The organism is Leptospiraceae bacterium (genome assembly GCA_015075105.1).
Taxonomy (GTDB): Bacteria; Spirochaetota; Leptospiria; order Leptospirales; family Leptospiraceae; genus JABWCC01.
In genome coordinates this window covers 1,194,728-1,252,398 of sequence record JABTUZ010000001.1, presented here as the reverse complement: position 1 = coordinate 1,252,398, position 57,671 = coordinate 1,194,728, and the positions used below count along the sequence as shown (strand labels likewise).

The 57,671-nt window shown below is 35.2% G+C and carries 46 protein-coding genes and 1 other RNA gene (2 of these 47 running past the window's edge); 32 read left to right on the top strand and 15 right to left on the bottom strand.

Going from position 1 to position 57,671, the window contains the following annotated elements; genetic code table 11:
* The 6 genes from uvrA to HS129_06125 all read left to right on the top strand — a co-directional run.
* Positions 1 to 1,338 carry the final stretch of an excinuclease ABC subunit UvrA gene (gene uvrA, locus HS129_06150; protein MBE7411633.1) on the top strand. Its footprint begins 1,488 nt before the window's first position, so only the last 1,338 of its 2,826 coding nucleotides appear in the window; the start codon falls outside the window, past its left edge; it ends in the stop codon at positions 1,336 to 1,338.
* 189 nt (positions 1,339 to 1,527) lie between these two features.
* Positions 1,528 to 2,076, top strand: a complete 549-nt coding sequence (locus tag HS129_06145) for a fasciclin domain-containing protein (GenBank protein ID MBE7411632.1) — start codon at positions 1,528 to 1,530, stop codon at positions 2,074 to 2,076.
* A gap of 218 nt (positions 2,077 to 2,294) precedes the next feature.
* Positions 2,295 to 3,092 carry a hypothetical protein gene (locus HS129_06140; protein ID MBE7411631.1) on the top strand — a complete coding sequence of 266 codons (798 nt, stop codon included), beginning with the start codon at positions 2,295 to 2,297 and terminating at the stop codon, positions 3,090 to 3,092.
* 69 nt (positions 3,093 to 3,161) lie between these two features.
* Entirely contained in the window at positions 3,162 to 3,602 is a 441-nt protein-coding gene (locus HS129_06135; protein MBE7411630.1) for a polymer-forming cytoskeletal protein, read from the top strand.
* 84 nt (positions 3,603 to 3,686) lie between these two features.
* Complete coding sequence (locus tag HS129_06130; protein MBE7411629.1) at positions 3,687 to 4,559, top strand: 4-hydroxythreonine-4-phosphate dehydrogenase PdxA; 873 nt, start codon at positions 3,687 to 3,689, stop codon at positions 4,557 to 4,559.
* Position 4,560: 1 nt separating this feature from the next.
* Positions 4,561 to 4,992: a hypothetical protein gene (locus HS129_06125; GenBank protein ID MBE7411628.1), complete on the top strand. Its 432-nt coding sequence runs from the start codon at positions 4,561 to 4,563 to the stop codon at positions 4,990 to 4,992.
* On the opposite strand, the gene HS129_06120 is transcribed toward HS129_06125, so the two are convergent.
* The 6 genes from HS129_06120 to HS129_06095 all read right to left on the bottom strand — a co-directional run bounded on the left by HS129_06120 (position 4,985) and on the right by HS129_06095 (position 13,711).
* Positions 4,985 to 6,097 (bottom strand): 5-(carboxyamino)imidazole ribonucleotide synthase, encoded by a 1,113-nt coding sequence (locus tag HS129_06120; GenBank protein MBE7411627.1) that lies wholly within the window; start codon positions 6,095 to 6,097, stop codon positions 4,985 to 4,987. The genes HS129_06125 and HS129_06120 overlap by 8 nt on opposite strands.
* Entirely contained in the window at positions 6,094 to 6,585 is a 492-nt protein-coding gene (gene purE / locus HS129_06115) for a 5-(carboxyamino)imidazole ribonucleotide mutase (GenBank protein MBE7411626.1), read from the bottom strand. Before purE ends, HS129_06120 begins: the two co-directional genes overlap by 4 nt.
* Positions 6,586 to 6,622: 37 nt before the next feature.
* Positions 6,623 to 8,032, bottom strand: coding sequence for a UDP-N-acetylmuramoyl-tripeptide--D-alanyl-D-alanine ligase (gene murF, locus HS129_06110; GenBank protein ID MBE7411625.1), 1,410 nt, complete (start codon positions 8,030 to 8,032; stop codon positions 6,623 to 6,625).
* A gap of 13 nt (positions 8,033 to 8,045) precedes the next feature.
* Positions 8,046 to 11,300: an efflux RND transporter permease subunit gene (locus HS129_06105; GenBank protein ID MBE7411624.1), complete on the bottom strand. Its 3,255-nt coding sequence runs from the start codon at positions 11,298 to 11,300 to the stop codon at positions 8,046 to 8,048.
* A 6-nt stretch (positions 11,301 to 11,306) separates the two neighbouring features.
* Positions 11,307 to 12,191, bottom strand: coding sequence for an efflux RND transporter periplasmic adaptor subunit (locus tag HS129_06100; protein ID MBE7411623.1), 885 nt, complete (start codon positions 12,189 to 12,191; stop codon positions 11,307 to 11,309).
* 149 nt (positions 12,192 to 12,340) lie between these two features.
* Positions 12,341 to 13,711, bottom strand: a complete 1,371-nt coding sequence (locus HS129_06095; GenBank protein ID MBE7411622.1) for a TolC family protein — start codon at positions 13,709 to 13,711, stop codon at positions 12,341 to 12,343.
* A 572-nt stretch (positions 13,712 to 14,283) separates the two neighbouring features.
* Here HS129_06095 and HS129_06090 point away from each other — a divergent pair.
* Positions 14,284 to 15,951, top strand: a complete 1,668-nt coding sequence (locus HS129_06090) for a cation:proton antiporter (GenBank protein ID MBE7411621.1) — start codon at positions 14,284 to 14,286, stop codon at positions 15,949 to 15,951.
* Between the two features lie 22 nt (positions 15,952 to 15,973).
* On the opposite strand, the gene HS129_06085 is transcribed toward HS129_06090, so the two are convergent.
* Positions 15,974 to 17,755, bottom strand: a complete 1,782-nt coding sequence (locus HS129_06085) for a hypothetical protein (protein MBE7411620.1) — start codon at positions 17,753 to 17,755, stop codon at positions 15,974 to 15,976.
* A 194-nt stretch (positions 17,756 to 17,949) separates the two neighbouring features.
* On the opposite strand from HS129_06085, the gene rnpB reads away from it, so the two are divergent.
* An RNA gene (gene rnpB, locus HS129_06080) (RNase P RNA component class A) lies at positions 17,950 to 18,382 on the top strand.
* A gap of 72 nt (positions 18,383 to 18,454) precedes the next feature.
* Positions 18,455 to 20,482 (top strand): acetyl-CoA carboxylase biotin carboxylase subunit, encoded by a 2,028-nt coding sequence (locus HS129_06075; GenBank protein MBE7411619.1) that lies wholly within the window; start codon positions 18,455 to 18,457, stop codon positions 20,480 to 20,482.
* Here the strand turns inward: HS129_06075 and hemW are convergent.
* From hemW to rplU, 4 genes are read right to left on the bottom strand one after another with little or no spacing between them, the layout of a single operon-like run.
* Entirely contained in the window at positions 20,477 to 21,679 is a 1,203-nt protein-coding gene (hemW, locus tag HS129_06070; GenBank protein MBE7411618.1) for a radical SAM family heme chaperone HemW, read from the bottom strand. The genes HS129_06075 and hemW overlap by 6 nt on opposite strands.
* The gene (gene rpmA, locus HS129_06065) at positions 21,625 to 21,888 is read right to left on the bottom strand and encodes a 50S ribosomal protein L27 (GenBank protein MBE7411617.1); all 264 of its coding nucleotides are present in this window, start codon (positions 21,886 to 21,888) and stop codon (positions 21,625 to 21,627) included. The genes hemW and rpmA overlap by 55 nt, the downstream gene beginning before the upstream one ends.
* 4 nt (positions 21,889 to 21,892) lie before the next feature.
* On the bottom strand, positions 21,893 to 22,237 hold the full coding sequence (locus HS129_06060; GenBank protein MBE7411616.1) for a ribosomal-processing cysteine protease Prp: 345 nt from the start codon (positions 22,235 to 22,237) through the stop codon (positions 21,893 to 21,895).
* On the bottom strand, positions 22,234 to 22,545 hold the full coding sequence (rplU, locus tag HS129_06055) for a 50S ribosomal protein L21 (GenBank protein MBE7411615.1): 312 nt from the start codon (positions 22,543 to 22,545) through the stop codon (positions 22,234 to 22,236). Before rplU ends, HS129_06060 begins: the two co-directional genes overlap by 4 nt.
* 106 nt (positions 22,546 to 22,651) lie before the next feature.
* On the opposite strand from rplU, the gene typA reads away from it, so the two are divergent.
* Both typA and HS129_06045 read left to right on the top strand, forming a co-directional pair.
* Positions 22,652 to 24,451 (top strand): translational GTPase TypA, encoded by a 1,800-nt coding sequence (gene typA, locus HS129_06050; GenBank protein ID MBE7411614.1) that lies wholly within the window; start codon positions 22,652 to 22,654, stop codon positions 24,449 to 24,451.
* A 94-nt stretch (positions 24,452 to 24,545) separates the two neighbouring features.
* Positions 24,546 to 24,887, top strand: coding sequence for a DUF4234 domain-containing protein (locus tag HS129_06045; GenBank protein ID MBE7411613.1), 342 nt, complete (start codon positions 24,546 to 24,548; stop codon positions 24,885 to 24,887).
* An 84-nt stretch (positions 24,888 to 24,971) separates the two neighbouring features.
* On the opposite strand, the gene HS129_06040 is transcribed toward HS129_06045, so the two are convergent.
* Positions 24,972 to 26,090: a tyrosine-type recombinase/integrase gene (locus HS129_06040; GenBank protein MBE7411612.1), complete on the bottom strand. Its 1,119-nt coding sequence runs from the start codon at positions 26,088 to 26,090 to the stop codon at positions 24,972 to 24,974.
* A 251-nt stretch (positions 26,091 to 26,341) separates the two neighbouring features.
* Here HS129_06040 and HS129_06035 point away from each other — a divergent pair, with 251 nt between their 5' ends.
* From HS129_06035 to HS129_06025, 3 genes are all read left to right on the top strand, one after another.
* Complete coding sequence (locus tag HS129_06035) at positions 26,342 to 26,959, top strand: class I SAM-dependent methyltransferase (protein MBE7411611.1); 618 nt, start codon at positions 26,342 to 26,344, stop codon at positions 26,957 to 26,959.
* A 309-nt stretch (positions 26,960 to 27,268) separates the two neighbouring features.
* On the top strand, positions 27,269 to 28,258 hold the full coding sequence (locus HS129_06030) for an adenosine deaminase (protein ID MBE7411610.1): 990 nt from the start codon (positions 27,269 to 27,271) through the stop codon (positions 28,256 to 28,258).
* Positions 28,255 to 29,340, top strand: coding sequence for a DUF262 domain-containing protein (locus HS129_06025; GenBank protein MBE7411609.1), 1,086 nt, complete (start codon positions 28,255 to 28,257; stop codon positions 29,338 to 29,340). The genes HS129_06030 and HS129_06025 overlap by 4 nt, the downstream gene beginning before the upstream one ends.
* Before the next feature lie 251 nt (positions 29,341 to 29,591).
* Here HS129_06025 and HS129_06020 read toward each other — a convergent pair whose 3' ends face one another.
* The 3 genes from HS129_06020 to HS129_06010 all read right to left on the bottom strand — a co-directional run bounded on the left by HS129_06020 (position 29,592) and on the right by HS129_06010 (position 33,124).
* Positions 29,592 to 30,569, bottom strand: a complete 978-nt coding sequence (locus HS129_06020; GenBank protein MBE7411608.1) for an NgoFVII family restriction endonuclease — start codon at positions 30,567 to 30,569, stop codon at positions 29,592 to 29,594.
* Between the two features lie 17 nt (positions 30,570 to 30,586).
* A complete protein-coding gene (locus HS129_06015; GenBank protein ID MBE7411607.1) occupies positions 30,587 to 31,627 on the bottom strand; it encodes a DNA cytosine methyltransferase in 1,041 nt (346 codons plus the stop codon).
* 702 nt (positions 31,628 to 32,329) lie between these two features.
* Positions 32,330 to 33,124 (bottom strand): hypothetical protein, encoded by a 795-nt coding sequence (locus tag HS129_06010; protein MBE7411606.1) that lies wholly within the window; start codon positions 33,122 to 33,124, stop codon positions 32,330 to 32,332.
* 109 nt (positions 33,125 to 33,233) lie between these two features.
* On the opposite strand from HS129_06010, the gene HS129_06005 reads away from it, so the two are divergent.
* The 18 genes from HS129_06005 to cadA all read left to right on the top strand — a co-directional run.
* Entirely contained in the window at positions 33,234 to 34,529 is a 1,296-nt protein-coding gene (locus HS129_06005) for an IS256 family transposase (GenBank protein MBE7411605.1), read from the top strand.
* Between the two features lie 1,305 nt (positions 34,530 to 35,834).
* Positions 35,835 to 37,556: an AAA family ATPase gene (locus HS129_06000; protein ID MBE7411604.1), complete on the top strand. Its 1,722-nt coding sequence runs from the start codon at positions 35,835 to 35,837 to the stop codon at positions 37,554 to 37,556.
* 3 nt (positions 37,557 to 37,559) lie between these two features.
* The gene (locus tag HS129_05995; GenBank protein ID MBE7411603.1) at positions 37,560 to 39,155 is read left to right on the top strand and encodes a site-specific DNA-methyltransferase; all 1,596 of its coding nucleotides are present in this window, start codon (positions 37,560 to 37,562) and stop codon (positions 39,153 to 39,155) included.
* Between the two features lie 2 nt (positions 39,156 to 39,157).
* Positions 39,158 to 41,680 (top strand): DEAD/DEAH box helicase family protein, encoded by a 2,523-nt coding sequence (locus HS129_05990; protein ID MBE7411602.1) that lies wholly within the window; start codon positions 39,158 to 39,160, stop codon positions 41,678 to 41,680.
* Between the two features lie 432 nt (positions 41,681 to 42,112).
* On the top strand, positions 42,113 to 42,601 hold the full coding sequence (locus HS129_05985; GenBank protein MBE7411601.1) for a hypothetical protein: 489 nt from the start codon (positions 42,113 to 42,115) through the stop codon (positions 42,599 to 42,601).
* A complete protein-coding gene (locus tag HS129_05980) occupies positions 42,598 to 44,325 on the top strand; it encodes a hypothetical protein (GenBank protein MBE7411600.1) in 1,728 nt (575 codons plus the stop codon). Before HS129_05985 ends, HS129_05980 begins: the two co-directional genes overlap by 4 nt.
* A 251-nt stretch (positions 44,326 to 44,576) precedes the next feature.
* Positions 44,577 to 45,038, top strand: a complete 462-nt coding sequence (locus HS129_05975; GenBank protein MBE7411599.1) for a hypothetical protein — start codon at positions 44,577 to 44,579, stop codon at positions 45,036 to 45,038.
* 2 nt (positions 45,039 to 45,040) lie between these two features.
* The gene (locus HS129_05970) at positions 45,041 to 45,277 is read left to right on the top strand and encodes a PilZ domain-containing protein (protein MBE7411598.1); all 237 of its coding nucleotides are present in this window, start codon (positions 45,041 to 45,043) and stop codon (positions 45,275 to 45,277) included.
* Between the two features lie 229 nt (positions 45,278 to 45,506).
* The gene (locus HS129_05965) at positions 45,507 to 45,923 is read left to right on the top strand and encodes a VOC family protein (protein MBE7411597.1); all 417 of its coding nucleotides are present in this window, start codon (positions 45,507 to 45,509) and stop codon (positions 45,921 to 45,923) included.
* Between the two features lie 361 nt (positions 45,924 to 46,284).
* Positions 46,285 to 48,126, top strand: coding sequence for an N-6 DNA methylase (locus tag HS129_05960; GenBank protein ID MBE7411596.1), 1,842 nt, complete (start codon positions 46,285 to 46,287; stop codon positions 48,124 to 48,126).
* The gene (locus HS129_05955) at positions 48,126 to 49,082 is read left to right on the top strand and encodes a restriction endonuclease subunit S (GenBank protein ID MBE7411595.1); all 957 of its coding nucleotides are present in this window, start codon (positions 48,126 to 48,128) and stop codon (positions 49,080 to 49,082) included. The genes HS129_05960 and HS129_05955 overlap by 1 nt, the downstream gene beginning before the upstream one ends.
* 940 nt (positions 49,083 to 50,022) lie before the next feature.
* A complete protein-coding gene (locus HS129_05950; GenBank protein ID MBE7411594.1) occupies positions 50,023 to 54,390 on the top strand; it encodes a CusA/CzcA family heavy metal efflux RND transporter in 4,368 nt (1,455 codons plus the stop codon).
* 6 nt (positions 54,391 to 54,396) lie between these two features.
* Entirely contained in the window at positions 54,397 to 54,825 is a 429-nt protein-coding gene (locus tag HS129_05945; GenBank protein ID MBE7411593.1) for an efflux RND transporter periplasmic adaptor subunit, read from the top strand.
* Between the two features lie 41 nt (positions 54,826 to 54,866).
* Complete coding sequence (locus HS129_05940; GenBank protein ID MBE7411592.1) at positions 54,867 to 55,094, top strand: hypothetical protein; 228 nt, start codon at positions 54,867 to 54,869, stop codon at positions 55,092 to 55,094.
* A gap of 105 nt (positions 55,095 to 55,199) precedes the next feature.
* Positions 55,200 to 55,352: a hypothetical protein gene (locus HS129_05935; GenBank protein ID MBE7411591.1), complete on the top strand. Its 153-nt coding sequence runs from the start codon at positions 55,200 to 55,202 to the stop codon at positions 55,350 to 55,352.
* Between the two features lie 221 nt (positions 55,353 to 55,573).
* The gene (locus tag HS129_05930; GenBank protein MBE7411590.1) at positions 55,574 to 55,837 is read left to right on the top strand and encodes a DDE-type integrase/transposase/recombinase; all 264 of its coding nucleotides are present in this window, start codon (positions 55,574 to 55,576) and stop codon (positions 55,835 to 55,837) included.
* 172 nt (positions 55,838 to 56,009) lie between these two features.
* Positions 56,010 to 56,885 carry an efflux RND transporter periplasmic adaptor subunit gene (locus tag HS129_05925; protein MBE7411589.1) on the top strand — a complete coding sequence of 292 codons (876 nt, stop codon included), beginning with the start codon at positions 56,010 to 56,012 and terminating at the stop codon, positions 56,883 to 56,885.
* A 12-nt stretch (positions 56,886 to 56,897) separates the two neighbouring features.
* Positions 56,898 to 57,671: the start of a cadmium-translocating P-type ATPase gene (gene cadA, locus HS129_05920; GenBank protein ID MBE7411588.1), read on the top strand. The gene runs 1,260 nt beyond the window's last position; the window shows 774 of its 2,034 coding nt (coding positions 1-774); its start codon is at positions 56,898 to 56,900; its stop codon lies beyond the right edge, outside the window.

Below are 57,671 nucleotides of genomic sequence, written 5' to 3'. Positions count from 1 at the left end.
GCTACCCAAATCGGTTCTAAGTTAATGGGAGTTTTATACATTTTAGATGAGCCTTCTATCGGGCTTCATCAAAGAGATAACACAAAACTACTAAATACACTAAAAGAGCTTAGAGACTTAGGGAATACGGTAATTGTAGTAGAGCACGACGAAGAAACTATGGAGGAGTCTGATTTCATTTTGGATATGGGCCCAGGGGCTGGGATTCATGGAGGAGAAATTGTAGCTAAGGGTAGTCCTGAGGAAATTAAAAAAAATAAAAAGTCCATTACAGGAAAATATTTGAGTGGTGAAAAAACTATTCCTATAAATTCAAGCCCAAGAAAAGGAAATTCAAAATCTATCCAAGTTGTAGGAGCTACTGAAAATAATTTAAAAAACATAGATTTAGAAATTCCACTTGGGCTACTTGTAGTAGTGACTGGTGTATCTGGATCAGGGAAGTCAACCTTAGTAAATGAAATTCTTTATAAATATTTAGCTAACAGGATAATGAAGTCTAAAACAGTTTCAGGAAAACACAAATCAATCAAGGGTATCGAGAATTTAGACAAAGTAATAAATATTGACCAGTCTCCAATTGGCAGAACTCCCAGGTCTAACCCTGCGACTTACACGGGACTATTCACACCCATTAGAGAACTGTATGCAAATTTGGAAGAAGCAAAACTTAGAGGCTATGGCCCCGGCAGATTTAGTTTTAACGTAAGTGGCGGAAGATGTGAGGCGTGCGAAGGAGACGGAATTATAAAAATCGAGATGCACTTTTTACCTGATGTGTATGTTACTTGCGAAGTGTGCAACGGAAAAAGATACAGCAAAGAAACCTTAGAAGTAAAGTTTAAAGGAAGAAATATTTTTGATGTATTGGAGATGACAGTTGAAGACGCATTGGAGTTTTTTCAAAATATTCCATCTGTAAAAAGAAAGTTAGAAACACTAAAAGAAGTCGGGTTGGATTATATAAAACTCGGTCAATCGGCTACCACTTTTTCGGGTGGGGAAGCTCAAAGGATCAAACTATCTACAGAGTTGTCGAAAAGGCCGACTGGTAAAACTCTATATATTTTAGATGAGCCAACAACTGGTCTTCATTTTGAAGACGTAAGAAAACTATTGGTAGTTCTGCAAACCTTAGTTGATAAGGGAAACTCAATGATAGTAATAGAGCACAACTTAGATATAATAAAGAACGCAGACTATATTATTGATATGGGACCTGAAGGAGGAGATGGAGGGGGAGAAGTTATTGCGGTAGGGACTCCGAAAGAAATATCTAAAGTGAATCGTTCTTTTACCGGACAATATCTAAAAAAGATTTTAGGGTCTAAACAATGAATAGCAAAAGTGAGCATTATAAAACAATATACAAACATTGTAATTGATTTGAATCAAATGAAGAGTATGATGTTTATCAATAGAAATAGCTTCAAATATTGTCAAAAAAACATTGACCATATTTAGTTGAGAAAGTGGAAATAAACAACAGGACTTAAAAAATCCTAATAAAAATAAAGGTGTTGATTTATGAGAAAGTTTTTTATAGTTTTAATGGTCGTAGTGGGGCTAATTTCTTTTTCGGGTGTAGTCAATTGTAAAAAGGATTCAGGTCAGGATTCCGGAACCGGAATGTCTGGACTTGACGATGGAGTCTCCCAGAAAAATGCGCTTCAAATTGCAGTAGGGTCAAAAGACCATAGCACTCTTGTTGCAGCGGTAAAGGCAGCTGATCTTGTGGACTCAGTTGCAAACCCGGGACCTTTGACAGTATTTGCTCCAGTCAATTCTGCATTCGAGAAATTACCTAAGGGAACGGTTGAAGATTTGCTAAAGCCGTCCAAAAAGCACGATCTTGTGCATGTATTGGAATACCATGTATGTCTGCCCGGCCGTCCTATTGATTCCTTCACAGATGGGGAAGATATAGAAATGGCAAATGGAGACCACGTTGTGATGAAAGTAAAAAATGGAAAAGTTACAATCAATGGTGCAAATATCGTTGCGAGTATTCCTGCTTCAAACGGTTGGATCCATGTAATAGATTCAGTTCTACTTCCACCTGCTCCTAAAAAATAATGTTGAAACTCTGCCATTTTTTCATTCGTAGAGTTTGTATAAATTGGTAGTGAAATTTCAAGGAAATTCAGGGTATTGAAGATTCATAGATGACCCTTTCGTAGAGGAAGGGTCTTTTAGGATAGGATTTTTGCGAGAGAGTCGTAAAAATTTAACAATAATTCATAATTATAGTTTACAGATAATAATTCAAAGTTAAAATGAGCTAAGTTGAATATATGCCACTATCTCAAGAGCAATTATTAGAACTTCAGAAGTTACAAAAAGCTGTAACTCAATTAGAAAGCATTTTAAAAGTATCCGGGAATGAAGAGCAAAGAAGAAGGATCACGAGCGATATAAAAAAATACCGTGAAAGAATGCAGCAAATCTCCCCTGAGGGTATGCCGGATGAAGTCCATCTCGGAGCTACACAATCTTCTACTTCTGCTAAAAATATCACAGACTCTGTTAAGTCGAATACTCCAAAAGGGAAGGGGATACTTGATAGTTTTCCGGTGATGAAAATTTCTCCAAGCTCCAATGACACTGAAATCAATTTTATCGGTACTCTAATCAATGCAATGGACATTGAATACCTTCCCATTTTGAATGACACCCATATTAAGTTAGATTATTCTCACGCAACAGAAAGAGACGCAGTAGTGAAGCACATGGAGAATATAAGAAGGAATCTAAAAGTTCTCACTGAAACTATCGAAGAATACGCACAAGCCGAAAAGCAGGAATTTAGAGAGCAGCTCGGTAGAATGAAGAATAAACAATCCAGAATTTTTATTGCAGAAGCGTATGAAGTTTTCAAGAAATTCAGGGAATTTTTAGAGAAATTGGATAAAGACATGCAGGAAGGTGGGGGGGTAATTATGAATATTGGAGATAAGATTCGGTTTAACCCCAGATTTGAAAGGGCGACACTTTTAGAAGGAAAGGAAGTTTCCGAGGCTATGAAAGAATTTTTATTATTTACAAAGGAAGCAACCGAGACTATAAATGTACCAAATATCAAAACGAAATGAAAAGTTCTTTTCATTAGATTTGACTAAAAAAATATAAGCATTATAGACTAAAAATTAACGGACGTTCAAATGGCATTAGTAAAAAGTGGATCATCAGAAATAACCAATTCAACTATTGGTGAAAATTCTTATTTCAGTGGAAAATTCTTCATCAATGGCTCTTTAAAAATTGATGGAAAATTTGAAGGAAAATCTCTTCAAGCAGAGCAACTCTATGTTGGAGTTTCCGGAAAAGTAAAAACAAATATTACTGCAGCAAGCGTTATTGTGGAAGGAATTATCATCGGGAATGTAACTGCAAGAAATAGAGTGATGTTGCTACCTACTTCAAAAATTCTAGGTGATATTAAAACTCCTGAACTTATTATTCAGAATGGTGTGATCCTTGAAGGTAGGTGTATGATTTCAAACGATCTCAAGCACTCTGCCAAAGATTTTATTGAATTAGATTATTCCAAAGATTCTCTTTCAGTTGAAAAATTATTCGGGAAGTCATCTCAAAAAGAATAAAATTTGTCTTCAATAATCATCATCTCCGAAGGCGATCCGGCTGGAATAGGGTATGATATTTTAGTAAAGTCAAAAGCCAGATTGATGAATCTGGCTAAAACAAAAAAAATTATCCTAACGAGGTCAGAGTGTAATCTTCAACTTCCATTTTTCAAAGAAATCAATTTGGAAAATCTATCGAAACCTATTCCAAGCGGGCTATACCAGATTACCAAAGATTGTTTAAACAAAACGGAAGGAAAAAATATACACTTAGGAAAGCCTTCAATTGAATCGGGGAAGGTATCCTTTTATTCGTTTCATTTGGCGGTTCAAATTCAAAAACAAATAGGTGGAAATTTAATAACTCTCCCTTTAAGTAAAGAATGGGTGATAAAAAGTGGAGTAAGAAATTTCAGGGGTCACACTGAAGAGCTTTCCATGCTTTATAAAAAACCAACTACTATGTTGATGTATGGTCCCACTATGAAGGTAATTGTTTTGACTACTCATATTCCATTACGAAAAGTAAGTCTTGAATTAAAAAAAATAGACGTTCTGTCGTTGATCAATTCTATCAAAAATTCCACAATTTTTCAAAATCCCAAAATTGCACTTTGCGGGCTAAACCCTCATGCAGGAGAGGATGGAAAAATCGGTACCGAAGAAAAAGAAGTGTTATTAAAAATTGTTGAAAAATTCAGGACAAATAGAATGAATATTTCTGAGCCTATGCCTGCTGACTCTTTATTCCAGAGCGATATACGAAGTAAATATGATTTGATCTTGGCTTGTTACCACGACCAAGGTCTTATTCCTTTTAAATCGATTGAAGGGAAAAAAGGAATCAATGTGACCTTAGGACTGGATTTCTTACGAGTATCTCCAGACCACGGAACTGCTTTCGATATTGCAGGAAAAGGAAATGCAGACCCGACAAGTTTTTGGGAGTGTTTGAATTTTACTGCAAAGAATTGATATGGAATTAATAGAAAAAATTGTATTTCCTCTATTTCTAATTTGGGCAATCGGGATATTTCTTTTATCTTTTCGCAAAGAAATTGATTACTACTACAAAATTACTTTCTTGTTTATTTTTGTATTTTATGGATTTCAGTTTTATCCTGACTTGGTTAAGGCTTATGACCGATTAGAAAAAAATTATACTATAGAAATTGTATCATGGTTGTATGGTTTTGGAAAAGTCACTTTTTATTTTTTACTAATTTTGTGGCCAGTGAGTCTTGTCAGAATATTTTATTCTGCCTCTGAAACTTTGAGTAGAACTCTAATCCATATTTTGATTAGTGTGACTTTACTTTATTGGATCGGATTTTTTTTATATATAAAATTTGAAACTGAAGTAGATTTATTTTTTTATGGAACTTTTGTTCGATGGATAACTATTTAAAAATTTGGGTAACATTTTTTGAAAATTTTCCGGTATAATTCCAGTGCCCCATTTTTCTGCCTAAGCGAGGCTCTTCCTTTTGGTATAAATGCAAATGGAAGTCGGTAGATTTTAATAGTCTCGGAATTTTCTTTAACTCTTTTGTGTAATTTTCACCCATAATATTTTTCATTACACAGGGTTTACTTTTTAAGTCCTCATCAAGATACAAGTTACACAAAGACCTCAGTTGCAAATCAAATTGGGAAAGGTTGGATGCATCCATTGAAAAATGACCAGAATTGTGAGGTCTGGGTGCAAACTCGTTGCAAACTAAATTTCTACCTTTTAGAAAAAATTCCAAAGCAAGTACTCCAACGTAGTTCAATTCTTTTAGAAGAGTTTTAGTCAAAATTTTTGCTTTCATGGAAATATCTTTTTGTATTAGTGCAGGGTTTATGCTTAAATCTAAAATATGATTCTTGTGAATATTCTCTGAAGGCTCGTAGGTGTAAATTTTTCCGTTTGAAAATCTTGCAGCGACAACAGATATTTCTTTATCAAATGGAAAATATTCTTCGGCTATCAAATCTTCTTTTTTATTATGAAAAAATTCTAACGCGTCTTTTTCATTTTTTACTTTTTTTTGACCCTTCCCATCGTAACCAAATCGGATAGTTTTTAAAATACAAGGAAATCCTACTTCGTGTTTGATTTTTTGAATATCGTTTTTCGCTGTAATTTTTAAAAACTTCACGGTGGGAAGACCAACTTTTTGAAAGAAATTTTTTTCGATTAGTCTATTTTGTGAGATTGCAATAGATTTAGGAGAGGGAGAGATAGTTTTGCGATTTTCTAATAACTCAATTTGGAGAAGGGCTTTGATTGGAATATTTTCAAACTCAAATGTCAAAGCATCTACTTCTCGTAAAAAAGAATTCAGTAAAACCTCGTCTTCGTATTCTCCTACAAATCCTATAGCACCCGCTTTGTGTGCCGGAGAATTTTTTTCAGGTGAATAGGAATACACCGTGTATCCTAATTCTTTTGCTTTGGAAGTAAACATCCTTCCTAGTTGTCCACTTCCTAAGATCCCGATTGTCGCAGGAGGCAAAATGGATTTCATTGTAAATCAGATTCTTTGGAGAGTGCGTCTTCTTTTAAACGAATTGCAAACTGAGTGAGTTTCTCTGTAATTTTATCATCATTTACCCCGAGAATCCTTACTGCCAAAATTCCGGCATTGGCAGCTCCACCGACTGCAAGCGAGGCTACAGGAATTCCTTTCGGCATTTGCACAATAGAATATAGGCTGTCTAAGCCGTTCAGCGCTTTGGATTGAATTGGAACTCCAAGTACAGGCAAGGTAGTGAGTGATGCAACCATTCCCGGTAGATGAGCTGCGCCTCCAGCCCCTGCAATGATTACTTTGATTCCTCTATTTTTTGCTTCTTTTGCGAAAGAGAAAAGAAGATCAGGGGATCTGTGAGCAGAAACAATTTTTTTTTCGTAAGAGATTTCAAATTCGGTTAAAATTCCACAGGCTTCTTTCATTGTTTCCCAATCGGAAACTGAGCCCATGATCACAGAAACTTTTGGAGAAGAAAGATTCATTCTAATGATAGTTCAAAAAAAACCACTTGGATTGCAATTAAAAATTTAGGTTGGAAAGTGCTTCTGTAATTCTCTCCATTTTCATAGATCTTGAGCCTTTTACTAACAGGATAGATTTTTTGGGAATGTGGTCTTGGATATAAGATAAAATTGCATTGATAGAATCTGTGCTATCATCGAAGTGTTTGCAAAGTTGATTCTTATTGTATTTGATAAATTCTTGAGAAATATATTTTGAGTCTTTCCCAAAAGTAATTAAACCTTTGATTTTATTATCTTTGAATACTCTCCCTATTTTTGTGTGATAAATTTTAGAAAATTTTCCAAGCTCTTTCATATCTCCAAGCACTGCGTACAGGTTTTTTTTTCCAGACAATTGAATGCTCGAATCTAATGAGCTAATCATGGATTCAGGGTTTGCGTTGTATGTGTCGTTGATCACGGTATATATATTTTTTTCGATTATAAATCTTTTTTCTGGATTTTTAAAACTTTGGATTTGTGAAAGTATTTCTTTTTTCGGAAAATGGATTTCGTTTAATACGTTTAAAACAAGATTTAAGTTTTCTATACTTTTCTCACCTAAGATATTCCACTCAACCTTTTTTGAAAAAACTTTTAATAAAAATCCTGTTTCTTTTTTTTGAACTATGGTTAAGATTTTTTTATTTTTAGGTTGAATTGTTTTTATAAATACATTTTTTAATTTTGCTTTTTGTTGAATGGTTTTTTGAAAAGGTAGATTAGAATGGACAAATACAATCCCGTCCTTTTTCATCCCGTTCAGTATTTCTGATTTTGCTTCTGCAATATTTTTTAAGGAGCCAAGGTGCTCGATATGGGCAGAGCCTATGCTTGTGATAACAGAAATATCAGGCTCTGCAATATCAGAAAGTCTTTCTATTTCTTTTAGATGATTCATTCCTAATTCACAAACTGCAATTTTTGTTTTTTCATTTATTCTAAACAATGTGAAGGGTAGTCCAATTTCGTTATTATAATTTTTTTCTGTAATTACAAGATTTTCACTTCCGATTTTTGACAAGAAGTGCCCAAGTAACTCCTTCGTTGTGGTCTTTCCGCTTGAGCCTGTGATTGCAATCAACAGTGGTGTAAATCTTTTTCTATGAAAATTTGCCAACTTACCAAGGCTATTGAGTGTGTCGTCAACTAAGATTGCTTTAGACTTATCAGAGGATTTGAATTTTTTTAAAACAGGGTGATTTTTTTTGCATAAAAAAAACTTGGTGCCTTTATTCAATGCATCTTGAATGAAATCGTGACCGTCTCTAACTCCTTGAAGTGGAACAAATAGAGATTTTTCATCAGCTTCCATAGAAGATGTAACTATATTTTCAAAGGTAAAATCTTCACTCCAATCTGGGAATGAATTTGGAGTTAAGATTTTCCGTACAGAGTTTAAAGAGTAGTGAAATTCTGTTTTCAATTTTTTCTATTGGTCATTTTTCTTTTAATTCATTTTTTTTCCATAACAAATAAATTGGGGGATAAACAAGCAGTTCCAATAAAAAACTAGTAAAAAGTCCACCAACCATTGGTGCTGCAATTCTTTTCATTATATCTGAGCCGGCTCCTGTTGACCACATGATTGGAAGTAACCCCATAAATCCTGCGAGCACAGTCATAATTTTGGGTCTAACCCTTCCTACGGCACCGTGTAGAATCGCCTCTTTTAACTCTTGAACGGAATTTAATTTTTTGTCTTTTTTAGCTTGGTTGTAGGATAGGTCTAAATACAAAAGCATGAACACACCGGTTTCAGCATCCAAACCAAGTAGGGCAATCATCCCAACCCATACTGCTACAGAAATTTGGTAGTTTAGAAAATACAAAAGGCAAACTGCGCCGATGAGCGAAAATGGAACTGCAAGTAAAACCAGTACAGTTTCTTTGGCGGACTTTGTGTTTAAGTATATCAGTAAAAATATAAGTGCTATCGTGACAGGTAAAATTATTTTTAACCTTTCTCTGACTCGAATCATATTTTCGTATTGTCCACTCCATGTGATTGTGTACCCATCCGGTAGTTGAATTTCTTCAGATATTTTGGTTTTGATTTTCTCTACATAGCCGCCAATATCACTGTCTTTCGTATCTACATAAACATAGCCCGTTAAAAATCCGTTTTCATCTCGAATCATTGCGGGTCCTGTCTTAAATTCTATTTCTGCGATTTCACCGATTGGGATGTGTCCTCCTGTGGAAATGGGAACAAGAATTCTTTTTATCTCGGAGAGAGAGTCTCTAAGGTCTCTAGGATAACGTATGTTTACAGAATACCTTTCTCTTCCTTCGATTGTTTCTGTGATTTCTTCTCCACCTACAGAACTTAGAATAATTTCTTGGGTTTCGTTTACACTTAAATTATAACGAGCTAACTTTTCTCTATCTAATTTGATATCTAAAAAATAACCTCCTACACTTCTTTCTGCAAAAACACTTCTGGTTTTTGGAAAGTCTTTTAAAATTTTCTCAATAGAAACTCCGATACTTTCTATGGTGTATAAAGAAGAACCGTGAATTTTTATTCCTATGGGAGTTCTGACTCCAGTTGAAAGCATATCAATTCTTGCTTTGATCGGCATTGTCCACGCATTGGAAGTACCCGGGTATTGCAATTCTTTGTCGAGCATTTCTACCAACTCGTCTTTTGTGAGTTTTACTTTATCTGGAATAAATAGTCTGAAAAATTTTTGCAGGTTTTCATTCCAGCCTTTATAGAATCTTTCTTTTTTGATTTCCCTCCAATCTTTTTCTGGTTTTAACAGTATCACTGTTTCCATCATGGAAAACGGGGCTGGATCTGTGGAAGTGTCTGCTCTTCCTGATTTTCCGAAAACTGAAATTACCTCTGGAAAGGATTTAATTTTTTTATCCATAGATTGCATTAACTTTTCAGCCTCGCTAACAGAGATGCCCGGTAGGGTTGTAGGCATATATAGTAAAGACTCTTCGTACAGTGGGGGCATAAATTCGCTACCGAGTTTAAAATATAAGGGTATTGTCAGTAAAACTATGACAACCGACAGACCGATAATTTGTTTTGGATAGTTTAGAGTAAATTTACAAAGAGGTAAATAAAAGCGAAATAAAATTTTACTGATAGGGTGACGATGTTCAGGGTAATAGTTACCTACAAAAATAGATGTTGTCACTTTAGAAAGAAAATTGTTATGGAATGTAAAAGGCTCCATTCGAGTAAACAGCATTCTTAACGCAGGGTCTAAAGTAATTGCAAGTAGTGCAGCAATCGCCATAGCAAAATTTTTAGAATAGGCTAGGGGTTTAAACAACCTTCCCTCCTGATCTACCAATGTAAAAATCGGGATGAATGCAACCGAAATCACAAGTAGAGAAAAAAATACAGATGGGCCTACTTCGAGAAGTGCATCTAATCGAATCTTATGGTAATCGCCTTTTCTTCCGTTTGAGTTCCATTCTTCTAATTTTTTATATGCGTTTTCTACTTCTACAATTGCACCGTCAACAAGTACTCCTATTGAGATCGCAATTCCTGCAAGAGACATTATGTTCGAGCCTACACCAAATAGATACAAAGGGATAAAGGACAATAGAACCGATATTGGAATTGTTAAGATTGGAATTATTGCGGATGGGAAGTGCCAAAGAAATATTAAAATTACTATGGAAACTATGATGATCTCCTCCAATAGCTTGAACTTTAAGTTGGAAATGGAGTGCTCTATTAACTCGGATCTATCGTAGATTGTGACAATCTCCATTCCTTTTGGGAGAGTTTTTTTTATTTCTTCTATTTTCCATTTTACTTTTTCAATTACGTTTAAAGCATTTTCACCATGGCGCATGATAACGATTCCGCCTACCGCATCTCCCTCTCCGTTAAAATCAGAGATTCCTCTTCTCATATCAGGTCCGATTGCGACCTTTGCTAAATTCTTTAAAAGAATAGGTGTCCCGTTTTCATCAGAGCCGATTCCTATTTTCTCAAAGTCTTCAATTGATTTAGCGTAGCCTCTTCCTCGAACCATATATTCTGCACCACTAAATTCTAATATCCTTGCGCCAATTTCTTTGTTATTGTCTCTGACTTTTTGTATTATGGTTGACATGGGAATATTCATGGATAGCATTAAAGAAGGGTTTACAGTGATTTGGTATTGTTTTTTGAATCCTCCGATTCCCGCTACCTCAGAAACTCCCGGTATGGACGTTAGTTGGTATCGTAATTTAAAATCTTGATAACTCCTTAGTTCAGAGAGGTCATAACTTCCGGTCTTGTCGATTAGCGCATACTGAAATACCCAGCCGACACCTGTAGCGTCCGGACCGATTTCTGTTTTTACACCGGCCGGTAAAGAGCTTTGAATTTTTGACAAGTATTCTAATACTCTGGATCTTGCCCAGTAAATATCCGTGTTGTCTTGAAATATTACATATACATAAGAAAACCCAAAATCCGAAAATCCTCTAATCGACTTTACCCTTGGTGCGCCAAGCAGGGAAGTGATAATCGGGTAGGTAACTTGGTCTTCTATTATATCAGGGCTTCTATCCCATTTTGAATACACAATTACTTGTGTATCGGAAAGATCGGGGATCGCATCCAAAGGAATTGATTTTAGAGAATAGTAAGAAATTGCAAGCAAGACCAGAGTGATCGCTATTGTTAGTACTTTATTTTCTGCTGAAAATGTTATAATTCTTTTAATCATTGTACCCTACTTGTGGAGTTGTTCATGGTTGGAGGTTTCGCCTAACTTCAACTTTGCTTCAGAATCGAGTAAAAAATTTCCTCCTACGACTACTTCATCCATTTCTTTGAGACCGTTTAAGATTTCATAAAATTCTTCAGTTTCTTGCCCCGTTCTAACAATTTTCGGTAAAAATTTTGATTCACTGATTTTAAGATAGGCTACTTGTTTTTTGCCTGTATCTAAAATAGCTGATTTTGGAGCTGATAGTAATTTTCCTAAATTTACTAATATGACTATTTCCGTAAACATTTGGGGCTTTAATAAGTTCTTAGGGTCATTTACCTCACTTCTCACTCTTAGAGTTCGATTTTTTGTGTTTACAATTGAGTCGATTCCTCGTACTTCTCCCGTGAATATCTCTTTTGGAAATGAACTTGACTTCACTTCTACTTTTTGTCCCAATCTTATGAGAGATATATCGGATTCATAGACTTGGGAATAGATTAAGGACTTTCCATTTTTTCCTCCGGCAATGAGTTGTGTTATGTTTTTATTTTCTTTTGTCCACTCTTGAATTGTGGAATCCGAAAGTCCAAGCTGTTTTAAGCGAATCTTTGCAGATTGAATAAGTGCGTTAGACGACACAGAGTCCTCTTCACTAATTTTTGAATTCCTTACAGCTTCTCGAAATTCTAAAATTGCAGAGTATAGCTCCGGGTCATAAGCTACGTTTCCTGAAAAAGAAACTCTTTTTACCAAATTTCTAAATTCTATCTTAGAAGTTTTAATTCCAATCAGAGCTTCTTTATCTTCAGACAGGTAGAGAGAATTCGGTTCATGGGTCGTATCCTTAGAACTTTCGTTTGAATGCGTGGTGCTTACGGAATCTTTTTTTAGAACGAGGTTCATGTTGCATATCGGACATTTCCCCGAGTGATCACTCGTATAATCCGGGTGCATTGGGCAATACCATATCTCTTGGGTATGAGAATGAGATTTGGAGCATAGATTGAAGGTAGTGATAATCAGGATAATTAAAAAAATAACTCTTAGTGGTTTCATTGATGTTCTCCATTGTGATTGTGGGTGGGACTATTTTCAGGTAGCAAGTAATCGGTTAGCTCAAAAATTGAAATTAAAGAAGTGTATTTTTTTTCTAACAAGTCTTCCCTTGTAAGATGACTATTGTACAAATCCATTTTTAGTTGCAAAGACCCGGATATATCAGAAATTTTTCCCAAAGAAGTGTTCTGTGCAATTTGAGCCTGTTGCAATTGTGGGATTAGTATTTCATCGTGGAGTTTTAGTTGTTTGTCAGCTCCTTGGTATTGGCTTATGAAATTTGTAAAATTTGTTTCCAATTCGATTTCTCTTTTTTTTGTTTCTGAAACACTCATCTTAACTTTCTCTTCTTCTCTTTCGTTTAGAGCCGAGCGTGTTAGAAGAGACCAAACAGGAACTCTCATCGTTAGTCCAAAAGACATTAAATCTCCTCTGTATTCGGTTTGATCCATTATTCTATACTCTAAAGGTCCTTGGTCAACGGCAAATTTTTGATCTTTACGTTTCATATAAGCAAAAAATACTTCTGTTTCCGGAAGATGGGAGAATTGGGTAACTTTCTCTTCGGCTTTGGATTTTTGTATTGAAGCTTCAGAAAATAAGAGTACAGGATTTTTTTTCAGAAATTTTTTTACCGATTGTAAATTTTCTAACTCAATTTTATTCTTTTTTTCTTTCAGAAAATTTAGAAAATTGATTTGAGTAATACGATCTGTTTTTTCTCCAATAGGGTCTGTATAATATTTTAAAGAGGCAACAATAGAATTTTTCGTTTGGTTTAATTCGATTTCTTTGTCTTTTGTAATTGTGATGTTGATCTTATTCTTTACTACATCAATATACGGAATTTTTCCAGCAGAGTAATTTGCCTTAGCAACTTTTTCTATCGAGACCAATGTGTTTAAAATTGAAGAGTTCCACTTGATTTTATTTTCAGTTATGTGCAGTTTCAATAGTAGAATATAAAAATCTTTTAGAAATCTATTCTTTTGCATTTTTGTATAGTGCTCAAATTCAATTGCTGTTAAATTTCCAAGAGTTCGCTCTGAAGAAATTTTACCGGGAAATGGAATTTCTTGAGAAAAGGAATATTCTATACCAGCCATAGATGTGTTTCTTGTACTTGAGTTTTCAAATCTACCATCTTTGGAATAGGGATAGCTTCTGTAAGCGATTCCTATTTTCGGGTCAGGGTAGGTTGACTTGTGAACGCTGTCCGATTTTCGGGAAATCAGCTCACTTTCTAAAGAGAGTATTTCCGGGTGTTTTTTTAATATTGTTTTTGATATATCTTCTAAGCTGTCAGCGGCTATAGATTCAATTGCTATAAAGGTAAAGGTACAGACTACGATGTATAAATATTTCATAAAATTTCTCCAAAATGAATGAATCAGATTGATTACAGATTTGAATTAACTAATAGTTTTGTTTTGGAAAATTTTCAGATTTGAAGATGAATTGTAGTAATGTTTGAAATTAACGGGGAGGGTATTTTTAAATAAGAAAATTGTAAATCTTGTATAGAGGTAGGTTTCTTGAACCGGAAAAAAGATTGTTCTAATAAAGTTGAGGTAGAAAAAATTGGTGAAAAGTATGTGAAGTCAGGTTTATCCAGAATTGCTTTTTCGACTGCTTTGCAGTTGCACTTATCTTTTTTGGAGTTTTCCTTTACCCCATGGCAGGGAGGGAGTTCTAATTTAGTAATTTGAGTCAAAGGGCATGAAGCGTTATTACGCATCAACTCCTTACAGTCGATGGAAAATAAAATCCCGATTATGAGTAGAAAAATAAAAAATTTTCTTTTCATTTGAGTGTTAGACTGATATTTTTCCGAAAATATATACAGATAAAATAAAAATTATATATTTCAGAAAAATTTGTCAAATCAATTTTTTAAAAAAATAATTTCAGTAAAGATAGGATTTAGCAGGGGAAGAAAATGGAGCACCAAAGTTCGCTTTTATCAAACATAGGCCTAAGTATCGTTACCGCCGGAGGGATGGCTTTAATTGCCAGACTACTGAAACAACCGTTGATCTTAGGCTATATTCTTGCCGGAGTTATTTTGGGCAAAGAAATGGGCTTTGCTTTAATTACGGATGGTGCCTCAATTGAGCTGATTTCAGAGATTGGTTTAATTTTTTTATTATTTATCATAGGTTTGGAAATTAAAATAAAAGACCTTGCCAAGATGGGAGTTTCCATGCTCATCATCGGTGTTTGCCAGTTTTACATCACTCTTGCTTTAGCCTATTTTATATTTGGATTTCTACCTGTTCCTTGGATTGGAGAAAAATTCAATATACTCTATCTTTCTGTAGCTATTTCTTTAAGCTCTACGTTGATTGTAGTAAAATTACTTCAAGATAAAATTGAACTTTCTACTGTTTCCGGTCAGTTGACGCTTGGGATACTCGTTTTACAAGATATTTGGGCTATACTTTTTATCGGGTTACAAGCTAATTTAAATAACCCGGAGGCTTCTAAAATCGGTATGTCTTTTCTTGCAATCTCAGGATTGTTTTTTGTTTCTTTTCTTTTTAGTAAATTTGTACTAACAAGAATTTTTCATGCAATTGCCAATAGACCGGAACTTGTGCTTGTTATTTCAATTGCTTGGTGTTTTGCTATATGCGGGGTAGCCGATCTTTTGTCCCTATCTCGAGAGATGGGGGCACTAATTGCAGGTGTTACGATCGCAGCTTTTCCATTCGGTGCAGATGTGATCTCCAAGGTAATAGGCGTAAGAGATTTTTTTGTCACCTTATTTTTTGTTACCTTAGGGCTAAAGGTGCGATCTCCTTCTGTTGAAATTTTACTGCTTTCAGTTGTTATTTTAATTTTCTTGATTTTGTTTAGAATTGTCACAATCACATTTCCTTCTATCGTAACAAAAAAGGGTGCAAGAAACGGTCTAATTGCTTCGTTTAATCTTTCCCAAGTGAGTGAATTTTCACTTGTTATCGTTGCAATAGGAATTTCACTTCAACATGTATCTTCCGAGTTGTCTGATTTGATTTTAACTTCTACGATTTTTTCTGCAATTCTATCTACTTATTTCATTCAATACAACCATGGCTTAGCCTTAAAAATATTAAGCCTATTCAGTAAAAAATACAAAAAAGAAATCGAAGAATTAAATATTGAAGAGGACAAAAAACACAAGCACGGAGATGGTAGAGATATTTTTGTTTTAGGGTATTTTAGGATTGCAATGGAATTTACAGAATACGCTTATGATCTTTCTCCTTCACTTACTAAAAGAATTGTAATTGTTGACTATAACCCAATCCACAGAGAAAAATTGGAAAAAATGGGTTATCGTTGGGCTTATGGAGATATTGCTTCGGTCGAAAGTCTTGTGCACTCCGGACTCAGTGAAGCAAAGTGTATAGTTTGTTCGATTTCTGATACTTTTTTAAAAGGTGTCACAAACGAGCATTTATTAGAAAACCTAAAAAAAATTAATCCAAAAGCGAGGATTATACTTTGTGCAGACGACGAGGCAACAGAAAAAAAATTATTAAAAAAAGGTGCATCTAAGGTAATCGTTCCAGGGCGAATTGCGGGAGAGCTTTTGTTTGAATTAATCTTAGAAGAAAAATAAATATAGATAAGTGTATTAGGTTTTATTTTTTGGGAATAAATTCCAGATTCCCAGAATAGGGGATTTTTACTCTTGCAATAGGGTTTCCAAATTTTTTGTAAAACTCTAGTTTACATTTTTCACCGATTGTATCCGTGTATAGATTAATCCCTGAAAAGTCGTACTTGTAGTAAAATTCTTCAAACTTTTTCCATTCATTTTCGTTAAAGCATCTTGATTGAGAAGGGAAAAGTGGATTAGAATTTTTATCGTAAAGAAATAATTCTTTTAACCCAAGTTTGTTAAATGGAGCTACCTGAGAAGGGTGAACTCTACCGTAGTATTGTCCGATTACTTTTTTTTCGTGAAATTTGGTGAATGAATACGAACCAATTGTTTGAGGGTAAAACGGGCATAGCCCTGTATCCAAGTTTGCACCATAGATACAAAATGGCCAGTCTAAAACTCCTTCCCCTTTGGAATTTTTGATTATTTCCATATAAGCGTAGAATTCTTTTGGGATTTTAGAGTCTATACTGATTCTGAGTTTATACGCATGATTCAACTCTATAAGTGAAATTATGGTAAAAATTATTACTAAAATTTGAAATTGGATCGATTTGAATTTTGTCCAATCAATTCCGAGAGTGAATATTGCAAAAATTGCAGGCAGGACTAAAGTGGCTCTTCCTGAAACTCTCATATATTGAAACCAAGGAAAAATTTTTAAAATTGGAAAAAATTTAGGGTGGTATAAAAAAAATAAAAAAAGCATTACGAGTAGTGGAAGAAATATTTTGATTTTATTTTTTGTGTGGTATAAGCCAAGTATTCCAAGACAAAGAAGAGTAAAGCCCACACTTCCAGTCCCAAGCCCGTCCGGGGTATCTTTAAAAAAAGATTCAAGAAAATCGTTTGAGCGAATAATATTTGGAAAAAAAGGTAAAAATATTCTTAGAGGATTAGACCACCAAACACCTTCTGGGATTTCTTTTGAGGGAAAAGAATAAATATTTTTTCTTACTTCTAAAATTAAAGAAAAATAAAATACAAAAACAATGAAAAAAATAGAGATAGTGAAAATCGAAAAGATTCTATTCTCAAGAATTTTTTTTTTTAATTCCAATAATAAAGAAATTTTATTATCCAAAAAAAGATAAATGAATAAGAAAAAGTAAGTAATTAGAAAAGAAGTAAGGTTAAGTCCGACTACATACCCGAGTTCTTGACCCAAGCCAAGACTAAGGGTCAGTGCCCTAAGTAAAACCAAGTGGAAGTGAATTTTTTTTAGAATGACATAATTCCGGATTAGTAAAAAATCCAATAAAATAGATAGAATTAACCAATGCGTATTGGAAAAAACTAAGTGGTAAGGGTATTTTAAAATAGAATAAAAATTAAAAAAAGTAAGTAGAATAGAAGTGATGATGCTTTGGGTGTCGTTAAAAAATTTTTTTAAAATAAAATAAGAGCCAAAAAAAGTAATAATAAATGTGAATAGAGTATAGAATTTTAGCCAAGGGCCATTTCCAAAAAAATGATAAAAACTCATCCAGAAAAAATCTTTTTCAAAACTCCAAGACTGAAAAACATGGTTAGAGCCAAAAGGAAAAAGTGTGCCATCGTTTATAAACTGAATCTGAGGAAGTGGAGTGAAACTTAAATATTTGTATAAAAAATACCCGGTGTGTTCCCAGTTATTTGTATCCCCATACCCAAAAACAGGCCCGTCAAAATTTTTGATTATTTTTTGAGTAAAAAAAGCAAATAGTAAAAATACTAAAATCCAGAGTAAATATTTTTTAATATTAAAATTTAACGGCATTTTTAACTAACACACAATCTCTCAAATTTTTCTTTAATCGAATAGTAAAATTAAGAATCTAAACCGACCAAGATGTCAAGGATATAAGGGGGAACTAATCGATATTTTAAAAAAAATATTTAAAGTAAAAATTGGTTAGAAAAAAAAAGAATGAAAAATACTTGCAATTCATTTGTAGTAGTCTAAGTAATAAATTGTCCTGTCGGATAGCCGCGCGTATTTTAGCTTAGCTAAAAAAGTGAGGAAAGTCCGGACACCTGGAATTAGAGAACCGGGTAACACCCGGCCCCTCACCACTTTTTCCCCAAGGGGAAAAAGTGGTGAGGGGGGATTAGTGCCACAGAAAATATACCGCCCCTCATCACTTTTTCCCCTTGGGGAAAAAGTGGTGAGGGGTAAGGGTGAAATGGTGGGGTAAGAGCCCACCGCGAGTTTTGTAAAAAACTTGGCAGGGTAAACCCTTCTTGGTGAAATCTCAAGTAAGCAGTCGTTACGAGGCAATTCCCCCAGACTGCGGGTAGAGAGAAAAGATCTTTGAGGAGACTCAAATTGACAAGATAAATGGCTATCTCCAGCCCTTGCATGCAAAGGCTGGAACAGAATCCGGCTTATAGACAGGACAATTTTTCTATGTATGGTTGACATATAAGCTCAAAGAAACATTCTCTATTTATGAGTAAGAGGATTGTATAAAAGTTGATGAGCGAAAAAAAAATTAAAAAGATACTAATTGCCAACCGTGGAGAGATTGCTGCAAGAGTAATCCAAACTTGTAAAAAAATGGGAATTTTATCTGTGGCAGTATATTCGGATGCAGATAGAGATTCACCTTTTGTAAAATTGGCAGACGAATCCGTGTATATCGGAGAGTCAGAGGCAAGAGAGTCCTACTTAAATATACCCAAAATAATTGATGCGTGTAAATCTACAAAAGCAGATGCAGTTCATCCGGGTTATGGTTTCCTATCTGAAAACCCTGATTTTGCAAATTCCCTAATAAAAGAAAATATAGAATTTATCGGACCTACAATCCATGCGATTCAGGTAATGGGAGACAAAATAGGATCTCGGATCGAGATGGAAAAAGCCAACGTTCCGGTTGTTCCGGGCTACAACGGAGAAAACCAAGACTCCGAACACTTACTCCTAAAAGCAAAAGAAATCGGTTTCCCTGTGATGATTAAAGCAAGCGCAGGTGGTGGCGGAAAAGGGATGAGAAGAGTAGAAAATGAAAACGAATTTTTTGAGTCCCTTACATCTGCAAAAAGAGAAGCATTGAATTTTTTTAAAAACGACAAAGTACTTTTAGAGCGTTATGTGAAATCCCCTCGTCATATTGAGTTTCAAGTATTTGGGGATAAACACGGAAACGTAGAGCATATATTTGAAAGAGAGTGCTCTATTCAAAGAAGACACCAGAAGGTAGTAGAGGAATCTCCAGCAGAAAAATTAAGTGAGAGTTTAAGAAAAAAAATGGGAGATGTAGCAGTGAGAGCTGCCAAGTCAATTGGATACCTTGGAGCGGGTACTGTTGAGTTTATTTTGGGTGAGGGTGGAGAATTTTATTTTCTTGAAATGAATACAAGACTTCAAGTGGAGCACCCGGTCACAGAAATGGTAACCGGGCTAGACTTAGTGGAATTACAGATTCGGATCGCAGAGGGACACCCGTTGTATTTTTCTATGGACAAAGAAAAATCGCCAAAACAGAAAGGGCACGCTATAGAAGTTAGAATCTATGCTGAAGATCCGCAGAATAATTTTTTACCGTCGATAGGAAAAATAGAAAAGGTTGTATTTCCTGAAGGCGATGGAATTCGTTTGGACAATGGAGTAGAGGAAGGCTCTGAGGTTAGTATGTTTTACGACCCGATGATCGCAAAACTAATTGTTCACGGAGATTCTAGAGAAAAAGCTATTCAGAAAATGCAAGACGCTCTTGGAAAATTTATTTTATTTGGTCCGGTTACGAATATTCCTTATTTATTGGAAATAATGAGCCATCCAGAATACCAAAAAAATAACATAACGACCCACTTTTTAGACAATAATTTCAAATCTAATTCAAAGTTGAAAGCTGAGCTTATGGCAAAGTACGTCGGTCTATTTGCAATCATCAGCAATTTAAGAAAAAATTCAGCTACGATTTGGGAAAATATGAATAGCTTTCAATTTTGGAATGGTGGTGGAAAAAAAAATCCTCTCCCTTCTAATTATCAATTATTAGAATCATTGGAAACCGACCGGTTTTCTATACTTGGAGAAAATTATGAAGTCCAATTGAGGCTGATCTCGGAAAAAATTCAATGCGAAGTGAAAACATCTACAGAGAGATTTCAAGTAGATTTTCCATTGACTAAGCGGATAGACGAAGAAAGAATCGAATTTTCAGATAACACGACTCTGTATTTTTTTAGAAAAGGAAATACAATTTGTATTCATTACAATCGACTCACCCTAAGAGGTAGTTTTCAAGAAAGAAACTCTGAAACATCTTCTGAAATGGGAAATAAAATTCACAGTCCCATGCCCGGAAAAATTCTGAAGTTAAACGCAGTAAAAGGAAAAATTTTTCATGCAGGAGAAATTATTTTAATCTTAGAAGCAATGAAAATGGAAAATGCGATCAAGGCACAAAAAGAATGTGAGGTCGAGGAAATATTTTGCAAAGAGGGAGAGCTTGTAATGCAAGACACTCTACTTGTGCAATTTGTGTCTAAATCATAGATTGGCTAACTCAAAAATTAGGTTATCTAAGTGCAAGATTGATGTATTGTTCCATTGGAATACACCGTTATGAAAAGTGCAAATTCCTTTTTTAGACCAGTCTTGAATGAGTTTTTCTACTTCCTCTTTTTTCTCCTCGTAAATATGCAAAAAAGAATTCAGTTGTATCGGTAAAAATATCCTAAATAGGGTCAAGGCGAGTTCATCCTTTATGGAAGGAGAGTCAAATTGCAGATTTAATTCTTTGTCGAAATATTTTTGCAAATTTTTAGAATTCGCATAACGTCCCCTTGGTGTAAATCCGTGTGCTCCAGCCCCGAGTCCTAGATAGTATTCCATTGTCCAGTATTTTAGGTTATGTTTTGAATAAAAACCTTCCTTTGCAAAATTGGATACTTCGTAGTGGTAAAAACCAAAACTTTTTAAAAATGGAGAAATCTCTTCTAGTATTTCAGACTGAAGAATTTCGTTTGGTGGTAACGCATTTTTTGTTCGGATTTTTCTAAAATAGGGAGTATTTTTTTCTGCTGTCAAAGAATATAAACTTAAGTGTTGAATTTTTGAGTTTAAGAGTTTTCTTAAATCTTCATAAAAAGTTTCTTTGGTTTGACCGGGTATTCCATAGATTAGATCACAACTAATATTAGAAAACTTGGAATTCTGAAGATTATTTAAAAGGCTATCGTAATTTTTTTTATGGAATATTCTTTCGAGTGTGGTTAAATTTTTTTCTTCAAAGCTCTGAATCCCTACACTTAGCCTATTTATTCCGGCGTTGTGCAATTCATTCAAGTAGTTTGAATTTATATTTTCTGGGTTGCATTCGATTGTAATTTCAGAGCTAAGTTCTAATTGAAGATTTTTTTTTACAAATAGAATAAAGTCTTCGTAGTCTTTAGGGTCGGCTATAGATGGAGTTCCACCTCCGAAAAAAATAGAATCGAGTTTTAGATTAGTAAGTTCTGGCTCGAGTTGGATTCGTGTTAGTAATTCATTTTTATATAAATCAAAAATGAGTTTTAGGTTTTGTGGTGCTTGGCTATTTAACTCTACGGAAAAAAAATCACAATAGGAGCATTTTTGAATGCAGTAGGGAAAATGAATATAGAGTCCTAAATAATTTTCCCTTTTCTGAATAATTTCTATGCAGTTTTTTGCGGATAAACAGAAATTTGTTTTTTCGTTTTTTCCACATATTCAAATTTTACGATTCCATTTGTCAAAGCAAAAAGAGTGTGGTCTTTTCCAACGCCTACATTTTTCCCTGGTTTGAATTTAGTGCCTCTTTGTCTTACTAAAATATTTCCTGCAAGTACCAGCTCCCCACCAAATCTCTTTACCCCAAGTCGCTGTGCGTGGGAATCTCTACCGTTTTTTGATGAACCGCCACCTTTTTTATGTGCCATTTGTTTATTCCTCTAAGTATTCTATTAAAATTTCTTTCGGATATTGAATTTTTAGATTCAATAAGCCCATTTCTACCATTTCAAAAACAGTATTTGTATTTGAATTGATTTTATTCAATTCAAATTCTAAGAGTCCGTTTGATATTTTCTCTGATTTGACTGCCCCTTTTTCCTTACAGTAAATATACAGGCTTTGAGTAAGGATAGATACTGCAGCACAAATTACATTCAGACCGATTTTTTCTTCAATCTTTTCGCTTTTTAAAAAATCATTTCTTGTTACAGAATGACCACTAATTTTTATTTTACTATAATTATTTCCTTGTTTTTTAAACCAAATCTCAATCAAACACTTTCAATTTTTACTACTTGCATTTTTTGAAGGTCTTGTCTGTGACCCCATTGCCTGTGGTAGTTTTTTCTTTTTTTGTATTTGAATCCGTGAATTTTAGGCCCTCTGAGGTCCTCTAAAACTTTTAAAGAAACTTTTGCATCTTTTACAGAAGGCGAGCCAATGTGAATTTTATTTTTATCTGCAAGTAGTAGCACTTTTGCTTCAAATTGAGAGCCTACAGAATTTTCTGTTTTCTCTGTTAGAAAAATATCATTGTTTTGAATTTTGTATTGTTTATTTCCGAGTGAAATTACTGCGTACATGTTTTTTATTCCAAGAATTTATATTATTTTGCCATAATTTCAAAATCCTAAAGTTTGTCAATGAAAATGACAGTGACAGAAAAAGGCACAAAAAATTTATGGTCTCATGGAAATTCGAAACATAGCAATTATTGCACACGTGGATCACGGAAAAACTACTTTACTCGACGTTATTTTAAAATCAACCGGATCACTTACATCCAAAGAAACAAAAGAAAGGGTGATGGATTCAAACGAGTTAGAACAAGAAAGAGGGATAACGATTGTAGCAAAAAACACAGCAGTACAATACAAAAATACTAAGATCAATGTGATCGATACGCCGGGTCACGCCGATTTTGGTGGTGAGGTAGAGAGGGTTTTGATCATGGCCGACTCTTCACTATTGATAGTTGACGCTTTTGAAGGGCCTATGCCCCAGACAAGATTTGTTCTTGGGAAAGCACTGCAAATCGGGCATAAACCGATTTTAGTAGTGAATAAGGTAGATAGGGACGGTTGCCGCCCGAATAAGGTAGTTGACATGGTGTTTGATTTGTTCCATGACCTTGGAGCAACGGATGAGCAGATGGATTTTCCGATTATTTATGCGTCAGCAAAGCAAGGCTGGGCAGTTCACGATCTAAAAGACATACCGGGTAAAGACATTAGCCCTCTATTGGATACAATTTTATCTTATGTTCCTGCTGTGAAGGCAGATGAGTCGAAACCACTTCAATTTCAGTCGGTAAGTTTGGATTACAGTGAATATGTTGGCAGAATTTCAATCGGTAAAATTTATCATGGAACAATTAAGAAAAATCAAGAAGTAGCACTCGTTAGAATCAATGGCAAGGTAACAAATTACAAAATCTCCAAGCTGTATGGATTTGAGGGGTTGAAGCGTAACGAGATTGAGTCTGCCTCTGCCGGGGATATTGTTGCACTTGCAGGGATTCCAGATATTTTTATCGGCGATACAATTGCAGAAACTACAAACCCTATCGGTCTTCCGGCTATAACAATAGATGAGCCTACAGTTTCTATGTATTTTTTGGTAAACAATTCCCCATTTGTAGGGAAGTCCGGTAAATTTGTTACTACCCGAAATATTAGAGAAAGATTAGAAAGAGAGTTACAAACAAATGTAGCTATGAGAATGGAAGAGACAGAAGATAAAGACAGGTTTAAGATTTTAGGTAGGGGAGAATTGCATCTATCTATTTTAATTGAAACTATGAGAAGAGAAGGGTTTGAATTGCAAGTTTCTAGACCTGAGGTAATATTTAAAACAGGAGAAAATGGAGAAAAGTTAGAGCCGATGGAAACTCTTGTAATGGATATGCCCGATAGTTTTACGGGTAGCATTATTTCTGAATTGAATAGAAGAAGAGGGGATTTGGTCCACATGGAGGCTCATCCTTCCGGGATTACAAGGGTGGAATATGTCATCCCCACCAGGGGACTCATAGGTTTTAGAGGATTTTTTGTTTCAGAAACCAAGGGAGAAGGAGTCTTGTCGAGTAGGTTTTTAAAATACGGATCGTATAAAGGAGAAATTCCTGGAAGAAAAAATGGAGCACTTGTTTCCATGGATTCTGGAGAGTCAACGGCTTATGCACTCTGGAAAATCCAAGAAAGGGGAGCTTTGTTTATTGACCCAAACACAGCAGTTTATCCAGGAATGATCATAGGAGAAAATGCGAAAGACAACGATTTGGAGGTAAACCCGGTTAGAGAGAAGAAACTTACAAATGTGAGAGCATCTGGCTCTGATGAAGCAATTCGTCTGACTCCCCCAAGAAGGCTTTCTTTAGAGCAAAATATTGAGTTTTTAGATGAAGACGAGTTATTAGAAGTAACTCCTACCAATCTCAGACTTAGAAAAAAAATTTTAGACCCTACAATGAGAAAAAGAGCAAAATAGGTTGTAAATAAATTTCTTTTGTTAAAAAAATAATTGCCAAAAAAAAACGCTCTATTATAATAATCCAATCAAAAACTTTAAAAGAAGGTAAACCATGGTTGGAGAACAAAGAAACCCTATAGTTACAATCATTCTAATGGTCGTAACTTGCGGTATTTACTACTATATTTGGATGTACAAGATTTCTGATGAACAAAAGGCAAATCTGAATGATGAAACGATCAATCCCAGTATGGATGTGGTTTTAAGTATAGTTACTTGTGGAATTTATGGGATAATTTGGTTTTATAAACAAGGGGAAAAAATGAAAAGACTCTATGAAAAAAAAGGTCTTCCGGCTACAGACGAAGGAACCATTTTTCTTATACTAGGTATCATTTTTCCATTAGCAGCAGTTTATTTAATTCAAGATAAAATCAATAAACTCTATTCTTAACTTTTATACCCGCATTTTTTTCTAAGTGCGGGTCATTTCTTTTTTAGTAAAAATTCCTTACCAAAATTATGCCTTATAGCTTAGTCATAATGGGCTTTTGATTCCTAAGAGACTTGGACGACTGACTCTGGTATAAAGCATTGTAGTGTTAAGATTACGATGCCCGAGTAACTTTTGAATATGACAAACGTCTGTTCCATTTTCAAGCAAATGCGTTGCAAAAGAATGCCTAAGACTATGGCAACTTGCTTCTTTCTTTATGCCCGATTTTTTTAATGCTCTTTTAAAAACTGCCTGCAACGAGCGTGCAGTAAGTGGTTTATGGGAATCCCACCCAGAAGGAAAAAGATAATCATTCTTGTTTTGTTTTTGTACAATTGCAGAAAGCTCATTTTGTAATGACTCGGAAAAAATCGTAAGGCGATCTTTATTACCCTTACCACCTCGAACAGTGATAGTCAATGACTCAAGGTCAACATCTTTTACCTTTAACTTAAGCACCTCAGAAATACGGAGACCTGAAGAATATAGAAGACTGACCATCAAGCGATGCTTGACATTATTGATACTGTGGATAATCTTTTGAATTTCATTCTTTGTTAAAATCTCCGGTAAGCTCTTTGGTCTTCGTATTTTATGAATAAAATCAAAAGTTACATTTTTATTCAAAACCTTATTAAAATAAATAATCATAGCTGAACGCAGATTATTCACATATGATGTCGAAATCTTACGCTCATCTATGATGTATAAAAAATAAATTCGAATATCGCTTGTTTCGAGAGTTTCGATACTTTTCTCATAATTTTCTAAACAGTATCGATGGCAGATTGCGAGAATGTTCAAATAATTTTTCAAAGTCTTCGTTGAGTATTTTTTTAATTTCAAAGTTTCGATAAATTCTTTTTGCCGAGGGATTTTTACTAATGAAGTATCTATTTCTTTCCTTCGCTCATGGGTAGGTAAAATTAACCCCTCTTTTTCAATATCCATAAAAACTCGTCTCGAATAATTCATGGTTTTCAAAAAATGTATCTTCAAAGCAGCAAATTCTTGGTAGTCAATCCTGCCATTTCTCAGCAAAAATTGTCGAATTTTTTCATTAGAAATATATTTCACTTCACAGTTAGCAAAATTCCTAATTTCCAATACAAAAGCCGGTAAAACCTCATTCGAGCTTTGCAAAGCAACACTTTCATTCATAGTATTAACCTGAATATTATACTCATTTTTAATCATTATATAACTTATACTAATAATATCGTATTGTCAAGTTTTTAGTTACTTAATGTGAGTATTTTTTTCGTAATATCAAAATGAAAGTAATAATAATTTTAATAATATCATTGACAATTTTTATTCATATTGTATAATGTTCACCTGAAAAGAGTTATGTGCAACCCTAAATCAAAATTCTGCACGACATTGAAAATATTTTACCGACTTTGCGCTTAATGGACAATCCTACACAAAAACATTGGGACACCGTTTACAAAACTAAAAATCCAAACCAAGTAAGTTGGACACAGGATGTTCCAAAAACTTCTTTGGACTTTATCCATTCTTTCGGTTTGACAAAGACCGCAAAAATTATAGATATCGGCGGTGGCGACAGCAAACTTGTAGATTATTTGCTTGCCGATGGTTTTGAAAATATTACCGTGCTTGACATTTCAGCACAAGCTCTTGCCAAAGCAAAAAAACGTTTGAACGACAAGGCGGAAAAAGTAAATTGGATTGTAAGCGACATCACAGAATTTCAGCCAGACACAACGTTTGATGTTTGGCACGACAGGGCAACATTTCATTTTCTAACAACAGGTGAACAAATTGCAAAGTATTTGGACACAGCCAGAAATTCTGTTTCGGGCTTTTTGACAATCGGAACTTTTTCAGACAACGGACCAGAAAAATGTAGCGGACTTCAAATTAAACAGTACAGCGAAGAAAAATTAACAGCAGAACTTCAAAACGGTTTTGACAAATTAGGTTGCATAACAGAAGACCACATAACGCCATTTGATACGAGACAAAATTTTCTGTTTTGCAGTTTTAAACGACACCAAAATTGACAGGAGGTGAAGGGTATGCACATAACAGGCAGTTTGGCGCAAGTGCGGCTGAAGAATATAAACTCAACTTTTGAGCTACTATCATCGCCTACGCAGCTTTTTGTTTGCTCAAAAGTTTTAAATTAGCAAAAAAAAGCTGCTTCGGCTTGCTGTGGTACATAACTGAACTTTTGGATTTCTATTACCGCACCTGCGCCAAGCTGCAAACCGTTAGCCGTCAGTGTAGCGAACCGCAAAACCGACAGACAAATCGACAAATAACAGAAATTAAAATTGTAACTTTACGACCTTAACAAATTGACTAAATAAATGGCAAGAAAAGTAGAACATTCAATGTTGACTTCGGCAAAAACGAGCAAGAAAGACGAGTTTTATACTCAACTTTCTGACATTGAACGAGAATTGAAGCATTATAAAAATCACTTTAAAGGTAAAGTCGTATTATGTAACTGTGACGACCCGAGAGTTAGTAATTTCTTTCACTTTTTTTCATACAACTTTGAAAGATTTGGACTTAAAAAATTAATTGCTACTTGTTACAAAAATCAAGAAATGGACTTGTTTAGCGAAAACAAATCTGAACAAGCAATTTATTTAGAATATACAGGCGACAAAAACGGAAACAACGTTCCTGATGTAAATGAAATTGGTATCAAAGAACTCAAAGGCGATGGCGATTTTAGAAGCAAAGAATGTATTGAACTTTTGACAGAAGCAGATATTGTTGTAACAAATCCGCCATTTTCATTATTTCGTGAATATGTTGCACAACTAATTGAGTACGACAAAAAATTCTTAATCATTGGAAACATTAATGCTATTTCTTACAAAGAAATTTTCAAACTAATCAAAGAAAATAAAGCGTGGCTAGGTGTAAATATGGGACGTGGAATTTCAGGTTTTATAGTTCCAAAACATTATGAATTGTATGGAACAGAAGCTCGTGTTGATGAAGATGGTAATAGAATTGTAGCAACAAATAATTGTTTGTGGTTAACAAATTTAGATACAGCTAAAAGACACGAAGATATAATTCTATATAAAAACTATACACCAGAAGAATATCCGCGTTATGACAATTATGATGCAATAAATGTTGATAAAACAAAAGAGATACCAATGGATTATAAAGGAACAATGGGAGTTCCAATAACCTTTTTAGACAAATTTAATCCAGACCAGTTTGAAATAATAGGACAAATGGCTACAACAAAAATAGACGATTTTAATTTTGGTTATCCTTATGTAAATGGTTCAAAAATTTATGCAAGAATTTTGATAAAGAACAAAAGATTATGAACATAGAACTTAAAGAAATAACGATACAAGAATTATCTGACGGCTTTCAAGACAACAATGAAAACGGAGTTGTTGGTTTTGGTGGCAAGTTGGACATTCGTCCACCTTACCAACGTGAATTTATTTACAAAGACAAACAAAGAGATGCTGTAATAAATACAATTACCAAAAATTTCCCTCTAAATGTTATGTATTGGGCAGTTCGTGAAGACGGAACTTTTGAAGTCATTGACGGACAACAAAGAACAATTTCAATTTGCCAATATGTGGACGGAGAATTTGCTTTTCAAAACAGATATTTTCACAACTTAAAAGCAGACGAAAAAGAACAAATTTTAAACTACAAATTGATGGTTTATGTTTGTAGCGGAACTGAAAGCGAAAAATTAGAATGGTTTAAAACCATAAATATTGCAGGAGAAAAACTAACTGAACAAGAACTGCGAAACGCAGTTTATACAGGTAGTTGGGTTTCTGACGCTAAACGTTATTTCAGTAAAAGCGGTTGTGTTGCTTATAATATTGGTGGAGATTATTTAAACGGTTCACCAATAAGACAAGAATTTTTAGAAACTGCCATTTATTGGATTTCAGAAGACAAAATTGAAAATTATATGGCAACTCACCAACACGACCCAAACGCAACTGCGTTGTGGATGTATTTTCAATCTGTCATAACTTGGGTAAACGCAACTTTTACCAATAAGCGTAAAAAGTTTATGAAAGGTATTCAATGGGGTTTTCTGTACAATAAATACAAAGATGTAATTTACGATACAAAAGCCATTGAAGAAGAAACAGCAAGATTAATCGCAGACGATGAAGTTGAAAAAAAGAGTGGAATTTACGCTTACATTTTGACAAGAGACGAAAGATATTTAGGAATTAGAACTTTTTCAGACAGCGTAAAACAAAAAATGTACGAAAAACAAAAAGGAGTTTGTCCGATTTGTAAAAAGAATTATGACATTTCTGGAATGGAAGGCGACCACATTACACCTTGGCACGAAGGCGGAAAAACAATAGAAGAAAATTGCCAAATGTTATGCAAAGACGACAACAGACGAAAAAGTGGAAAATAGCGAAAAACAAAACACCGAACGGCTAACAGCAGTTTGGCAAAATGGCGGGTTCAGTGCTAAATTGAACATTTGGTTTTCAAATAAACATTAGTGCTAAATTGAAAGTAAGTGCTTCTAAATCCGCCACTTCGCCAAGCTGCAAAACGTTAGTTGCCATTTTAGACTTGACCATATTTTTCTAGGGACTAATGCCTGAGCTTTACTGTCGTAGGTTCCTTCGACGTCGTGTCTCGGAAAGATGCAAAGTAAAATTATCTGACAGAAAAATCCATAATATAATTTTCAGAATCAACTTTGTAAATTGTTACATCCGTTCGTCCATATCTAAGTAAATCTTCTTTGGTTATAAATTGCCCGTTTTTTAAACCCATACGATATCTGAAATATTCTCCAAGTAAAGAATTATTTAAGGTTGAATGTAATCCCTTACCTCCATCCTGAGCACGAACGCATATTAACTCTTTGCCGTCATCAGTTGTAATTGAAAATGTTTCATATCTATCAGGGAAAAAACCTGACCTGCCTATATCAGCAGGAATATTTATGTAAGCCTGATTCGGATTTCTTTTTTCTCTTTGACCCCAATTTAAACCAGAGCGAGTAGGAACTTCTCCTGTTCTACTATCTAATAGAGTTAAAGTAACTTTATCTAGGTTTAAATAATTTGAGGTTAAAGAGGTTTCAACCTCTCCAATAATATCTTCTACTGTTTTCTTCCCTGCAATTTTCTTTTCAAAAATATCTATATGCTCTTCAATATTTTCAGAATTACAATTTACTGTTTCACCTATTAGACTATTATAATATTGCATACATAATTCAGGATTTTCTAATGTTAAAACTTCTCTCATAGAATTACTGAAAGCGTTCTGAGTATAATTAGCAGAACCAACAAACCCCATTAAAGGCTTATCGTTATTATACCATGCGTAAACTTTTGAATGGATAGGAGGACGATTAATTGTATAGTTGCATCGAAAGTCTACATTGTATTTCTCAGACTGTAAATCAATAAAGGCAAGATGATTTTTCTTTTCAATCCCATCATTTGGAGACATCCCAACTATTAGTTCTAAAGAAAATTGTTTCTTAATTTTTTTAGCAAATTCAAAATGACGCATTGCCATCATTGCAGTAGCATAACCAGAAACCACATACAATTTATTTGCATTCTGATTTAGAGGTTCAATTAAAACTTTATCAAAAAGTCCTGTAGTGATTAAACTCATAATAGTAATAATTTTTGTTAAGATTCAAGATGATTGTATTCTACCCCTGCAATCGTTTTAAGAATTGATTCAAAAATTATTTGAACTCCTTTAGGCGGAACTGCCATACCTAATTGTTTTCGGACAGATTCTTTAGAACCTTTAAATATAAAGTTATCTGGAAAGGTTTGCAATCTAGCGCGCTCTCTATTTGTCAAAGCTCTATTTTCCTTCCAATGATAAACATGAGTTCCTCCGCCTCCGCTACCAGTTATTGTATAAGAAGGTTTATCTGGATGTAACCGCTTATAGATTTGACTCATTTTTACACCTTTTACATTTAGTGTCAAATGTTCCGGTAATGTTGCATTAAATGCATTTTCTCCAGCTTTGATATATTGGAGTCGCTCTACTACTTGAACAGATTGTTTCGTAAACTCTTGATTAGCCGCATCTTTTGGAATCGGAGGAATTGTAATAGCTTGTCGTGCTGTAATTATTTTAGGATTAGAAAGAACTGGAATTTTAAATTTTAACTTCGTATCATTCCTAAATCCTACGATAATAATTCTATGTCTTGCTTGAGGAACTTCATACTCTTCAAATTTATAAAGATGAGAAGTTACATTATAACCAACTTTTGTAAGTTCTTTTATTATTTCTTCAAATGCTTTACCTTCATTTGAATTGCGAAGCCCGCCTACATTCTCAGCTAAAAACCAAGTCGGTTGAAATTGTTTAAGAACTTTTACTCCATAGGAATATAAAGCCCCATAAACTCCATCCATACCTTTTTGCTCCCCAACTACGGAAAAATCATTACAAGGAAATCCAAAAGCCAAAGCGTCAATCTTGGAAAGTTTCTTTATGTCTAAATCTCTAACATCTGTGCATATAACAGACTTTGGATTTTCAGGACAGATATTAGCTCTATAGGTTTCACAAGCGTCTTTATCATAATCAGAAGCCCATTCATGTTCAATAGAATATTGTTTGCCATTATGAGATAACTTAGCATTAATAGCACCTAATCCAATACCACCAGCTCCACAAAATAGTTCACCAAGTTTGAATTTCATAGTTTTAAATATCCTCAATAGGTCAGTATAAGGCATAGTATAAAAAAAGCAGCTATTTTTTAAAAAAAATAATTAGAGTAAAAAAAGATAAAAAACTGAGGAAATCTTAATTATTACGCGTCCAACGTTGGATTTGCAAAATTGCTACAGAATAGGATTTGACAAGCAACTTCGCAAACCCAACATATAAAAGAATCGTATTGTGGAATGGAGTAAGTATTACGCTCGACATCGTGTCTCGGCTGGTTCTCGTAGAAGGCATTAGTCAGACTTTTTAGTAATACACAAGTCTAAAACAGCAACTAACTACGAGTATCCACTGCGGAGGTGAACTATGTCGGAAGCTGTTCACCTCCTTGCTCCAAGCCGGCAAAGTTGTATTAGCCAAACTTTTTAGTATTTTTGTTGAACTTACGCAAGTCCAGCGCCTTCACTCCTGTCACGAAACTTGCAGAAAAGAGCAAGTTTGCGTGCCATCCGTTCAGTCACAGGACTTGCTAGTAGTTGTTGGCTCGGAGACATTGAGAAAATGGAAAGAAAAATGCTTGGGGCATTTTCTTCCCATTTTCTCAACGTCGGATACTCTTAACGTTGTGCGAAAGTGATGCGCCCTAGTTATTAATTTTACTGCGGGCGTCCTGCCCGCCGTTTATAAGCCATCAAGTATCTATGTTAGTAAAAAGGTAGAATACCATTAGCTGATTACATTTTTTGTTTTTCTATAAAATTTATATAACATCGAAACAAACACAGCCACTGTATGTAAAGAATTACGCCATCTTTAGAAATGGATGGTAATTCTGCTAATTTTAATACAGTAGCTATTTGTTTCTTTGTCAGTAAACTCTTTTTCTTAAAAAAACCATATTTAAAAGATTGTTCTATAAATTTTTTATATGCTCCAAACTCTGATTCTGCAATATCAGGGATATGTTTTCTATAAAAGTGAAGCAGTACGGAATCTTTAGAGGGTTTCGGATGGAAATCATCCCTTCTAAAATGAAATATTATATCAATTTCCCAATTCGGTTTTAGAAGTAATGATTTAATAGTTTCTTTTTTTATCCCCATAAATCTCTTTGCCGCTCCCTTTTCTACAATGAGCCACATTTCGTCAGGTGGATTAGGAGCTTTTGTTAATTTATCAATTAGCTGAGTTGTTATAGAAAAAGGGATGTTGGCAAAAACTTTATAACTGATTTTACGAGGCAATGAGTAATTTAAGAAATCCTCATTAATAAGTTTAATATTATTATATTTTTTCAATTTAATCATAGACTTATGATAAAGTACTTCGTCTATTTCGATTGAAAAAAGAAAATTACATTTTTGAGATAGCACACCTGTTAGATGTCCTTTTCCTGTTCCTATCTCAAGAACGGTATCACATTTTGTTATAGTGCTTAGAGAAACAATTTTCTCTATTAAACGTCTATTTGTTAAAAAATTTTGAGAAAAGATGTACTTGTTTTTATTGTTATGTTTACAATTAGGCAATGTATTTCCTCCTGCATTTATATTGGAGCATGTCCCTGTTTTAGTTGAAATTCATAGCGGTTACCCAAGATTAGTACTTGGATAAATAACAATCAAAGGAGTAACCACTATGAACTCAAAAAAAGTAAAAAAGACAAATGTTAAAGAGTCAAGACAAAAAGAATTCAATGAGATTTTATCTCTCTATGACTTCATTGCTCCGAGAAAAGAATTGAAGGAGCTTTACGAACAGGGAGTCAATGAATTTGTAAACGGTATAGCCCTGCTGGCGATCAAGGCAATGATAGATGCCGAAATAGAGAGCAAATGCGGCAAACCTTATGAGCGCTCGACATCCCACGCCTGTTATCGTCATGGCAAACAGAAGACTGGTTATGTTATTGTAAACGGACAAAAGATACAACTGGAAAAGCCGAGGATCGTAAAACGGGGAGGCTCGAAGAAAGAGGAGCCCCTTGAAATGTATAATAATTTTCAGAGAAATAGCATAATTGAGGCCAGTGTAATGGCGAAAATGCTGCATGGTGTATCTACCCGCAACTACAGAGCAGTCGCTGAAGCAATTCAGGATTCATATGGGATAGAAAAATCAAGCGTAAGCCGTCACTTTGTCAAGGCAAGCGCCCGGGCTCTCAAAGAGTTTGATGAGCGTCCAATTGACGGGTACTATCCTATAATTTTCATTGATGGATATGAAATTGGTGGGGACATGATGATTATTGCGTTGGGAGTCAATGAAAATGGCGTAAAAAAGGCCCTTTCGATGCGCCAGGGAGGAACAGAGAATGCCGGTATTATCAATTCCATGTTTGATGACATGGAAAACCGGGGATTGCAAAAGGAACGGCCTGTGCTGTTTGTGATTGACGGAGCGAAGGCCATTTATTCAGCCATAACAAAACGCTTCGATAATTGTTTTATTCAGCGATGCCGGGAGCATAAGAAACGCAACATCATAGATCATGCACCGGAAAAAATGAAAGTTGAAGTTGAACGCAGACTTAATGCGGCATATGCAGAACAAGACTATGAGAAAGCCCTTGCCCTGTTAAATTCATTTGCGAAATGGGCTGACAATATTAATCCTGACATGGGACGTAGTGTCCGCGAAGGCATGGAGGAAACTCTGACAGTTTTAAAACTTGGAGTTTCCCCCTATCTTTATAAGACAGTATACTCTACTAACCCGATAGAAAGCCTTAATAGCTCTCTTGAACGATTTGCTCACAGGGTTAAAAAATGGGGCAAGGGTGACATGAAGAAGAGATGGCTTGCTTCGGCAATACTGCAGAGTGAAGAGCGCATGCACCGTGTTAAAGGGTTCGTAGGGATAAGCTATCTTGTAAAGAACATGGAAAAAATACTTGAAGATCAAAAATTAAAAATTGACAGCAAGGCTGGTTAAAAGTATGAGATTTATACCGCTAAAGAATTTCCACTAACAGCGGGACAATTTCTTTATATTGCTCAAAAAACGAAATGGCAATAAAAATGCAGGCATCCCAATTAGGGGTAAACTTTGCCTGTGCAGCTATATAAAAAAATGAATACTAAATAAGATAAAACATTAATTCACAATAATGTACACATCATTCGCAAAAATGAGAGCAAATAAATAGCATAAGTTACCCATTGTTAGATAGGAGTTTGCAATTTTATTGCCCTTTCTATCTCCTGCGAATAGATGCCATTAAATAATACCTCCTCATTTTATTTAAGTATAGATTATGTTTAATGCTAAAAAAAAGTAGATTTTTTAATCAAACAAATAATACTTTATCAAAGGTTAAAAATTAATAAATACAATGTCAAGTTTTTTATATTATTATCCAGTTTGAGTTTAATGCATGATAGTCGTGGTGAATACTTAAAGCAGGATTATTTTGTTGAATAGTAAAATACATCCATGTATTTTACTGACTTTTTGATTAAGGGCGCATCACCTTCGCACAACAAAGCTTATGCGCTTCACTCCCTGGCGGTCGTTCGGGCTACGCCAAATCGCGGCTATAAGGCTGCCGCGACTTCGCATAAGCAAAACGTTGTGCGACATAGCAACAAAATTAGTATCGCCATCCGTGGCGATTAAAAGGCAAAAGCAAAAGAATTAAAGAAATAGAAATATATTTGTAATGTATAGCAACTTGATTTGTGTGAATGAAATTTAAAAAATGTGATTTACTTTTTTGAATCCAGGTAATATTTATAAATTCAGGAATTGTATTGAAAAGTTTTAAAAGCGTAAAAGGCATGAAGAGCTTGAAGTATTTAAAAGGCGTAAAAGATTTTAAAGAATTAAAAGCGTAAAAGACATGAAGAATTTGAAATGTTTAAAAGGCGTAAAGGCGTAAAAGAAGTAAAAGATTTAAAAAACAAAAAGACAAAGGCGACACATTTGAACTAAAAGGCATCGTGTCAGAAATTTGTTGCAAACTTTTCAGCGTCCATGCTTCAAAGTTTCTGAATGTATAGTAGTGTTGCTACGTCGCACAACACCGCTTATGTGCTCCACTCGCTGTCGCTCGTTCGGGCTACGCCACATCGCGGCAAAAGGCTGCCGCGACGTCACATAAGCAAACGTTAGATGAAAAACCGCGCCAGACTTTTGGTTGAAAAAATATAATATGGTTGATAAAATTATTTCTTAATCCCGCCCCCAAGACGCCCGCCGTCCGTGGCGGGCTAAAGAGAAGAAAAAGGAGTTCAGAAAATGAAAATCGAAAAAGTAATAATTCACAATATCAGATCGATTAAAGATGCGACTATAATATTAAATTCATTTTCTCTTCTTGTAGGTGAGAATAATGCCGGAAAAACAAATGTCATTACTGCTTTAAGACTTTTTTATGAAGAAAGCGGATTGAAATTTTCAAAGGAAAGAGATTTTCCAAAATTTACCACGGACGATAATGAATCATGGATCGATATTGAATATTCATTAACTGACGATGAAGCAACTACTTTAAAGGACGAGTATAAGATCACTCCAAACTCCTTTAAGGTTAGAAGGTTTTTTTTAACAGAAAACAAAGACTTGATTGGAAATATTTATGGTTATGAAAATAATACTTTATCCAGCACCAGTTTTTATGGCTGGAAAAATGTATCCTCAGCGAAATTGGGGACAGTAATCTATATACCTGAAATGAGCAAAACATCTGATAATATGAAATTGTCAGGCCCTTCTCCATTACGAGAAATAACAAATTTTGTATTTAAAAAGGCTGTATTAACCAGCACCGCTTACTCTGAGCTTGGAAAAGCTTTGGAGTCATTCAATGATGAATTTAAGCAGGAATCAACCACAGATGATTTTTCACTCAATGGCTTGGTAAATGATATCAATAATCAAATTTCAAATTGGGAAATATCATTCGGATTTAAAATAGGTTCATTGAAGCCGGAAGATATTGTAAAAAATCTTCTGAATCATTATATCACTGACAGTAATCTTGGTCATAATCAAGTAGATATTGATAACTTAGGACAAGGTCTTCAACGGCACATTATCTACACTTTAATCAGACTTGCTTCAAAATATGTTGATAAAAAGGAACCGAAGAAAAAAGAGTTTTCACCTGACTTTAATCTGATTCTTTTTGAAGAACCAGAAGCATTTCTGCACCCAACACAGCAGGAATTACTCAATTTAAGTTTGAAAGAGATTTCAATAGATAGTCAGGTACTTATAACTACGCATTCAACTACGTTTGTAAGTAAAAACATTTCTGACTTGCCATCCATAATTAAAATTGCTAAAAAAGCAGGTGTATCTGAAAACCGTCAATTAACAAAGATGCAAATTGATGAACTGGTAGCAGATAATACCGGTTTGTATTCCCATTTTTCAGCTTTGTTGATTGATGATAAAACATCACCAGAAATTAAAAAAGCAATAAAAGATCATAATCTTGGTCATTCAACACCGGATATGGATAGAAAACTTAAAGAGGAGGCCTTTCGTTATTCTCTATGGCTTGATTCCGAACGATCAAATTTGTTTTTCTCAAAGCATGTAATTTTATGCGAGGGTGCGACCGAAAAGGCTCTTTTTGACTATCTCCTGGATACAAAGTGGATTGATCTGAAAAAGCGGCAAATTTACATTTTTGATTCACTTGGAAAGTTCAATATTCATAAATTCATGAACCTTCTTGGAAGTCTTGGAATTCGTCATTCGGTTTTGTATGATGGAGATGCAGACAAAGCTTATCAGCAGATAGTGAATGACTATATTACACAAAAAATAACACCATTTACTATTAAAATTGACTCTTTTGATGTTGATTTAGAGAATTACCTGGGAGTTACATTGCCAAATAGAAATGACCAGAAACCCGTCAACGTTCTATTGGCATTAAATGAAGGTAAAATCACCGAAAGTAAGCTGTCTGAGCTTAAAACTAAATTTGAATCTTTAATACAGGAGTAACCCATGCCGACATTACAATTTAAAGGCAAGAATATAATTTGGAATCATCATCTTTCAATTCCTTACCATACCCTAGATGAAGTAGATAAGCTTAATTTTCATGAAGAGAAAAGTAATGGCAATCTCATTATCGAAGGCGACAACCTGCTGGCTTTAAAATCACTGCTTCCTCAATACGCAGGCAAAGTAAAATGTATATTTATCGACCCCCCGTACAATACCGGTAATGAACAATGGATATACAATGATAATGTAAATAATCCAATGTTAAAAGATTGGCTGGGTAAAGAAGTCGGTAAAGATGATTTAACTCGGCACGATAAATGGCTATGCATGATTGTCCCAAGATTAAAATTGTTAAGAGAATTGCTATCAGATGATGGCGCAATATTTATTACTATTGATGACAATGAACAACATTTTTTAAAACAAATAATGGATGAAATATTTGGTGATGAAAATTACTTAGGTACTATCATTTGGCAACACAGCGTTCAAGGTAAAGGGTACGAAGGAAAATTTTCTGTTCATCACAATTATATTATCTGTTATCAGAAGTATAATAATTTTACCCTTAACCTACTAGATAGGACTGATGAAGATAATACACATTACTCAAATCCAGATAACGACCCTAATGGTCTCTGGAGAAATGGTGATATTAGAAATGCTTTATATCGTCCAAATTTGATTTATGATATTAGTACTCCCTCAGGGAAAACGATTAATCCGCCAGAGAATGGTTGGCGTTTTTCTAAAGAAACAATGCAAGAAAAAATGAAACGAAAACAAGTTATATTTAATAAAGATGAAACCCGTTTAATATTTAAAATCTATCTTAAAGATCAAAAAGGTAGAGTTCCAGAAACTATTTGGTTTGCTAAAGACTCTGGTACAACACGCACAGCAAGTGAGTTATTAAAAGAACTATTCGATGGTAAATCACCTTTTGATACTCCTAAGCCAATAGAATTAATAAAGAAAATTATTACCTTAAGTTGTGATAATGGTTGCTTAATCCTCGATTCATTTGCAGGTTCCGGCACGACAATGCACGCTGTAATGGATTTGAATAAAGAAGACGAAGGCAACCGGAAATGTATTCTCATTCAAATGCCAGAAGCAACTGAATCAGATCCAACCAAAAATATCTGTAAAGATATAACTCGCGAACGGATAAAACGGGCAATTGATAAATATGGCTATGATACCGGTTTTAAATATCTTAAAGTCGGTATACCAATAGATGCAGAAACAATGCTTTCCGGAAATCTTCCAACTTACATGCAATTTGCCGATTATGTATATTACTTATGCACTGGTGAAAGCCTGAAAGACAAAAAAAGTATTGATGAGAAGAATTATTTTGTTGGAGAACACAGTAATAGTTTAATTTATCTCATCTACAAACAGAATTTTGATGAGCTGACCCGGATGGCGTTAAACCTCGTTGTTGCTGAAAAAATAATAGCAAATCATCCCAAAAAAAGAATCATTGTTTATGCTCCCGCTTGTTTCTTAGAAGAAGACTATATGAAAGAGAACAGCATTGAGTATGTTGGTATTCCTTATAATCTCTTTCAGAGATCGGAGGCTTAGCCGTGTTTCTGAAAAAATACCAGATTAAAGTTGTATCTGAGCTAAAAGCCTTTTATTCAAAAGCAAGGGAAACTAAGGATGCCTTTGATACTGCAAAAAAAGCATTACCTCCTGAAATGCGGCATACCTTGAACTGGGTACAAACCGCTTTTCAAAATACCGCAAAAGATTACAGAGACCGGCCTACAAATGGTTTTGGTGAATATTACCCCCGCTTTGTTATAAAAGTTCCGACAGGCGGAGGCAAAACGCTTCTTGCAGTAGAATCAATTCGGGAATATCAAAATATTTTTGCCCGTAAACGGACAGGACTTGTTTTGTGGATTGTTCCCAGCGAAACGATCTATTCACAAACAGTCGCAAAATTACGGGATAAGGCCAACCCATTACGTCAATTACTTGATCAGGCAAGCAGTAATAAAACACTCATTCTTGAAAAGGGACAAAGACTTGCGACTCACGATATTGAAGAAAACCTCGTAATACTTTTTGTTATGATTCAGTCAATCAGCCGACAGAATGGAAAGGAAGCATTAAAGGTATTTCAGGATTCAGGTGGTTTTGAAAGTTTTTTCCCGCCTGATAATCGTTTTGACCTTCATGCCGAACTGAAAAATAAATGCCCTAATCTTGATTTGCTTTCAGAAATAGGCCCCATTATTAATACCAGCCTTGGTAATGCTATTCGTTTATCGAAGCCGTTTATTATCATTGATGAGATGCATAAAGTTTTTTCTGAAATGGCGAGAAAAACCATTGATGGCTTAAATCCGGAAATGGTACTAGGACTGACCGCCACGCCGAAAACAGAAATGAATATTCTTGTCTCTATAACAGGTGTCGAGCTTAAAGATGAAGAAATGATAAAACTCGATATGCATATAATACCACCATCCGGGAAAAAGGAAGATGACTGGAAAACAATGCTTAAAGAGATTAAAGCTCATAGAGAAACTCTCGAAGCGAAAACAATCAAATACAAACAAACTTCCGGTGTCTATATTCGCCCGATTGCATTGATTCAAGTCGAAAGAACCGGTAAAGAACAGAGAGGCAAGGGCTTTGTTCACAGTATGGATGTTAAGGAATACTTACAGGAATTAGAAATCAACCCAGATGAAATAGCGATAAAATCAAGCTCACAAAATGACATTGAAGACGTTAATCTGTTTGCGCAAGATTGTAATGTCCGCTATATAATTACAAAGGAAGCCCTTCGTGAAGGGTGGGATTGTTCTTTCGCCTATATGCTTGGGATTATTCCAAATGTAAATTCGGACACTGGAATTACCCAGCTTGTTGGAAGAATTCTTCGTCAACCTTACGCACGTAAAACAGGTATTTCTGAACTTGATGAAAGTTATGTTTACTATTCAAAAGGAGACACCCGTTCCATCCTTGAAAAAGTAGATACCGGATTCAAGAATGAAGGTCTGGAAGACCTTGTCACTGGAATAAAAGTCGATAACAATAATTCTATCAATCAGACAAAACAGGTTAAAATTCGTAAGGATTATAAAAAGAGTTTTGAAAGCTCATTTTATCTTCCTGTTTGGGTAATGATAAACAAAGGTCAGAATAAACGCCGGTTCTCATATGAGCTTGATATAAAGCCTTTCATCAATTACGATTTGTTTTCTATTACTTCCGATTTCGTTAAAAGTCTTCAATCATCATTTAGTGAAGAGACAAAAGAACGGCGATCAATTGTCGTAACTCTTGATTCTCAAAGCAAAGTGCAATCAAAATATGAAATAACCGGAGTTAACGAAACAAAAGAAATCAATATAGATTATCTTACACGCCGTTACACAGAACTCGCAGAAAATCCGTTTTACGCCAGAAAATTGGCAGTATCACATATTGTGGAATTAACAAAATTAATCGGAAAAGAAGCATTAGAAGAGAATTTCGGTTATACATCTGCAATTTTATATAATCATTTGCTTGATTTTAAATTAAAATCAGAAGAATCTCTTTTTTTACAATATATTCAAGACAAGAAGATCGTTCTCGCAGTATCCAATGATACAAGTTTAGGCTTCAAAGTTCCCGATGTGGATACGATTGTGGTCAGTCGAATTCCAAATCCATATAAATACTACCTTTTTGAAGATGTTGACTTAACTTCAATGAATTCACTAGAGCAAAAAGTTGGAGATTTACTGGATAAGCAGGAAAAAATATTATGGTGGTACAGGAATAAAGTATCTAAAAACTGGTATTCAATTCAAGGCTGGCACGAACATAAAATCAGACCAGACTTTGTTGCCGCAAAGAAGAATGATGATGGTAAACTTGAACTTGTTTATATACTCGAAAGCAAGGGTGAGCATTTATTGGGTAACGCAGATACTACCTATAAAAAGAAGGTTCTGGACATCATGACTGAACAAAAGAGAATAAAGAAGATACAGCATTACGAGCAAATGGAACTTCCTTTTGGTCAGGTAAATGATAATGTTGAATTTTATCTTGTAGAACAAGGACAAGAGGAAACTGAAATTAAAAAATATTTCAAATGAAGACCGCCTCCGCACGTCCTGTGCTCCGGCGGAAGAGGGGGGCGGGATTAAGAAATGGCTCATTGTGAGAAAGGCGCGGTTCATCGTCTAACAGCGCATATATGCTGCGCCGGAGTACCGGCTTGGGCTTCGCCACATTTTGCCTTCGCGAGTACGCTACGGCAAAACGTCATATATCCGCGGAACGTTAGCGGGCATTTTTTTAAGATTTAATTCTCAGGAGGAAAAATATGGAAAAACTTTTTACAAAACTAATATTCTTGGTTTTCTTAAACTGTATCGGTATAGATAAACCGATAGTCTTCCTTTCCAGAATCATTGAAGGCCAATAAATTTAAAATTGATATACATAAGATCCTGGGTCTTGATGGAGGTCAGTCACTAAAACCCATGCATCTATTTCTGTTCTATATCGGAAGTCAAAATCAGCCTGTGAACTCTGATCTATATTTTGATGAAAGCAAAACGGTCAGTAGTCCATATATTTTGTCTAATGTCGAAGATGAAGAAGTGACACTTGATACTTTGACCTCAGTTGCATTTGGAGATTTTGAACCAGAAATGAGAAAGGTGCAAATGGCAAATTTGAAAAATATGCAAGACTATATCCAATCGAAAGAGTTTTCTGAAACAGTAAAAATTATTGGAAAGCCTCCAAACTATCAAGAAGGATGGACGTTAAACCAAATACAATCGTCCTATATAGATGAGATAAAGGTTGATGTTCCAAAAGCCAATGATGAGTTATTGATAATCTATAGAAGAATGGTTAACTTTCAGCTATTTAATATGCTCGATATGTACTATAAAGTAGAATTTGATAGTAATACAGTTGATGAAGCATTTCTTGGAAACTGTATTGTAGAACTTTGGGAATTACGGAAAAATATTATTGATGAAATAAAAAGGAGAGGTCTATGAAATATTTAAATATTCTACTAATAATCTTGTTGTCAAACAGTCACTTACATTCTGATTCACTTTCTCCATTGCCTTTACTTGACGAGATAAATAATGCTTTGTATAATAAGAAGGAAAAGGATTTTAAGAATGAACTTGGAAGAGGCATTATTGCAGTATTATACTCAAAGGGAGTTGTAAGAGATAAATTTTCTCAAAGATGTGGCTGTTCTTTAAAAGGTTCAAATCCTAATGATCCAAACAATGTACAACTTCCTGAATATGCACAATTTTCAGATGATGGGACAAATGTTCCTCTCACGGGAGATTCCAGTCTATTAAAAAAATCCCCAAATTTTTACAATAATATATTATTGGGTGATTCAATAACTGCATTGGGAACAGTAATATCATCTGTTGGTGGTGCTTCATATACATGGAATAAGGACTACGCACCTGGGTGGGGAATCGTAAATGGCGGAGTTGGAATGGCAACTTCACAAGACCTTTCAGAATGGTTGGATACCTGTGCCTCACAAAATACCCAATTATGGACACCTGCACCCGATCAGCTTTCATGTGAAAATAACCCTCGTGGTCGATTTTCTTGCAATCCTCCTCCAAACGCAGATAAATATTCAGGCTATGTCCAATTCCAAAATAGAAATGTTTTTGTGATGATAGGCGGAAATGATTTTAATGCTGGTTTATATAAAACCTTACTCGAAACATTTCCCGTCTTAGTTCCTTTTCGTCATAACCATGTCGCAAATCAATTGGATAGGATTATGACATATATAGAAAGACAGTCAGGAACAAGAAAAACATTAATTGGTTATATGCCTTTGCCTTCCTATTATCCCGGATCAGGGGAATCTCTTGTTTCTACTTTAGGACGACTTAACCTTTTCAATAGATATGAAGATTGGTTTGAAAAACTTCCCGATGGAACAACAATTGTTAAGGCGAATTATCTGGATATTCCTGGCGGAAGAACGATAGCAGCGACTGCTTCTTTATTAAACGATTATCTGCAAAAAGCGTTAAGGGGTCAGAATGTAACTTTGACTACAATTCTTGATTGCTTTAGTACAATGCAATTAAATGGAACTGGATTTTGCGATAAAATGCGTGGCGACAATTCTTGGGTTAGTCAAAGACTTATTGAATTGAATCTTGTTATGGCATCTATTGCAAATAGTCGCGGTGCAGGGATGCATACTTTATACTATACATTTGTAGACTATGATGCACTTTCTAAAGGCTACTGGTATGTTGGAAATAGAAATTTTTGGAACATGGAATTTGATGCAAGTAGTACTGAGGATTATTTTTATCAATTAATTCAAGCAAGAGCCAGTAATGACTCGATCCATCCCAATCATTTAGGCTATCAAGCTTATGGAGCTACACTTGATAGAATTTTAAAGCATGAAAAAGCAAATATCAAGCAAACTCCTTTTGCCTATAAGGATGGTTGTTTTATAGAACCCAATGACCCTGGTCCTTATGAAGAATGTATGACTAAAACATACCATGAATGGGTAAATGGGAAATGTATTGATAATACCCCTAAACCACCTCCGCCAGTTGTCGTGCAAAACCCAAATGCTCCCAATAATGAGAGACCGGCGGAAGTGCCACCACCTGCACCTACTTATGAGCCACCTCCAAGACCAGCTGTTGATGATAATACTTTACTTCTGCTTGCCGCTTGTTTTTTCTTTGGAGCGTGTCGTTTATGAAAAATTTAATTATTCTATTAATTATAGCTTTCAACCTTGGTTGCAGCAATCTTCCTCCTTTTCAAGAAAAAGAGAAGAAGGAGAAAGAAAAAGAAAAAACTAATAGTTGCTTGATTTTAATTCTTTTTTATATGAATTGTATAAACTCACAACCTAATAGTCTTACTGATAGGCAAAAAGACAGTAATTGCGGAGGTTCTCAAAACACTGTCTCTGGCCCATGTGTAAACACTTCATTCTAGGGAAAATATATGAAAATATTTAATTTTTTAACTGAGAGACGAAAAAGAATAAAGATACCAACCAGTATAATGATTTTGTCTTTGTTTTTATTTGTATTGCCACTAATCAATATCTCTTACATGGGCTTGAGTAACAATATACCTTTTAAAGACTTTCATAAAATACCATCAAAACTTTCAGTATTTACTAATATTATGTTGTTTGCTCCTATCCTGATTGCTATAATGCTATTCTTAGGTAAGAAAAGAGGATGGTATTTATTTTTAACTTATTCAAGTATCCTAATTTTCCAGAATATTTACTCGTTAGTTGTTCTTCCTAGTATTCAAAATTCAGGAATATTATTCAGGACAATAGTCTGGTTATCATTAGTTATCTACTTCTGCAAAAAAGATATATCCGCTCCTTATTTAAAAATGTATCCAAGAGGTTGGCGAGGAGAAAAGAGAACCCCCTTGAATTATGAGTAAAAATAAAAGGAATCGATTACGTAACAGCAGATGCAAGTCTAAGTGGAATTTTTGTCTTTTTTCCTGAATGCCCCTTCCAGCTAACAGAAGAAATTGAAGTGGAAATATATTTTGAAGAGAAATCTTATAATTTCTCTACTGGAGTTGTAAGAATAGATAACAATGGTATCGGTCTTGCTTTTAGGAATTTAAATAAAGATAAGATAGAATTATTAAAAAAAATTATTGAAAATAGTTAAAAAAACGCCCTATAATAGCGTGTGAGCTTCAACCAGCCCGAACTGAAGGGCTGGTTTCGGGCTTCGCCAAATTTTTCTTCGGTCATGGTTCTTGCAGAGAAGAAGCAAGAACCATGCCCTCGAAAAACTTCTCACACGCTTGAACGTTAGCGGTCATTGTAGAAAAACGCACCCCTAAAAATGACTGAATAAAAAAGATAAGTAAATTCTAAACCTAAAAATGTAAAAAATGAACGACATACTTAATACATACAAACCTGACAACTTTCATACAGTTACTCCATATCTTTTTGTTGACAAACCACAACTCTTAATTGACTTTCTGAAAAATGCCTTTTTTGCGAAAGAAATTAACCGTTCTGTAAACCCAACCAATGGAGATATAGCAAACTGTATTCTGCAAATAGGCGACACTTGCTTTATGATTAGTCAAGCCAGAGAACAATTTGAAGGAATGAGAACAGCACTTTATCTTTTCGTTGACGATGTAGAAGCTGTTCATCAAAGAGCCGTTGACAATGGAGCGAAAATTGAATTTGAACCAGCAGATATGCCATACGAAGACAGACAATCGGGTATAATTGACCCTTGTGGAAATTATTGGTGGATTTCAAAACGACAAGTAAAAAAGGGTTATCACGAATAAAAAAATACACGAAAACAACAACGAACCGCTAACATGGTATTTATTAAAGGCGGGCTGAACGTCATAATTTCAGCGACAGTAATTCTATTAAGCGGTAGTGCAAAGCTTAACTTTTGTACATCTAATCCCGCCCTTCATAAATACCAGAACCGTTGTCCGACATTTTAGCCTCAGCCTTGAACCGAAAGAGGATTGACGCTTGGGACTTTATTTGTGTAGGTTTCCTCGACATCGTGTCTCGGAAAGACTCTATTTTTTTCAAATAGGAGATTCTTTTTTGTGGAAATTCAAGATGTATAAAAATATTATGTCTAATTGAGAATAAACTCCTAAACTTCAAAGGATTTCCGACAATTTTACTATGGCAAATGAAAAAAAAACGGAAGATATTGTTAGGGAACACTTCAAAAGAGACCCACTTTTTAGTGTAATTAAACTTGAAGAGCAGAAATCCTCTAACCGTAGGGTAAATGAATTATTACAACAGTCATCTAAATCTGGTTCTGGGATAGGAAGACCTGAATTTGTAATTACTTTTCCCGCTGGTAATATGGATTATCTCATTGTCATTGAATGTAAAGCAATGACATCATCTCATAAGAGCAAAAAGCTTGACAACCCTAAAGACTTTGCTGTTGACGGAGTTTTGCATTACGCTAAAAATTTATCCAAGAATTTTGATGTAATTGCTATCGCAGTAAGTGGAGAGACTAAGAGTGAACTAATAGTTTCTCATTTTATATTTAAAAAGGGTGCTAAATCCTATTCTGAAAGCAAAGAAGATAAAAATCTTCTTTCAGTAAATGATTATCTTAAACTGTTTAAGAACGAACAGTTTTCTGAAAATTTAAAAAACGTTGATATCGTTCAAAAAGCCATTTATCTTAATGAGTTATATCAGTCTTATTCCGTGACTGAAATCAAAAGATGTACTATGGTAAGTGCCATACTACTTTCATTGTTAGATAATCCATTTAAAAGTGGTTATAAAGAGCATACGACATCTAAGAATTTAGTAAAAGCCATGCTGAATGCTATAGAAAATGTCTTATCATCAAATTCAGTAAAAAGCAAAGATTCGATGATTGGTGAATACAGTACAATATTAAATGAACCAATTTTCAATTCTGATGAAATAAAACATAAGAATAGAAAAGAAAGAGAAAAATCCATAGAAGTAAATAAGGAAATTATATCCTACCTTCATGATAATGTATTTCCATTAATAGATATGGAACAATCTGGATTTGATGTACTTGGTCGTTTTTATACTGAGTTTATACGATATGCAGGAAGTGAGCAGAGCCAAGGACTAGTACTTACTCCTTTTCACATCACGGATTTTTTTTGTGACCTAGCAAAGATAAATAAAAATAGTATAATCTATGATCCAGTTTGTGGAACAGGTGGTTTTTTAATCGCTGGAATGAAAAGAATGTTAAGCCTAGCTGGAAATAATAGCACAAAAAAGGCTGAGATTAAAGCTAATCAGCTTATAGGAGTCGAATTAAGACCGTCTATGTTTACTTATGCTTGTTCAAATATGATGATGAGAGGAGATGGAAAATCAAATATTTATAATGGAGATTGCTTTGCATTTGAAAATATAATTATAAAAAATCATAAGCCTGATGTCGCATTTTTAAACCCTCCTTATGATGTAGGTACTGATGGTCAGATGCGTTTTATTGAACATGCATTAAATGTAGTATCTTCTCAAAATGGTGTTGTTGTAGCAATTGTTCAAATGAGTTGTGCCATAAAAAATGAGAAAGAACTAATAGCTACTAAAAGACGTATATTAGAAAAGCACAGATTAATAGCAGTATTATCTATGCCTGACGACTTGTTCTATCCTGTCGGAGTCGTTACAGCAATAATGATATTTAAAGCAAATGAAAAAAATGAAGGTAAAAAAACATGGTTTGGATATTTTAAAAATGATGGTTTTGAAAAACGAAAACATAGAGGACGAATAGATGCTAGAAATAAGTGGAACTCTATTAAAGAAAAATGGCTATCTGCATATAATAGTTTCGATGAAATACCAGGATTATCTATCAAGCAAGAGGTTATTGCTGAAAATGAATGGTGTGCAGAAGCCTATATGGAGACAGACTACTCTGTAATATCAGAGAAAGATTTCGAGAGTAAAGTAAATGAGTTTATTGCTTTTAAATTTTTAAATAAAGTAGGCACTTAATGATAGTTATAAGCGAGCTCTTTGATATAAAATATGGTAATCAGTTTGATTTTTCTAAAATGGATGTTTCAATAAATCAAGAAGAAGGAATAAATTTTATTAGTCGTAGTTCTCAGAACAATGGGTTTATGGCGAAGGTAGAACGGTTTAATGAGATTGATCCTTTTGAACCAGGTCTTATTACCGTAACTATGGGTGGAAGTTATCTATTATCTTCTTTTGTTCAACCTGAACATTTTTATACAGCTCAAAACATAAAAGTATTAAGAGCAAAAATAGAAATGAGTATTGAAGAAAAATTATTTTATTGTGTTGCTATAGAAAATAATAGATTTAGATATCATTCTCACTCAAGAGAAGCAAATTCTACTTTTGATAATTTACTAGTTCCTGACTTAAAAGAGATACCAAAATTTATAAAAAAATATGCGGCATCTATACCCTTTAAAAAAGAACCTTTAAACAAAAAAAATATTAAGTTAAATATTGAAGATTGGAAGGAATTTGAATTATCATATATTTTTGATATTTATTCGAGTAAAGATGAAAATTTAACCGATAGCATTGAAGTTGGTAATGTACCATATATTTCTTCAACACAATCAAATAATGGTATAGCATCTTTTATTAGTAATGAAGCAACAAATGAAAATAATTGCTTAACCGTTGCGAGAAACGGTTCTGTCGGTTCTACTTTTTATCAACCACTAGACTTCTGTGCATCACCAGACGATATAAGAATTTTTAAACCGAAATTTGTCTTTAATAAATTTATTGGTTTATTCCTCTCGGTGTTAATTGAAAAGGAAAAATACAGATATGCATATGGAAGAAAATTTGGAACTACTCGAATGAAAAAGACAATCATCAAATTACCTGTTGATAAAAAAGGAAATCCTAATTGGAGTTTTATGGAAGAATACATAAAATCTTTACCTTATTCCAGTTGTATATAAATATTTACTAATACACTCGACATCGTGTCGAGGCTATTCATAGTAAACCAGCGTCAATAGGAGTTATCGTTATACGGAGGCTAAAACGATCGGACAACAAAGAGTGAGTCACGCGCCACCGAGAGAAGATTCGGTGGCTTGGTTTCACCACATTTCAAATCTGTCATGAACTTTGCAAACAAAAGCAAAGTTCACGCCAGCTTTGAAACGTCAGCTACTCTTGAACGTTGGCAGCAATGGTAACGGACGACACTACCAAGACCAAACGGACAGAAAAAACGAGCAGACAATGACACAAGACAAAGATTTAATTTTGCCCAACACACATTTTTTTGTTTTTCTGCCACCGCACAAGTGGCACATTTGGTTTTGCCCGACACACAACGCCAACGCTTCGCAAAACCAAAAGAGCCACTTTTTTCCAACGCTTTGAATACAGCGTTTCAGAATTTTACTAACTTTGCCACCAAATGAAGTTTTTTGCATACATATTCAGCATTTACATTTTGGCATTATCAGTAATGCCTTGTAGTGATGCGTCTAATGATTGCAGAAGTAAAACCGAAGTTGCAGAACGTGCAGATGCTCACAGCCACAAGAGCGACCATAACGATACTTGCAGTCCGTTTTGTACTTGTACTTGTTGTGGTACAACGGCAAGTACAAATCTCGGAGTTTATAAACTTTGTATAAAGAAAACCCCTGTAAGTTCAAAAATCACATTCCCAAGACGTGATTTTGTATTAGTTTCCAATTTCTACGGAAACATTTGGCAACCGCCAAAGATTAATGCCTAATACTATCGGCTAATGTACTATTGGTGCAAGCATAACGCTATGCGTTAATCGCTGTGTATCGTCATTTTGTGCATTAACTGTTCTTTCTGTGCCATACAGAAAGAGTTCAAATCCATTCGTATTAATCATTAATCAAATGAATTGTGTTAGACAGTATCATAAAATTTAGCATAAAGAACAAGTTGGTCATTGGTGTTATGACCTTGTTACTTATCATTTGGGGAAGCTGGAGCGTTACCCGCTTACCCATTGATGCCGTACCGGATATTACCAACAATCAGGTACAAATAATTACACTTTGCCCCACGTTAGCAGGGCAGGAAGTGGAACAGTTGGTTACATTCCCCATTGAACAGAGCATTGCCAATCTTCCTGATTTGGAAGAAACCCGAAGCATTTCAAGGTTCGGGCTTTCGGTTATTACCGTTGTTTTTCACGAGGACATCAACATCTATTTTGCACGGCAGCTTGTCAATGAAAAGTTGAAAGAAGCGGAAGAAAAGATACCTAAAGGCATTGGTACACCCGAATTAGCACCTGTCAGTACAGGCTTAGGCGAAGTGTACCAATATATCATACACCCCAAAAAGGGAAGCGAAAGTAAATACAATGCCAAAGACTTGCGCACAATGCAGGATTGGATTGTTGCCCGACAGCTAAACGGAACAAAAGGCATAGCCGAAGTAAACAGTTTTGGTGGCGAACTGAAACAATATGAAGTAGCCGTAAATCCCAACCGCTTAAAGGCAATGGGTGTAAGTGTTACCGATATTTTCAATGCTCTTGAAAAGAACAACCAAAATACAGGCGGTGCATACATTGATAAGAAACCAAATGCTTACTTTATTCGAGGTATTGGTTTGGTTACATCATTGGAAGATGTAAAAAACATAGCTGTAAAAAACACAAACGGCAGTATTCCCATTTTTATAAAAGACGTTGCGGATGTTCGTTTTGGCAATGCAGTCCGTTATGGAGCATTAACCTACAACGGCGAAGTTGATGCCGTTGGCGGTGTGGTAATGATGCTTAAAGGCGAGAACAGTAACGAAGTTGTAAAACGCATCAAAGAAAAATTGCCAGTCATTCAGCAGTCTTTGCCTGATGATGTTGTTATAGAACCCTACTTAGACCGAACCGATTTGGTAGGCAGGGCAATCAGCACCGTAGAAAAGAATTTGATTGAGGGAGCGTTGATTGTAATTTTTGTTTTGGTACTGTTTCTTGGAAACCTAAGAGCAGGGTTAATTGTAGCTTCTGCCATTCCGTTATCAATGCTGTTTGCATTGGGAATGATGAATATTTTCGGAGTAAGTGCCAACCTGATGAGCTTGGGAGCAATTGACTTCGGGCTGATTGTGGACGGTGCGGTTATCATAGTAGAAGCCACTGTACACCATTTGGGTTTGCGAAAATCAATGAACCGATTGACACAATCGGAAATGGACGATGAAGTATTTCTTTCCGCTTCCAAAATCAGGAACAGTGCAGCGTTTGGAGAAATCATTATTTTAATCGTGTACATTCCTATTCTCACATTGGTAGGCGTTGAGGGCAAAATGTTTACACCAATGGCTAAAACAGTAGGATTTGCCATTTTGGGAGCATTGATTTTGTCGCTTACTTATATACCAATGATGTGTGCTTTGTTTTTGTCAAAAAAAGTTTCACACAAAGAAACCATTTCAGACAAGATGATGAACTACCTGCAAAGCATTTACCAACCGCTTTTGCAGAAAGCCGTAAAAATAAAATATTGGATTGTTGCTTCGACCGCTCTACTCTTTGCCTTTTCCCTTTTGCTCTTTAAAAATTTAGGTGGCGAATTTATACCACAATTACAAGAGGGCGATTTTGCGTTTCATTGCATATTGCCACAAGGCAGTTCGTTGAGCCAAAGTATTGAAACTTCAATGCAGGCATCAAGGATTATCAAACAGTTTGATGAAGTAAAAATGGTGGTTGGCAAAACAGGTGCAGCAGAAGTGCCGACAGACCCAATGCCACCCGAAGCCACAGACTTAATGGTCATTTTGAAACCGCAGGATGAATGGAAAACAAAAAAGAGCTATACAGAATTAGGCGATGAAATAAATGAAGCATTGGAAGTAATTCCGGGCGTATTCTTTGAAAAAAACCAACCAATACAAATGCGTTTCAACGAATTGATGACTGGTATCAGGCAAGATGTAGCGGTTAAGATTTTCGGGGAAAATTTGGATAGCCTTTCCATTTATGCCAACAAAGTGAGCAAAGTCATTCAAAGCGTAAATGGAGCAACTTCGCCACAAGTAGAACGGGTAAGCGGATTGCCACAAATCAATGTGGAATACGACAGAACACGCCTTGCCAATTACGGCATCAATGTAGAAGATGTAAACAATGTGGTAAGTACGGCTTTCGCAGGTAAGACCACAGGACAGGTGTTTGAAAATGAAAGGCGTTTTGATTTAGTGGTACGATTAGACAGCACATACAGAACTGACATAGATGATGTAAGTAATTTGATGATACCTACCAACACAGGCAATCAGATACCATTATCACAAGTAGCTAATATCAGCTACAAGTTGGGACCAGCACAAATCAGCCGGGAAGCAAGCAAAAGAAGAATTGTTATCGGCTTCAACGTATCGGGCAGAGATGTACAAAGCGTGGTTGAAGATATTCAGCAGAAATTAAGTGAACAAATAAAACTGCCCACAGGCTATTACTTTACTTATGGCGGACAGTTTGAGAATTTGCAGAAAGCGAGCAAACGCCTGATGATAGCTGTACCAATTTCGCTATTCCTTATTTTTTCATTGCTATACTTTACGTTCCGTTCGGTCAAACAGGCAAGCCTGATTTTTACGGCAATCCCAATGAGTGCCATAGGTGGTGTATTTGCATTAATGCTACGTGGAATGCCTTTCAGTATTAGCGCAGGAATTGGCTTCATTGCATTGTTTGGAGTGGCGGTGCTGAACGGTATAGTATTGATTGGAACTTTCAACCAATTAGAGAAAGACGGAGTAAAAGATATTCTGAAGCGGGTATATGACGGCACAAAAGAAAGGTTGCGACCTGTACTAATGACGGCAACCGTAGCAAGTTTGGGCTTTTTGCCTATGGCATTAAGCACAGGTGCAGGAGCAGAAGTACAAAAACCATTGGCAACCGTTGTAATTGGCGGATTGATTACGGCTACTTTCCTTACGCTGTTTGTATTGCCCTTGCTTTACATCATTTTCAATTCAAAAATCAACATTAAGAGAAAAGGAAAAATGAAATCAGTTACAACCATACTGGTATTTTTGATTTCGGGATTAGGTTACAATGCCAATGCCCAAACCAAGAAAATCATTAGTGTAGATGAAGCCATAAATATTGCGGTGCAGAACAATGGCAACATCAAAGCAAAAGATTGGGAAATCAAATCGGCACAAAGCCTTAAAAGAACGGCAGGCGAACTGCCGAAATTAGATTTTAATGCACAGTTGGGACAATACAACAGTATAAAGTTTGACCAATCTTTTCAAGTAGCACAAACGATACCGTTTCCGACTTTGTTCGGTGCTAAAAAACAACTGATAAATGCCGAAGTAAAAGGCAAAGAATTACAAAGTGAAATAACCGTATTGGAGTTAAAAAATCAAGTGCGTACTTATTTCTATCAAATTCAGTATTTGCAGAATAATCAAAAGCAGTTGTTGTATTTGGATAGTTTGTACAATGATTTTATCAAAGTGGCAGAACTGCGTTACAAAACAGGCGACACCAAAAAAGTAGAAATCAGTACAGCACAAGCCAAGCAAGGCGAAATCAATTTATTGCTGAAACAAAATGGAGTTTATCTCAATAATGCTTATCAAAATTTACAGGCATTGATGAATACAAAAGAACCGTTTGAAGTTGCCAATGATACAGATTTTAAGCCTTTGCAGGTAAGCACTTTGTTAGACAGCACAGCCATTGCAAACCACCCGACAATTAAGGCGTTGTATCAAGATATAATCATTGCAGAACAAACAAAAAAGGTAGAGAAAGCACAGGGTTTGCCCGATTTTACGATTGGTTACACTAATCAGTCTTTAATAGGTTTTCAAACTATAAACGGACAGGAGCAGTATTTTAATTCGGGCAATCGGTTCAGTTATGTAAGCGTTGGTGTTTCTATTCCTTTGACTTTCGGAGCTACAAAAGCAAGGATAAAATCTTTGGACTATCAAAAACAAGCCATTGAAGCCAACACCAAGCAACAGCAAATTTTGTTGGAAACACAGTTTCAAAATGCCATACAGCAGTATCAGCAGGATTTGCAGGAGTTCAATTACTATCAGCAACAAGCCTTGCCTAATGCAAACGATATTGTTTCATCGGCTCAATTAGGTTATCGCACAGGCGATATAAGCTATGTGGAGTATTTGTATGCTTTGCAAACGGCAACAGACATTCAGTTGAATTACCTAAAAAGTATTCAGCAGGTCAATCAATCGGTCATCAATATTTATTCAATAATCAATCAATAATTCGGTATGAAATTCAATATAAAAAATTCAATCGTTTTTCCTTTGGCACTATGCACTTTGCTTGTGATAAGCAGTTGCGGTAGCAAAGACAATCATTCGCATAATGACGAAAATACAAAAGAAACAGGTACTTCTGACGGACACAACCACGAAGAAGAAACGCCAACCATTGCCACGCTTACACAAGAGCAGATAAAAGCCGTTGGCATCACGTTGGGCAAAGTAGAAAACAAGGAACTCACAGCCACTATAAAGGCAAATGGTATGCTTAAAGTTCCAAACAACAACAAAGCAAATGCCACTTCTTTGTATGGTGGAGTTATCAAAACGCTGAATGTGCAAATTGGCGATTATGTAAAGAAAGGACAGGTAATTGCTACGATTGCCAATCCGCAGTTTATACAGTTGCAGGAAGAATATGGTCTTGCCCCCTAAAACTGGAATACAAAAAAAGGGGATAAAGGAGACTTGATAATATGATAAGAAGAAATAACTATGGCAAAGAATTTAAGGAAAAAATAGGTAATGGAAATTTTGTCCGGCAGAGTTCCGTTTCGCGCAAGCTCAAAGGGAAAGGTAAATCCTCAAACAATCCGAAATTGAGAAATGAGATAGATACAGGAAAGTTTGAACAAAATAATCAAACCGAATTTGCTTTAAGGAAACGAGTCGCAGAATTGAAGCACTTGCCAACCTTGCGTTAGATAATCACATTTTAAAAAAGCCCAAAATATCTGCAAGACTGGAAGCAAAAGAGAAATTATCAGGAAGTATCCTGCACCAGAATTTGAATTGTAAAGCCGTAAAGCTTGGAGATCAGTATCTCTTCCTTTATTACCAATCGGATGCAAAGATTAAAAGAAAAACAGGAGGATAAGCAACTAATAGAAAAGATTGAAGCATATCTGGATTTAATGCCTCAATCAGGTTACAGGTCTGCTCACTTATTTTCTGAGAAATGATATGAAAAATCAATCATAAGGAGAGTTTACAGGATCATGCATGAAAACCTTTAAAATGCAGTCCGAAGAGGGCTTATCATCATGCGACCACGGATTCAAAACATAACCTGAAAAAATATCCAAATCTTCTTAAGGACAAGTCAATTAATCATGCACGAGTAATAGTTGGTGATGTTACTTTTTGATGTTCAGGGAAAATCATTATCTGGCATCACTAATGGATATGGAAAACAGAGGTCATCGGACGAGCTGTTTCTGATAAACTTAATAGTGAACTTGTCAGGTCTGCATTTGAGTCGGCTCTCATGAACAGAGGAAGTCTCGAAGGTTACATTCATCATACTGATTCTGATAGAAGATATTGTTCGCATGAATATAGAGAACTTCTGAACAATTCCAAAATACAAATTTCAATGTGTCTTGGTAATGCATATGAAAATGCACACGCAGAATCTTTTAATAAAACTATCAGTATCAAGAGATAAATATCCCCGCGTTATGCTGATAAAATTGAAGCAACCAAAAAGTATTTTCAATTTATTGATCGTATAATTCAATCAGACCTCATTCAGCTTTAGGAGGACTATCTCTCTGCAATTTAAAAAATAAACAAAAATATGATTTTTTCTTTACAGTTTTAGGGGGGCACTTCAATATTTGACTATTGGCAGTAAAATCACTTTTGCAGAACAGGAAGTACAACGCCAAAATGAACTCAATGCAGGAAACGCAGGAGCTTTGAAAAATCTGCAAAACGCAACGGCAGAACTCAATACGCTTCGCACCCGAAAAGCATCATTGCAACAGCAAATACAGCTAATGGGCATCAATCCAAATTCGGTATCAAACAGCAACTTGAAATCTGCATTGGTAGTTACAAGTCCGTTGAATGGAACAATAAGCAATTTGTTTGCAAAGATTGGCAGTTATGTAGATGTTTCTTCGCCTGTTGCCGAAATCGTAGATAACAGTTCATTGCATTTGGATTTACAAGTGTTTGAAAAAGATTTACCGCTTTTGAAAATCGGGCAAACCATTCATTTTACCTTAACCAATAATCCTACTAATGAATACGATGCAAAAGTGTTTAGCATTGGTTCATCATTTGAAAACGAGAGCAAAACCATTGCCGTGCATTGCACCGTTACAGGAAACAAAATAGGTTTGATTGACGGAATGAACATTACAGGAATTGTGAGTTTGAGCAATGCCCTAACACCTGCCGTACCCAATGAAGCCATTGTAAACGCAGACGGGAAAGACTACATTTTTGTTGTTACTGATAAAAAAGCGGAAGAACACCACGAAGAAGAAAGCGAAGAACACAACCACGAAAGTGAAGACCGTAAACACAGCAATGAAGAAAACGGCAACATCAATTTTGAAAAAATAGAAGTTGTAAAAGGCGTTTCCAATATGGGCTACACCGCAATAACTTTTGTACAGGACATTCCTGCCAATGCTCAAATTGTAATCAAAGGAGCATTTTTTGTCAATGCCAAATTATCTATCACAGGAGGACACAATCATTAAAAATTAAAAGCAATGATAAATACAGATAAAAATCACAAGCATATTTACAATGTACAAGGTAAGCAGCTTTGTTGCACACAGGAAGAAAAAATTTACACCAATGCAGGTGCAAAAGAGTTGATAAAAGAAAAGCATCAACACGACCATAGCGATGATGACGGACACGACCACAGCCACAGTGATAGCAACCTTTTCAAAGTGTTTTTGCCAAGCATTATTTCATTGGTGCTATTGCTTGTTGCCGTTTATTTAGACAATTTCCTAAAACCAGAATGGTTTACAGGTTTGGTAAGGATTGTTTGGTATGTGGTGGCTTATATTCCTGTTGGGTTTCCTGTAATCAAAGAAGCCGTTGAAAGCATTGCCAAAGGCGAGATATTTTCCGAATTTCTGTTGATGAGCATTGCCACAATCGGAGCGTTTGCCATTGGCGAATATCCGGAGGGCGTAGCCGTAATGTTGTTTTATGCTGTTGGCGAAGTGTTTCAGACATTGGCGGTAAAAAGAGCAAAAGCAAATATCAAATCTTTGCTTGACCAAAGACCCGATGAAGTAACCGTTTTGCGAAACAACCAACCCCAAACCGTAAAGGCAGAAAGCGTAAACATTGGCGAAATCATACAATTAAAATCGGGCGAAAAATTGGGATTAGACGGAGTTTTGTTATCCGAAACAGCATCATTTAACACCGCAGCTTTAACAGGCGAAAGCAAACCCGATACCAAAGCCAAAGGCGAAACAGTTTTGGCAGGAATGATAAACCTAAACACCGTTGCACAGATAGAA

What these genes read in the sequence shown, in the direction of transcription:
- HS129_05995 (MBE7411603.1), top strand. Translation starts at nt 37,560, where the DNA reads ATGCCGACATTACAATTTAAAGGCAAGAATATAATTTGGAATCATCAT.
- HS129_06040 (MBE7411612.1), bottom strand. Translation starts at nt 26,090, where the DNA reads ATGAATGAAAGTGTTGCTTTGCAAAGCTCGAATGAGGTTTTACCGGCT.
- HS129_06030 (MBE7411610.1), top strand. Translation starts at nt 27,269, where the DNA reads ATGGCAAGAAAAGTAGAACATTCAATGTTGACTTCGGCAAAAACGAGC.
- HS129_05960 (MBE7411596.1), top strand. Translation starts at nt 46,285, where the DNA reads ATGGCAAATGAAAAAAAAACGGAAGATATTGTTAGGGAACACTTCAAA.
- HS129_06025 (MBE7411609.1), top strand. Translation starts at nt 28,255, where the DNA reads ATGAACATAGAACTTAAAGAAATAACGATACAAGAATTATCTGACGGC.
- HS129_06045 (MBE7411613.1), top strand. Translation starts at nt 24,546, where the DNA reads ATGGTTGGAGAACAAAGAAACCCTATAGTTACAATCATTCTAATGGTC.
- HS129_06005 (MBE7411605.1), top strand. Translation starts at nt 33,234, where the DNA reads ATGAACTCAAAAAAAGTAAAAAAGACAAATGTTAAAGAGTCAAGACAA.
- HS129_06075 (MBE7411619.1), top strand. Translation starts at nt 18,455, where the DNA reads ATGAGCGAAAAAAAAATTAAAAAGATACTAATTGCCAACCGTGGAGAG.
- HS129_05980 (MBE7411600.1), top strand. Translation starts at nt 42,598, where the DNA reads ATGAAATATTTAAATATTCTACTAATAATCTTGTTGTCAAACAGTCAC.
- HS129_06125 (MBE7411628.1), top strand. Translation starts at nt 4,561, where the DNA reads ATGGAATTAATAGAAAAAATTGTATTTCCTCTATTTCTAATTTGGGCA.
- HS129_06135 (MBE7411630.1), top strand. Translation starts at nt 3,162, where the DNA reads ATGGCATTAGTAAAAAGTGGATCATCAGAAATAACCAATTCAACTATT.
- HS129_06145 (MBE7411632.1), top strand. Translation starts at nt 1,528, where the DNA reads ATGAGAAAGTTTTTTATAGTTTTAATGGTCGTAGTGGGGCTAATTTCT.
- typA (MBE7411614.1), top strand. Translation starts at nt 22,652, where the DNA reads ATGGAAATTCGAAACATAGCAATTATTGCACACGTGGATCACGGAAAA.
- rplU (MBE7411615.1), bottom strand. Translation starts at nt 22,545, where the DNA reads ATGTACGCAGTAATTTCACTCGGAAATAAACAATACAAAATTCAAAAC.
- HS129_06020 (MBE7411608.1), bottom strand. Translation starts at nt 30,569, where the DNA reads ATGAGTTTAATCACTACAGGACTTTTTGATAAAGTTTTAATTGAACCT.
- purE (MBE7411626.1), bottom strand. Translation starts at nt 6,585, where the DNA reads ATGAATCTTTCTTCTCCAAAAGTTTCTGTGATCATGGGCTCAGTTTCC.
- HS129_06105 (MBE7411624.1), bottom strand. Translation starts at nt 11,300, where the DNA reads ATGATTAAAAGAATTATAACATTTTCAGCAGAAAATAAAGTACTAACA.
- HS129_06015 (MBE7411607.1), bottom strand. Translation starts at nt 31,627, where the DNA reads ATGAAATTCAAACTTGGTGAACTATTTTGTGGAGCTGGTGGTATTGGA.
- HS129_05945 (MBE7411593.1), top strand. Translation starts at nt 54,397, where the DNA reads ATGAAATTCAATATAAAAAATTCAATCGTTTTTCCTTTGGCACTATGC.
- HS129_06120 (MBE7411627.1), bottom strand. Translation starts at nt 6,097, where the DNA reads ATGAAATCCATTTTGCCTCCTGCGACAATCGGGATCTTAGGAAGTGGA.
- HS129_06090 (MBE7411621.1), top strand. Translation starts at nt 14,284, where the DNA reads ATGGAGCACCAAAGTTCGCTTTTATCAAACATAGGCCTAAGTATCGTT.
- rpmA (MBE7411617.1), bottom strand. Translation starts at nt 21,888, where the DNA reads ATGGCACATAAAAAAGGTGGCGGTTCATCAAAAAACGGTAGAGATTCC.
- HS129_05965 (MBE7411597.1), top strand. Translation starts at nt 45,507, where the DNA reads ATGAACGACATACTTAATACATACAAACCTGACAACTTTCATACAGTT.
- HS129_06140 (MBE7411631.1), top strand. Translation starts at nt 2,295, where the DNA reads ATGCCACTATCTCAAGAGCAATTATTAGAACTTCAGAAGTTACAAAAA.
- HS129_05975 (MBE7411599.1), top strand. Translation starts at nt 44,577, where the DNA reads ATGAAAATATTTAATTTTTTAACTGAGAGACGAAAAAGAATAAAGATA.
- HS129_05940 (MBE7411592.1), top strand. Translation starts at nt 54,867, where the DNA reads ATGATAAGAAGAAATAACTATGGCAAAGAATTTAAGGAAAAAATAGGT.
- HS129_06095 (MBE7411622.1), bottom strand. Translation starts at nt 13,711, where the DNA reads ATGAAATATTTATACATCGTAGTCTGTACCTTTACCTTTATAGCAATT.
- HS129_06000 (MBE7411604.1), top strand. Translation starts at nt 35,835, where the DNA reads ATGAAAATCGAAAAAGTAATAATTCACAATATCAGATCGATTAAAGAT.
- HS129_06085 (MBE7411620.1), bottom strand. Translation starts at nt 17,755, where the DNA reads ATGCCGTTAAATTTTAATATTAAAAAATATTTACTCTGGATTTTAGTA.
- HS129_06130 (MBE7411629.1), top strand. Translation starts at nt 3,687, where the DNA reads ATGAATCTGGCTAAAACAAAAAAAATTATCCTAACGAGGTCAGAGTGT.
- HS129_06100 (MBE7411623.1), bottom strand. Translation starts at nt 12,191, where the DNA reads ATGAACCTCGTTCTAAAAAAAGATTCCGTAAGCACCACGCATTCAAAC.
- HS129_06035 (MBE7411611.1), top strand. Translation starts at nt 26,342, where the DNA reads ATGGACAATCCTACACAAAAACATTGGGACACCGTTTACAAAACTAAA.
- HS129_05955 (MBE7411595.1), top strand. Translation starts at nt 48,126, where the DNA reads ATGATAGTTATAAGCGAGCTCTTTGATATAAAATATGGTAATCAGTTT.